46 protein-coding genes and 1 pseudogene (1 of these 47 running past the window's edge) are annotated in these 57,671 nt (G+C 72.5%); 29 read left to right on the top strand and 18 right to left on the bottom strand.

The window, feature by feature from the left end:
• Positions 1-486: the beginning of a cellulose binding domain-containing protein gene (locus ACIBQZ_RS36670; RefSeq protein ID WP_396093485.1), read on the bottom strand. It extends 1,203 nt beyond the left edge of the window; only the first 486 of its 1,689 coding nucleotides appear in the window; the start codon lies at positions 484-486; its stop codon lies beyond the left edge, outside the window.
• Positions 487-691: 205 nt separating this feature from the next.
• On the opposite strand from ACIBQZ_RS36670, the gene ACIBQZ_RS36665 reads away from it, so the two are divergent.
• The 3 genes from ACIBQZ_RS36665 (at position 692) to ACIBQZ_RS36655 (ending at position 3,425) form a co-directional block, all read left to right on the top strand.
• Positions 692-1,732 (top strand): serine hydrolase domain-containing protein, encoded by a 1,041-nt coding sequence (locus ACIBQZ_RS36665; RefSeq protein ID WP_396093484.1) that lies wholly within the window; start codon positions 692-694, stop codon positions 1,730-1,732.
• 110 nt (positions 1,733-1,842) lie between these two features.
• Positions 1,843-2,862: a DUF5937 family protein gene (locus ACIBQZ_RS36660; RefSeq protein ID WP_396093483.1), complete on the top strand. Its 1,020-nt coding sequence runs from the start codon at positions 1,843-1,845 to the stop codon at positions 2,860-2,862.
• A gap of 44 nt (positions 2,863-2,906) precedes the next feature.
• The gene (locus ACIBQZ_RS36655) at positions 2,907-3,425 is read left to right on the top strand and encodes a hypothetical protein (RefSeq protein ID WP_396093482.1); all 519 of its coding nucleotides are present in this window, start codon (positions 2,907-2,909) and stop codon (positions 3,423-3,425) included.
• 1 nt (position 3,426) lies between these two features.
• Here ACIBQZ_RS36655 and ACIBQZ_RS36650 read toward each other — a convergent pair whose 3' ends face one another.
• Positions 3,427-4,332 (bottom strand): DUF1295 domain-containing protein, encoded by a 906-nt coding sequence (locus ACIBQZ_RS36650; RefSeq protein ID WP_396093481.1) that lies wholly within the window; start codon positions 4,330-4,332, stop codon positions 3,427-3,429.
• Positions 4,333-4,449: 117 nt separating this feature from the next.
• Between ACIBQZ_RS36650 and ACIBQZ_RS36645 the strand changes: the two genes are divergently transcribed.
• Entirely contained in the window at positions 4,450-6,573 is a 2,124-nt protein-coding gene (locus ACIBQZ_RS36645) for an ATP-binding protein (protein WP_396093480.1), read from the top strand.
• A 584-nt stretch (positions 6,574-7,157) separates the two neighbouring features.
• On the opposite strand, the gene ACIBQZ_RS36640 is transcribed toward ACIBQZ_RS36645, so the two are convergent.
• Both ACIBQZ_RS36640 and ACIBQZ_RS36635 read right to left on the bottom strand, forming a co-directional pair.
• Positions 7,158-7,496: a hypothetical protein gene (locus ACIBQZ_RS36640; protein ID WP_396093479.1), complete on the bottom strand. Its 339-nt coding sequence runs from the start codon at positions 7,494-7,496 to the stop codon at positions 7,158-7,160.
• Positions 7,497-7,508: 12 nt separating this feature from the next.
• Complete coding sequence (locus ACIBQZ_RS36635; RefSeq protein ID WP_396093478.1) at positions 7,509-8,207, bottom strand: calcium-binding protein; 699 nt, start codon at positions 8,205-8,207, stop codon at positions 7,509-7,511.
• Between the two features lie 203 nt (positions 8,208-8,410).
• Here ACIBQZ_RS36635 and ACIBQZ_RS36630 point away from each other — a divergent pair, with 203 nt between their 5' ends.
• Genes ACIBQZ_RS36630 through ACIBQZ_RS36615 form a run of 4 tightly spaced genes read left to right on the top strand, consistent with a single transcriptional unit; the run spans position 8,411 to position 14,404 of the window.
• Complete coding sequence (locus ACIBQZ_RS36630) at positions 8,411-9,007, top strand: ATP-binding cassette domain-containing protein (protein WP_396093477.1); 597 nt, start codon at positions 8,411-8,413, stop codon at positions 9,005-9,007.
• Complete coding sequence (locus tag ACIBQZ_RS36625) at positions 9,004-10,245, top strand: ABC transporter substrate-binding protein (protein WP_396093476.1); 1,242 nt, start codon at positions 9,004-9,006, stop codon at positions 10,243-10,245. The genes ACIBQZ_RS36630 and ACIBQZ_RS36625 overlap by 4 nt, the downstream gene beginning before the upstream one ends.
• The gene (locus tag ACIBQZ_RS36620) at positions 10,242-12,026 is read left to right on the top strand and encodes an ABC transporter permease subunit (RefSeq protein ID WP_396093475.1); all 1,785 of its coding nucleotides are present in this window, start codon (positions 10,242-10,244) and stop codon (positions 12,024-12,026) included. Before ACIBQZ_RS36625 ends, ACIBQZ_RS36620 begins: the two co-directional genes overlap by 4 nt.
• A complete protein-coding gene (locus ACIBQZ_RS36615; RefSeq protein WP_396093474.1) occupies positions 12,023-14,404 on the top strand; it encodes a hypothetical protein in 2,382 nt (793 codons plus the stop codon). Before ACIBQZ_RS36620 ends, ACIBQZ_RS36615 begins: the two co-directional genes overlap by 4 nt.
• 9 nt (positions 14,405-14,413) lie before the next feature.
• Here ACIBQZ_RS36615 and ACIBQZ_RS36610 read toward each other — a convergent pair whose 3' ends face one another.
• Both ACIBQZ_RS36610 and ACIBQZ_RS36605 read right to left on the bottom strand, forming a co-directional pair.
• Positions 14,414-14,578: a hypothetical protein gene (locus tag ACIBQZ_RS36610; protein ID WP_396093473.1), complete on the bottom strand. Its 165-nt coding sequence runs from the start codon at positions 14,576-14,578 to the stop codon at positions 14,414-14,416.
• A complete protein-coding gene (locus ACIBQZ_RS36605; protein WP_396093472.1) occupies positions 14,575-15,300 on the bottom strand; it encodes a cellulose binding domain-containing protein in 726 nt (241 codons plus the stop codon). The genes ACIBQZ_RS36610 and ACIBQZ_RS36605 overlap by 4 nt, the downstream gene beginning before the upstream one ends.
• 165 nt (positions 15,301-15,465) lie before the next feature.
• Here ACIBQZ_RS36605 and ACIBQZ_RS36600 point away from each other — a divergent pair, with 165 nt between their 5' ends.
• Positions 15,466-18,225: a TIM barrel protein gene (locus tag ACIBQZ_RS36600; RefSeq protein ID WP_396093471.1), complete on the top strand. Its 2,760-nt coding sequence runs from the start codon at positions 15,466-15,468 to the stop codon at positions 18,223-18,225.
• A 21-nt stretch (positions 18,226-18,246) separates the two neighbouring features.
• Here the strand turns inward: ACIBQZ_RS36600 and ACIBQZ_RS36595 are convergent, their stop codons facing one another.
• The 3 genes from ACIBQZ_RS36595 to ACIBQZ_RS36585 are packed head-to-tail and all read right to left on the bottom strand — an operon-like array spanning position 18,247 to position 21,262.
• The gene (locus tag ACIBQZ_RS36595) at positions 18,247-19,230 is read right to left on the bottom strand and encodes a ThuA domain-containing protein (protein ID WP_396093470.1); all 984 of its coding nucleotides are present in this window, start codon (positions 19,228-19,230) and stop codon (positions 18,247-18,249) included.
• A gap of 29 nt (positions 19,231-19,259) precedes the next feature.
• Positions 19,260-20,069 (bottom strand): citryl-CoA lyase, encoded by an 810-nt coding sequence (locus tag ACIBQZ_RS36590; protein ID WP_396093469.1) that lies wholly within the window; start codon positions 20,067-20,069, stop codon positions 19,260-19,262.
• Positions 20,066-21,262 carry a CaiB/BaiF CoA transferase family protein gene (locus ACIBQZ_RS36585; protein WP_396093468.1) on the bottom strand — a complete coding sequence of 399 codons (1,197 nt, stop codon included), beginning with the start codon at positions 21,260-21,262 and terminating at the stop codon, positions 20,066-20,068. The genes ACIBQZ_RS36590 and ACIBQZ_RS36585 overlap by 4 nt, the downstream gene beginning before the upstream one ends.
• 114 nt (positions 21,263-21,376) lie before the next feature.
• On the opposite strand from ACIBQZ_RS36585, the gene ACIBQZ_RS36580 reads away from it, so the two are divergent.
• The 6 genes from ACIBQZ_RS36580 to ACIBQZ_RS36555 are packed head-to-tail and all read left to right on the top strand — an operon-like array spanning position 21,377 to position 27,582.
• The gene (locus tag ACIBQZ_RS36580) at positions 21,377-22,867 is read left to right on the top strand and encodes an aldehyde dehydrogenase family protein (RefSeq protein ID WP_396093467.1); all 1,491 of its coding nucleotides are present in this window, start codon (positions 21,377-21,379) and stop codon (positions 22,865-22,867) included.
• Positions 22,864-24,639 carry a thiamine pyrophosphate-binding protein gene (locus ACIBQZ_RS36575; RefSeq protein WP_396093465.1) on the top strand — a complete coding sequence of 592 codons (1,776 nt, stop codon included), beginning with the start codon at positions 22,864-22,866 and terminating at the stop codon, positions 24,637-24,639. Before ACIBQZ_RS36580 ends, ACIBQZ_RS36575 begins: the two co-directional genes overlap by 4 nt.
• 30 nt (positions 24,640-24,669) lie before the next feature.
• Positions 24,670-26,796, top strand: coding sequence for a PQQ-binding-like beta-propeller repeat protein (locus tag ACIBQZ_RS36570; RefSeq protein ID WP_396093463.1), 2,127 nt, complete (start codon positions 24,670-24,672; stop codon positions 26,794-26,796).
• Entirely contained in the window at positions 26,793-27,233 is a 441-nt protein-coding gene (locus ACIBQZ_RS36565; protein ID WP_396093462.1) for a type II 3-dehydroquinate dehydratase, read from the top strand. The genes ACIBQZ_RS36570 and ACIBQZ_RS36565 overlap by 4 nt, the downstream gene beginning before the upstream one ends.
• Before the next feature lie 17 nt (positions 27,234-27,250).
• Positions 27,251-27,388 carry a hypothetical protein gene (locus ACIBQZ_RS36560; protein WP_396093460.1) on the top strand — a complete coding sequence of 46 codons (138 nt, stop codon included), beginning with the start codon at positions 27,251-27,253 and terminating at the stop codon, positions 27,386-27,388.
• On the top strand, positions 27,385-27,582 hold the full coding sequence (locus ACIBQZ_RS36555; protein WP_396093459.1) for a hypothetical protein: 198 nt from the start codon (positions 27,385-27,387) through the stop codon (positions 27,580-27,582). Before ACIBQZ_RS36560 ends, ACIBQZ_RS36555 begins: the two co-directional genes overlap by 4 nt.
• Positions 27,583-27,587: 5 nt before the next feature.
• On the opposite strand, the gene ACIBQZ_RS36550 is transcribed toward ACIBQZ_RS36555, so the two are convergent.
• Positions 27,588-28,409, bottom strand: coding sequence for an IclR family transcriptional regulator (locus ACIBQZ_RS36550; RefSeq protein ID WP_396093458.1), 822 nt, complete (start codon positions 28,407-28,409; stop codon positions 27,588-27,590).
• 204 nt (positions 28,410-28,613) lie between these two features.
• On the opposite strand from ACIBQZ_RS36550, the gene ACIBQZ_RS36545 reads away from it, so the two are divergent.
• From ACIBQZ_RS36545 to ACIBQZ_RS36520, 6 genes are all read left to right on the top strand, one after another.
• A complete protein-coding gene (locus tag ACIBQZ_RS36545) occupies positions 28,614-29,153 on the top strand; it encodes a TRAP transporter small permease (RefSeq protein ID WP_396093457.1) in 540 nt (179 codons plus the stop codon).
• Complete coding sequence (locus ACIBQZ_RS36540; RefSeq protein WP_396093456.1) at positions 29,150-30,430, top strand: TRAP transporter large permease; 1,281 nt, start codon at positions 29,150-29,152, stop codon at positions 30,428-30,430. Before ACIBQZ_RS36545 ends, ACIBQZ_RS36540 begins: the two co-directional genes overlap by 4 nt.
• Positions 30,431-30,459: 29 nt before the next feature.
• Positions 30,460-31,476, top strand: a complete 1,017-nt coding sequence (dctP, locus tag ACIBQZ_RS36535) for a TRAP transporter substrate-binding protein DctP (protein ID WP_396093455.1) — start codon at positions 30,460-30,462, stop codon at positions 31,474-31,476.
• A gap of 57 nt (positions 31,477-31,533) precedes the next feature.
• Complete coding sequence (locus ACIBQZ_RS36530; RefSeq protein WP_396093454.1) at positions 31,534-32,409, top strand: shikimate dehydrogenase; 876 nt, start codon at positions 31,534-31,536, stop codon at positions 32,407-32,409.
• Complete coding sequence (locus ACIBQZ_RS36525; RefSeq protein ID WP_396093453.1) at positions 32,402-33,745, top strand: sodium:proton antiporter; 1,344 nt, start codon at positions 32,402-32,404, stop codon at positions 33,743-33,745. The genes ACIBQZ_RS36530 and ACIBQZ_RS36525 overlap by 8 nt, the downstream gene beginning before the upstream one ends.
• A gap of 216 nt (positions 33,746-33,961) precedes the next feature.
• Positions 33,962-34,465 carry a hypothetical protein gene (locus tag ACIBQZ_RS36520; protein WP_396093452.1) on the top strand — a complete coding sequence of 168 codons (504 nt, stop codon included), beginning with the start codon at positions 33,962-33,964 and terminating at the stop codon, positions 34,463-34,465.
• 9 nt (positions 34,466-34,474) lie between these two features.
• On the opposite strand, the gene ACIBQZ_RS36515 is transcribed toward ACIBQZ_RS36520, so the two are convergent.
• Together ACIBQZ_RS36515 and ACIBQZ_RS36510 are read right to left on the bottom strand one after the other, a co-directional pair.
• Entirely contained in the window at positions 34,475-35,158 is a 684-nt protein-coding gene (locus ACIBQZ_RS36515; protein ID WP_396093451.1) for a SprT-like domain-containing protein, read from the bottom strand.
• Positions 35,159-35,228: 70 nt separating this feature from the next.
• Positions 35,229-36,194: an NAD-dependent epimerase/dehydratase family protein gene (locus tag ACIBQZ_RS36510; protein WP_396093450.1), complete on the bottom strand. Its 966-nt coding sequence runs from the start codon at positions 36,192-36,194 to the stop codon at positions 35,229-35,231.
• 179 nt (positions 36,195-36,373) lie between these two features.
• Between ACIBQZ_RS36510 and ACIBQZ_RS36505 the strand changes: the two genes are divergently transcribed.
• Entirely contained in the window at positions 36,374-38,341 is a 1,968-nt protein-coding gene (locus tag ACIBQZ_RS36505) for a right-handed parallel beta-helix repeat-containing protein (RefSeq protein ID WP_396093449.1), read from the top strand.
• 337 nt (positions 38,342-38,678) lie between these two features.
• Here ACIBQZ_RS36505 and ACIBQZ_RS36500 read toward each other — a convergent pair whose 3' ends face one another.
• A complete protein-coding gene (locus ACIBQZ_RS36500) occupies positions 38,679-41,576 on the bottom strand; it encodes a GH92 family glycosyl hydrolase (RefSeq protein WP_396093448.1) in 2,898 nt (965 codons plus the stop codon).
• Positions 41,577-41,755: 179 nt separating this feature from the next.
• Between ACIBQZ_RS36500 and ACIBQZ_RS36495 the strand changes: the two genes are divergently transcribed.
• Positions 41,756-45,004, top strand: coding sequence for a GH92 family glycosyl hydrolase (locus ACIBQZ_RS36495; protein ID WP_396093447.1), 3,249 nt, complete (start codon positions 41,756-41,758; stop codon positions 45,002-45,004).
• A 10-nt stretch (positions 45,005-45,014) separates the two neighbouring features.
• Here ACIBQZ_RS36495 and ACIBQZ_RS36490 read toward each other — a convergent pair whose 3' ends face one another.
• The 3 genes from ACIBQZ_RS36490 to ACIBQZ_RS36480 are packed head-to-tail and all read right to left on the bottom strand — an operon-like array spanning position 45,015 to position 48,723.
• A complete protein-coding gene (locus tag ACIBQZ_RS36490; RefSeq protein WP_396093446.1) occupies positions 45,015-46,448 on the bottom strand; it encodes a hypothetical protein in 1,434 nt (477 codons plus the stop codon).
• Positions 46,445-47,593, bottom strand: coding sequence for a caspase family protein (locus tag ACIBQZ_RS36485; protein WP_396093445.1), 1,149 nt, complete (start codon positions 47,591-47,593; stop codon positions 46,445-46,447). Before ACIBQZ_RS36485 ends, ACIBQZ_RS36490 begins: the two co-directional genes overlap by 4 nt.
• A complete protein-coding gene (locus tag ACIBQZ_RS36480) occupies positions 47,590-48,723 on the bottom strand; it encodes a hypothetical protein (RefSeq protein ID WP_396093444.1) in 1,134 nt (377 codons plus the stop codon). The genes ACIBQZ_RS36485 and ACIBQZ_RS36480 overlap by 4 nt, the downstream gene beginning before the upstream one ends.
• A gap of 159 nt (positions 48,724-48,882) precedes the next feature.
• On the opposite strand from ACIBQZ_RS36480, the gene ACIBQZ_RS36475 reads away from it, so the two are divergent.
• The 4 genes from ACIBQZ_RS36475 to ACIBQZ_RS36460 are packed head-to-tail and all read left to right on the top strand — an operon-like array spanning position 48,883 to position 53,021.
• Entirely contained in the window at positions 48,883-51,300 is a 2,418-nt protein-coding gene (locus ACIBQZ_RS36475) for a nitric-oxide reductase large subunit (RefSeq protein WP_396093443.1), read from the top strand.
• Positions 51,297-51,959 (top strand): hypothetical protein, encoded by a 663-nt coding sequence (locus ACIBQZ_RS36470; protein WP_396093442.1) that lies wholly within the window; start codon positions 51,297-51,299, stop codon positions 51,957-51,959. The genes ACIBQZ_RS36475 and ACIBQZ_RS36470 overlap by 4 nt, the downstream gene beginning before the upstream one ends.
• Positions 51,956-52,747, top strand: coding sequence for a slipin family protein (locus ACIBQZ_RS36465; protein WP_396093441.1), 792 nt, complete (start codon positions 51,956-51,958; stop codon positions 52,745-52,747). Before ACIBQZ_RS36470 ends, ACIBQZ_RS36465 begins: the two co-directional genes overlap by 4 nt.
• Positions 52,737-53,021, top strand: coding sequence for a hypothetical protein (locus ACIBQZ_RS36460; RefSeq protein ID WP_396093440.1), 285 nt, complete (start codon positions 52,737-52,739; stop codon positions 53,019-53,021). Before ACIBQZ_RS36465 ends, ACIBQZ_RS36460 begins: the two co-directional genes overlap by 11 nt.
• Before the next feature lie 46 nt (positions 53,022-53,067).
• On the opposite strand, the gene ACIBQZ_RS36455 is transcribed toward ACIBQZ_RS36460, so the two are convergent.
• Positions 53,068-54,183: a cellulose binding domain-containing protein gene (locus ACIBQZ_RS36455; RefSeq protein ID WP_396093439.1), complete on the bottom strand. Its 1,116-nt coding sequence runs from the start codon at positions 54,181-54,183 to the stop codon at positions 53,068-53,070.
• A gap of 141 nt (positions 54,184-54,324) precedes the next feature.
• On the bottom strand, positions 54,325-54,768 hold the full coding sequence (locus tag ACIBQZ_RS36450) for a winged helix-turn-helix transcriptional regulator (RefSeq protein WP_396093438.1): 444 nt from the start codon (positions 54,766-54,768) through the stop codon (positions 54,325-54,327).
• A 118-nt stretch (positions 54,769-54,886) separates the two neighbouring features.
• On the opposite strand from ACIBQZ_RS36450, the gene ACIBQZ_RS36445 reads away from it, so the two are divergent.
• On the top strand, positions 54,887-55,753 hold the full coding sequence (locus tag ACIBQZ_RS36445; protein WP_396093437.1) for an aldo/keto reductase family oxidoreductase: 867 nt from the start codon (positions 54,887-54,889) through the stop codon (positions 55,751-55,753).
• 144 nt (positions 55,754-55,897) lie between these two features.
• Positions 55,898-56,487 (top strand): annotated as a pseudogene (locus tag ACIBQZ_RS36440) (hypothetical protein); the annotation flags it as partial.
• Between the last annotated feature and the right edge of the window lie 1,184 nt (positions 56,488-57,671).

Raw genomic sequence — 57,671 nt, 5'->3', positions numbered from 1 at the left:
GGTGTTGACCGTGACGTCGGGCGTGGTGACGGGCCCGGTGGTCGGCGGCGTCGTGGGCGGGGTGGTCGGCCCGGTGGTCGGCGTCGTCGTGCCGCCGGTGCAGGCCACGCCGTTGAGCGCGAAGGCGGTCGGCGCGGGGTTGCTGCCGGGCGAGGAGCCGTTGAAGCCGAACGAGGCCGTGCCGTTGGTGGCGATGGACCCGTTGTAGCTGACGTTCCTGGCGGTGACCGCGGCGCCGTTCTGGGTCAGCGTCGTGTTCCAGGCCTGCGTGACCGTCTGACCGGCGCTGTAGGACCAGGTCAGGGTCCAGCCGGTCAGCGGGTCGCCGAGATTGGTGATGGTGACGTCGGCGCCGAAGCCACCCTGCCACTGCGACGACACGGTGTACTTCACCGCGCAGCCGGCGGCCGCGGCCCCGGCGGGCAGCGCCACGGCAACCGCGGCCGCGGTGAGCATGACGGCGCCGGCCACTCCGAGTTTTTTCATCAATTCGCTCCTGAAAGGAGGGTGACGCCCTGGGAGCGCTCCCATAGATATGCGGCAATGTTGCCAGAATGTTTCCGGTTATTCAAGAACCGGTGGAATGGCATTGGCGCGACTTATGCGATGCGGCCGGCGTAACATTTTCTCGATTGATTCTGCCCCCGGAAAATCGGTGGTCTGCCGGGGCCGCCCGGCCTAGCGTCGCGACATGGACGAGACGGGCGGTGGGAACAACGACTGGATCCGTGGCTTCCGGGCGATAGCGGAGGCGGAGGCGGCGGAGTGGCGCTTCGCCGGGGCGGTGCTGGTCGGCCGCGGCGGCGAGAGAGTGCTGGCCGAGGCGTACGGCCTGGCCGATCGCGAGGAGAAGATCCCGAACGAGGTGTCGACCCGTTTCCGCAACGGGTCGCTGACCAAGATGTTCACGGCGGTGGCGGTGGGCCGGCTGATCCAGGCCGGCCTGGTGGATCCCGCGGCCCCGGTGGGCGCCTATCTGACCGGCTACCCCAACCGGGACGTGGCCACCAAGGTCACCGTCCATCAGCTGCTGACGCACACCGGCGGCACCGGGGACATCTTCGGTCCGGAGTACGAGGAACACCACCGGGACGTCCGCACTGTCGCGGACTTCGTGCGGCTGCTCGGCGGGCGGGGTCCGCTGTACGAGCCGGGTGCCTGGTACGACTACAGCAACTACGGGTTCGTCCTGCTGGGCGCCGTGATCGAGCAGGTGAGTGGGCAGAGCTACTACGACTATGTGGACGACCACGTGTTCGCGCCGGCGGGCATGACCCGCACCGGGGCGCTGCCGTACGACGGGACGGTGGCCGAGCTGGCCGTCGGGTACACCGCCGAGAGCGGGCAGGTCACGCGGGACACCGACATGTTGCCGTACCGGGGCTCACCCGCGGGTGGCGGCTACACCACGGTCGAGGATCTGTGGCGGTTCGCCACCGCGCTCACCGGGCACCGGCTGCTCGACGCGCGGCACACCACCCTGGTGACCACGGCGAAGCTGAACGCCGGCTGGAGCGGCAGGTGCGTCGCGTACGGCTTCCTCGATCGCACGGTCTACGGCGTCCGTACGCTCGGTTGTCTCGGTGGGTCACCGGGCGCGAGCGCCGAACTGACGATCTATCCCGGCAGCGGCCACGTCGTGGCCGTGCTGGCCAACCTCGACCCGCCGGCGGCGTGGCAGGCCGCCGAGTTCATCTGCCACCGGCTGCCGGTGCGGGTCAGCCACCGGTAGCCCGCACGACCGGCTCGCGCGGCGCGATCATGCCCGGCCGCACGTCGCGGCGGGCGGGTGCGCATCCCGCGCGCTGTGCTGCCGCCACCACCATAAGTTACCGTCAATGGGTGATCGAGCTGCTGTGCGAGTCCGGTGACCTGGCGCGGATCCGGTTCGCCCGCTCGCCGATGCACGAGCTCATGACCAGCATGATCATCGGACGGCGGGCCGATCGGGCGCGGATGCACCAGCCGTGGGCGCGCTCGGTCCGGGGCGCCGTCGCCGGCCTGCGGCTCGACCTGCTCCGGCCGCTGCTCGGCGACCCGCGGTACTTCCCGGACTTCCTGACCCCGTCGCCGGATCGGCTGGACACCAGGTTCGCCGACGAGCTGGACCGCCTGCGTGCCACCCCGGAGGCGGTCGTCCGGTCGCAGCTGGACCTGCTCGGCGGTGCGGCGCCGCTGCCGGCGGCGCTCGTCCCGCTGTACGAGGACCCGGAACGTCAGCTCGGCCGGCTCGCCGCCGAGGTGCGGGGCTACTGGACGGCCGCGATCGAGCCGATCTGGCCCCGGCTGGCCGCGCTGCTCGATGCGGAGGTCGGCCACCGCGCCGACCAGCTCACGTCCGGCGGCATCGTGCGGCTGCTGGGCAACCTGCACCCGGAGCTGGAGTACGCGCAGGACGCCCTGCGGATCCGCTGGCCCACGTGGCAGTCGCAGAGCCGGCTCGACGGCGCCGGCGTGCTGCTGGTGCCCTGTGTGTTCGTCTGGCCCTCGCTGCTGGTCGACACCGATCCGCGGGCGCCGAAGCTGATCTACAGCCCGCGCGGTGTCGGGCAGGTCTGGGACGGCGCGGCGCGGCGGCCGGAGCTGCCCATCGCGGACCTGCTGGGGCGCAGCCGCGCGACGCTGCTGGCGAAGCTGGACCTGCCGCTGTCCACCACCCAGGTCGCCCGGGAGCTCGGGCAGAGCGCGGCGTCGGTCAGCGAGCACCTGTCGGTGCTGCGCCGGTCCGGCCTGGTCACCGCCCGCCGGTCCGGGCGGTCGGTGCTGTACCAGCGCACGCTGCTCGGCACCGACCTGCTGGGCGCCGCCGCGACCGGTGACCATTCGGCGAGGACCGAATCGTGGAGCCGCCGCGTGGGCTGACCCACCATTTCCGGGACAGGTGTCACGGATTTACGGAGGTCGACATGCGAGTGGTGAAGACAGTGCTGCTGGCCGCGGCTCTGGTCGCGGTGACCGCGGTTCCCGCGGCTGCCGCACCCGACGGTGGTGGCGGCGGGGGCTGGGAGCCGACCAGCACGCCGCCGTTCGTCCTCGCGGCGGGGCAGATCTGCTCCTTCGAGGTGAAGGGTGACATCGTCGCCGACCGCGAGTGGATGCGCACCCTCGCGACGTTCCCGGACGGCTCGCCGCGGGTGCAGGACTTCCGCGGGGTGCTGGTCATCCGGTTCACCAACACCGGCAACGGCCGGTCGGTCGTGCGTGACGCGACCGGCAGCATCCGCGTGTACTCCTTGGCGGACGGCTCGAGGATCCAGCAGCTCCACGGGCACAACGCGCTGCCGGTGCGGGCGGCCAACACCGGATTCCCCGGCGGCGACTACATCACTCACGGGGACTTCGTGGTGATCGACCGGCCGGGCGGTGTCCGGGAGGTCCCGGTTCAGCTCGGCACGATGGAGAACCTCTGCAAGACCCTCGCGTGATCTACGGAGAACGCGGCTTGCGGGGGAGCAGGGCCGGCACCCGGCGCATGTGGTCGGCGTAGGACGGGCGGCGGGACAGTGACCTGCGGTCCATCAGGGGCACGCTGACCGTCGTGAAGAGCAGGACCACGGCGATCGGGCCGAGCACCGTCCACCACCAGGACGGTGCGGCGGCCAGGCCGAACAGCCACATGCCCCACCAGAAACCGATCTCGCCGAGGTAGTTCGGATGCCGCGAGTACCGCCACAGTCCGCTGTCGAGCGTGCGGCCCCGGTGGGCGGGGTCGCGCGCGAACCGGCGCAGCTGCCGGTCCGCGACGGCCTCGACGGCGATGGCGGCGGCGGTCACCACCACGGCGGCGAGGTCGGCGAGCCCCCACGGCCTCCCGGTCGCCGTCACGGCGGGCCAGACCGGGAGCAGGCCGGCGAACACCACCAGCGTGGGCAGGAGCTGGATGCCGGTGAGGTTGATCAGCCACCACGGCAGCAGGCGCGGGCGTCGCTCGCGCACCTGCACGTACCGCCAGTCCTCGTGGTGCAGGCCGCGCCACGACGACGCCCAGTTGGCGGTCAGCCGGATCGCCCAGGCGAGCACGAGCAGCACGACAGCCGCCTGGCGGCCGGTGAGCGCGCTGGGGTCGGCGCCGGTCTGCCCCAGCACCCACCCGACCACGATCACGGCCGGTGCGACGCTCCAATAGGGATCGTAGAGGCTCGCGTTGGCGACCACCGTGCTCGCGGCGAACACGGCGGTGGCGACGAGGTCGGCGGCGAAGGTGAGCAGCAGCGGGTGCCGGCCAGGGAAAGCGGCGACCACGGCCCAGGCGGCAACGCCGGCGATGACGTAGGTCGAGGCCACGACGGCGAAGCCCGCGGACAGGTGCCGGCCGACCCGGTCCGCTGCCATGCGGAGAGCCTAGCCGGAGGGCCGGGCCGCCGGCGACGCCGGAACTGGCGAAGATCAATCCAATCAATCGCCCGATATGTTGCGCTATTTCCGGTACGGTCGTTCTTGGAGGTCCTCATGGCCGAGCGGGGACGGGTACGCGAGGAGCAGCCGGTGCCGGTGCAGTCCGGGCGCCTGGAGCTGAGCTCCGGCCTGTTGTCGCAGGTCGCCGCGGGGCATTTGGCCGTGCTGACCGCGCAGGCCGCGCAGGCGCCCACCGCGATGATCCATCTGCTGGAGGGTGACCAGCTGCGGCTGGTGGGCAGCTGTGGACTGCCCGCGCCGTGGGCATCCGCCCCTTCGGTGCCGGTGTCGTCGACCCTGGGCGGTCTTGTCATCGCCGAAGGACTGCCGGTGGTGATCGCCGATGTGCGGTCGGACGCCCGGGTGCCGCAGGACGACCCGGGGCATGCGGTGGGTGAGCGGGCCTACGTCGGCTTCCCGATCCGCGACGCCGCCGGGGACCTGGCCGGGGTGTGCGCGGTGCTGGACTACCACCCGCGCACCTGGGAGCCCGGCCACCTCGCCGCGGTGGACGAGGGTGCGCAGGCGTGCACCACGTTTGTCATCGAGCAGCTGTCGCACGGCCGGGCCGACCGGGCGCGCCGGCTGCTCGACGCCCTGCTCGACAGCCTGCAGTCGGGCGTCGCGGCGTGCGACGCCGACGGCCGGCTGGTCTTCACCAACGCGGCGAACCGCCGGCTCAACGGCGAACTGCCCGGCGACCTCGACCTTCGGGTGTGGGCCGAGCGACGGCTGGCGACCGACCCCGCCGCCACCTTGCCGCCCGCGGCGGTGCCGTTGCTGCGGGCACTGGACGGCGAACGCCTGCACGAGATCGAAGTCGTGGTCAAACGACCGCACGAACGGCCGTCGATGCTGCTCGCCGACGCGCAGCCGATCGTCGACGCGACCGGTGCGCTGCTCGGCGCGGTGGTCACCATGCAGGACGTCACCCAGACCCACAGCACCGCGCTGCTGAAGGACTGTGAGCTCGCGGTACGCCGGATCCTGTCCGGTTCCGACACCGAGAACACCGACGACCGGCTCGCCGAGGCCATCACCGCCATCGGGCGGATGCTGGGTTGGGCGGCCACCGAATTCTGGGGTGTCGACGAGGTCGGCAACGTCCTGCGCCGGGAATTCTGCTGGAGCGACGACGCGCACGTCCCGCCACCGGGCGGCCTGCCCGACAGCCTCGGCTACGGCGACGGGATGCCCGGACGGGCCTGGCAGACGTCCGAGGCGGTCTGGGCCGTGGACCTGTGCACGGACGCCGACGCCCGCGCGCAGACCCTCGACTGGGGTGAGCTGCGCTCGGCGGTGACCGTCCCGGTGCCCATCGGCTCGGTCACCCGCGGGGTGCTGACCTGCTACAGCGTCTACGCCGAGAGCGAGGACGACGCGCGCACCGCGGTCATGACCGGCATCGCCGCGCACATCGGCCAGTTCCTCGAACGCTGCCGCGCCGGCGCCCTGGCCGCCGAGCTCGACCGGAGCCGCGACGAGTACATCGCCCTGGTCGGTCACGAGATCCGCACGCCGCTGACCAGCATCGGCTCATACACCGAGATGATCCTCGGCGATCCCGACCTGCCGGCCGGGGACCGCGACATGATGCTGCACGTGGTGCAGCGCCGGGTCGCCGATCTGCACACCATCATCGACAAGCTCCTGGACATCGCCGGTCTGCAGGCCGGGCACATCACCGTGCAGCCCCGCGACATGGACCTCGGTGCCGTCCTGCGCGCCAGCAGCACCGCCGCCCACACCCACGCCGCGGACGTCACCCTCGACGTCGACCTGCCCGAGCAGGTGACCGTGTGGGGCGACCCGCACCGGCTGGCCCAGGTCGCCGACGAGCTTCTCGCCAACGCGTTCGCCTGGGTCGACGACGCCGGCCGGGTCACCGTGCGCGTCGCCGTCGACGGGACCGCGGCCCGGCTCAGCGTGTCCAACACCGGGCCGGTCATCTCCGAGGCCGAACGCGAACGGCTCTTCGACCGGTTCTTCCGCACCGCCACCGCCGGGCAGCGCGCCATCCCCGGCACCGGGCTCGGCCTGTCGCTGGCCCGCACCATCGTCGAGCTGCACGGCGGGAGCATCGTCGCCACCAGCGACGAGGACCCACCCGGCACCACGCTGACCGTGCGCCTGCCCTGCCACCGGCCCGCAACCAACCCTCTCGGCGCGCCGGGATAGCCAGGCAGGACGTCAGCGCAGGGCGGCCGGTACGGGTGTCCACCACCGCGGGTCTCCTCGGCAGTCGCCGGCAGCAGGACCACCCGCAGGAACCCGTGAGCGACGCCGGAATCGTTCGGGTCGGCGACACGCGGCACGACCCGCCGCACCGCCGCACCGCCGCACCGCCGCCTTGACGGTGCGGTCGAGCCCCTTCGCCGCAGCGTGCAGCCCATGGTCGCCGCCTGGCTCGACGACGATGCCGGCCCGGGGTGCGCGCTGGGGAAGGCCCGCGGCGTCCGCACGAACACGACCCCCTGGTCCTGCATGTGCGGTAGGGCGCCGCGTCCAGGATGACCACGAACTCGCCATCGGTACGCCGCAGCGCCGTGTTGATGTTGCCGGCCTCGGCGAACACGTGCTCGGTCCGCCGCAGGTAGCCCACGCCCTCGGCGGCGCCCGCGCCCCGGTGGTCAGCCGGCGCCGCCAGGCGAAGACCTCCGGCGGGTCCGGCTGGTGGGTGTGCGCGTCACGGTCCCCCGTGATCCAGCACGTTGCCGGGTTCATCCGGATGCGGGATTGGCCCGTGGAGGTTGGGGGGCATCTCAGGAGGAAAGGGGCGCGAGTGGTGGACCTTGTAGTGGTGTGGTGTGGCTGGAACGTTTTAGCTCATCAAGATCTGCGGGAAGGCTGCCGCTGAGGCTGCGACTGCACTGAATGGCGAACGTCGGGCGGTCACGGCGAGCCCACGCGCCGGCGCGCAGCGGCACGGTCACGAGGTGGCCGGCGCCGGCGAGGCGCACGCTGAGAACAACGACGTGCGCCGCGCTGGCGAGGCGCACGTTGAGAACAACGACGTGCGCCGCGCTGGCATGGCGCACGTTGAGAACAACGACGTGCGCCGCGCTGGCATGGCGCACGTTGAGAACAACGACGTGCGCCATGCGGCTGGCCGGCTACCCGGTGATCTCGTCCGTGCCGGCGCCGCCGCTGAGCTTGTCCTTGCCGGGGCCGCCGAGGAGGGTGTCGTCGCCGGCCTGGCCGTAGATGGTGTCGTTGCCGACGCCGCCCTGCAGCCAGTCGTCGCCCTTGCCGCCGTAGATGGTGTCGTTGCCGACGCCGCCCTGCAGCCAGTCGTCGCCCTTGCCGCCGTAGATGGTGTCGTTGCCCTTGCCGCCGTCGATCGCGTCGGTGCGGGCGCCGCCGGTGAGCTTGTCGTTGCCGCTGCCGCCGAACAGCCGGTTGCGGTTCGACCCGCCGGTCAGGGTGTCGTTGCCGGAACCACCCTCGGCGACCATCGGCACGCCGGTCTTGTTGGTGACCCGGTCGTTCTTGTTCCCGAGCGTCACGCTGAGCTCGGTCGGCGTGCGTGCGGTGGTGCACCTGACCTTGGTCCGGTCGCCCTTGACCGCCTTGCAGCCCTTGCCGGCCTTGATCGCGACCCGGTCGTTGAGCGTGACCGTGCGGCCCGAGATCGTGATGACCAGCGTGTTCGCCTTGCCCGCCGCGGCGGTGAACCGGACGACGCTGTTGTGCTCCCCGAGCACCTGGGCCGTGCCGGTGGTGGCGGCCTGCGCCGGCGCGGCCAGCAAGGTCGTCGTGGCGGCCACCGCCACCCCGATCGCGGCCAGTGCCTTGCGGTTGAACAGGTACATGGAGACTCCCCGTGGTTTTGGCGCATCGAGTGGCTTCGTTCGCCGCTGTGCTGAACCCTAGGAAAGATCGGCTCGGCGCATCTCCTGCTTTCGTGTCACTTGTGGAGCCGGGCGCCGGGGCGCCGGGGACGGGCACGGAATCGATAGGGTTGAGTTACAGCCTGTCGATGTCCCGGCCCGGGAGGTGAGCGGCGATTCTCGAGGTGCGTGATCTCGTGGTGGCGCTGACCGATGGGGTCCGGGTCGCGGTCTCGTTCGCCGCGGGGGAGGCCGACCCCACCGTCGTGCTGGCCGACGCCGATGCCGCGACCGCCCTGGCCCGGGTGGTGGCCGGGCTCGCCCCGCCGGTCTCGGGTGAGGTCTGGATGGAGGGCCGGGACGTCACCGCGCTGCCGCCGGGCTCCCGGCAGATCGGGTACGTGCCGCGCGGGGGCGCGCTCCTGCCGCACCTCACGGTCCGGGAGAACATGGAGTATCTGAGCAGCCGGCGCGAGGCGGTGCGCGGGGTGACCCGCGATGCGTTCGCCACCTTGATCTATCAGCTCGAGCTCGGCCCGGTGCTGGACCACCGTCCCCATGAGATCACCGCGCAGCAGCGGATGCGGGGCGCACTGGCCCGGGCGATGATGTCGATCCCCGAGGCGGTGATCCTGGAACGACCCGATCCCGCCGTCTGCGGCCCGCTGGACGACCTGCTGGTCCGGATCGAGTCGCGGGGCGGCCTCGTCCCGGCGATGGCGGTCTTCGCCGACCGGCAGGCGCCACCCGAGGGCGCCCGCACCGTGGTGGAGGCGTCGTGACCAGCCGGCGGGCCGTGCTGGGCGGAGCGCTCGGCGCGGCCGTCGCCGGCGCGTCCGGCTGCGGCCGGTCCCGGCGGCCGGTGCAGGTCGCCGTGGTCTGGAGCGGCGACGAGCTGGTCCGGTTCCGCGAGGTCGTCCGGCGCTACCCGCGGCCGGTCGACGTGGTCAGCACCCGCAACGACATCAACGCCTTCCTCAGCGCCCGGCTCCGGGCCGGCAACCAGCCCGACGTCGCCATCGTGCCGCAGATCAGCCTGATCGCCGACTACGCCCGCCGGGGCTGGCTGGACGCCATCCCGGAGGAGGTCGGCCGCCGGTTCGCCGACACCTGGCGGGAGATGCTCACCGTCGACGGCCGGCAGTACGGCGCCTGGGTGAAGGCCGCGCACAAGTCGCTGGTCTGGTATCCCCCCGACCGGCTCGCCGCGCCGCCGGCCACCTGGGCCGCCTTCGTGCCGCTGGTGCGGGAGCTCGCCGCCGCCGGCCGGCCCGCACCGCTGGCGCTCGGCGCGGCGGACGGCTGGGTGCTCACCGACTGGCTGGAGAACCTGCTCATCGGGTTCGCCGCCGCCGGCGAGTACCAGGGCCTGGTGAGCGGGGCCGAGCCCTGGGACGGCCCGCTGGTGCGCCGGGCGCTCGCCGAGCTCGCCGCCGTGTGGTCGGTGGCCGGCGTGTTCCCGTACGGGATCGGCCGGGCGCTGATCACCCAGCAGGAGGAGTCGGTCATGCAGGTCGTCGACGGCCGCGCCGCGATGGTGGTCGAGGGTGACTTCGTCGCCGCGGTCGCCGACCGGTTCCGGCCGGCCGGGGCGGCCCCGCTGGTGGCGGCGCGCTTCCCGGCCGGGCCCCGGGCGCGACCGCTGCTGGTGGCCGGCGACGCCGCGATGGTGTTCGCCGGCTCGGCCGCCGGCGGTGAGCTGGTGGAATGGCTGACCCGGCGCGAGTCGTTCCAGCCGTGGATCGCCGCCGGGGGCTACCTGTCGCCGAACACGCTGATCACCCCGGACGCCTACGGGCCCGCGGCGCCGTGGGCGGCCGAGCTGAGCGACGCCGCCGGCGAGCCCCAGTTCGACCTGTCCGACCAGCTGCGCGGCTCGCTCGGCGGCCCGGACGGGCTGGGCAGCTGGAAGATCCTGCAGGACTTCCTCGCCGAGGTGCACCGGCCCGACGCCGTCGACCGGGCCTGCCGGCGGCTGGTCCGCGCGGCCGCCCAGGCCCGCCGGGAAGCCGGCTCATGACACAGCGCGCGCGCCCCCGCCCGGCGCCGGCCCGGCTGCTCGGGGAGACCGTGGTCATCGACGACGTCGGACCGGGCCGGCGCAGCCGGGCGTATCCCAGCGGCGGGTTCGCGTCGCTGCTGCTCACCCCGATCGCGCTGCTGCTGGGCGGCATCCTGCTCTGGCCGGTGGGCCGCACCGTGCAGGCGAGCCTGACCGGGCCCGGCCGCGAGTGGGTGGGCCTGGCGAACTTCCGCACCGCCCTCGCCGCCGAGGGCACCTGGGAGGTGCTGGGCCGCACCGTGCTGTGGGCCGCGGTGGTCCCGGTGGTCGTGATCGGCCTGGGCTACCTGCTGGCGGCCTCGCGCCGCACCGGCACGCTGCTGCTGCTCGCGCCGATGGCGTTGCCGCTGGTGGTGACCGGCGTGATGTTCCGGCTGTTCTACGACCCCGATCCGGCCCGCGGCGCCGGCACCGCGGTGCTGACGGCGCTGGCCGGGCTGGCCGGGGTGCCCGCCGACGCGGCGCCGGCCTGGCTGGGTCCCGACCTGATCACGGTCGCGCTGATGTCGGCGTTCGTCTGGGCCTGGATCGGCCTGCCCGTGGTGGTGTTCCGCGCGGCGCTGGACGCGCTGCCGCCCGACCTCGCCGACGCGGTCCGGACCAGCGGCGGCAGCCGGCTCGACGTGTTCCGCGACGCGCTGTGGCGGCCGCTGCTGCGGCGCACCGCCGCCATCGTCTTCGCGCTGGTGGCGCTCGGCACGGCCCGCGCGTTCGACCTGATCCTGGTGATGGCGCCGGGCTCCAGCCTGGACGAGGCGGCCAACCTCGCGGTCCGGGTGTGGCAGACCTCGGGCAGCGCCACCAGCGGCCCGGCCGCCGCCCTCAACACCCTGTGGCTGGTCGCCCTCGGCGTCGGCGTGGTGGCCGCCGCGGTGGGCGGCCGGCAGGCGTGGCCGCCGCCCGCCCTGGAAACCCCGCCGGCCCGTACGGTGGCCGACCACACCCGGTGGCCGGTCCGCCGGGTGCTGCCGGCCCTGGTCGCCCTGCTCTGGGCCGTGCCGGTGCTCGCGCTGGTGGCCACCTCGCTGCACTCGCCGCGGGAGGCGGCCACCCGGGGCTGGACGGCTGCGTCGGTGCGGCTCAGCTCGTACCGGGACCTGCTCGCCGAGGAGGAGCTGATCCGCTCGCTCGGGTTCACCGCGGTGCTCGCGCTGTCGGTGACGGTGCTGGTGATCATCGTGGCGCTGCCCGCCGGGTACGCGCTGGCCCGGCTGCGCCCGCCCGGCACGGCCGCCGCCGGAGCCCTGCTGGTCGCCGCGTCAGCGGTGCCGGTGCAGGTGGTGGCCGGTCCGATCAACGAGGTGCTGGCCCGGGTGGGGCTGGCGGGCACCAGCGTCGGGCTGGGCCTGGTGCACGTGGCGCTCGGTGCGCCGTTCGCCGTGCTGGTGCTGCGCAACGCGCTCGCCGACGTGCCCGGTGCCCGGCTCCGGGCGGCGCGCATCGCCGGCCGGCGCGAATGGGGCGTGCTGTGGCGCACCGTGCCCGCCGCCGTGCCGGCCATCATCGCGGTCGCGGTCCTCGAGTTCGTCCAGGTGTGGAACGACTTCGTGGTCGGCCTGCTGTTCGGCGGCTCGGGCACGCCGCTCGGGCTGCTGCTGTTCGGCCAGACCCGGCAGTTCGTCTCGAACAGCGGCACACTGGCGGCGTTCGCGCTGCTGGCGTCGGTGCCGCCGCTGGTGGTCATCGTGCTGGCCCGCCGCCAGGTGATCGCCGGCCTGGTGTCCGGGGCCGTGCGATGAGCCCGGGGCAGCAGGCCCGCCCGCCCGGCCGGCCGGCCCTGTGGCAGTGGGTGCTGACCGCCGCGATCGCCATCGGCTCGGTGGTCGGCGGCATCGCGAGCAACATGCTGGCGGACATGATCGGCCCGCACGTCGGCGCGGTCGCCTGGATCCTCGCCGGGGCCGGCGTGGTGGTGGCCGGGGTGCTCGCCGGGTTCGAGGTGCGCAGCCGCCGGGCCCTGGAGCACCGCGCGGTGGTCGACCCGGCGCCCGCCGTACCGGTCCAGGAGGCGGGGGTGCCCACCGACCTGCCCGACACCACCGGCTTCGTGGGCCGCCGGGCGGTGGTGGACTGGCTGGCGGACGCCGTCCGCACCGAGCACGCCGTGGCGCTGCTCGGCCGGCGCGCGGTCGGCACGTCCGCCTGCGTGGTCCAGGCGGCCAACGTGGTGCGTCCCCAGTTCCCGGACGGCCAGCTCTACCTGGACCTGCGCAAGACCGACCGGGGCGGCGCGGCCCGGTCCCTGCGGCCCCGGGAGGTCGTCGATGCGCTGTGCCGCAAGGTCGGCATCGAGGAGGCCGACCTGCGCCAGGCCGCCGACCCCGCGGCCGCCGCGACGCTGCTGCGCAAGGGGCTCGGCGACCGCAAGATCCTGCTGGTGCTGGACAACGTGGAGTCGCCGGACCAGGTCTCGCCGCTGCTGCCGCCGGCCCGGCGGTGCCGGCTGTTGCTGGCCGCCGGCCCCGCCCTGTCCGGTCTCGAGGGCGTGCGGACCCGGCAGTTGGGCGAGCCGTCGGCCGACGACGCGGTGGAGCTCTTCGCGGCGGCCGCGCGCGATGCCGGGTACGTGCGCCGCGGCCTGCCGGGCGAACCGAGCGTGCGGGACATCGTGGGGCTGGCCGGCCGGCAACCGCACGCGGTCCGGGTGCTGGGCTCCTGGCTCGCCACCCAGGGCTGGTCGGCGCCGGATCTGCTGCACGCGCTCCGGCACGGGCTGCGGCACGGCCGCGTCGACACGACGTTGACGCTGCTGGCGAGCCGGGACCGGGCGTACACCGCGCTGGCCCCCGGCACCCGGCGGCTGGTCCGGCTGCTCGCGCTCGTGCCGCAGCCGGTCAGCCGCAACGCCGTCGCCGCGCTGACCCGGGCCAACCGCGGGCACGCCGACCGGATGCTCGACGAGGCGGCCACCGGCGCGTTCGTCACGGTGACCCCGGACGGCCGGTACCGGCTGCGGCCGTTGCTCGTCCCGTACGCCCGGATCCACCTGCTGTGCGACGAGCCGCCCCGGCGGCGGGTCGCCGCCCAGGCCCGGCTGGTGCGGTACCTGGCGCGGCAGGCCGAGCGGTACGCCGACGCGGTGCTGCCCGACCAGCCACCGGGCACCGAGTCCGGCGGCGACTGGTTCGGCCGGCACGAGACGTTGCTGCGGACGCTGGTCTGCGAGCCGTGGGGCCGGCCGGGAGCCCTGCCGCCGCACCCGCCGCGCCGGATGCGCCGCTGGTGGTTGCGGCTCGCGGTCGCCCTGTGCACCTGGTATGCCGCCGCCGGCCGGCTCGACGACTGGGCCGCGGTGTGCCGCGCGGTGTTGCAGAGCCCGGTGGCCCGGCGCTCGGCCGCGGTCGCGGGCTGGGCCCACAACGAGCTGGGCGCGGTGTACCGGTGGCAGGGCGACCCGCACCGGGCGGCGATCGAACTGACCGCGGCGGTGCAGTTGCGGCACCGCCGGGGAGCCGCCCAGTCCCGGACCAACCTGGGCCTGGCGCTGCTCGACCAGGGTGACGCCGACGGCGCGCTGGACCAGCTCCAGCGGGCCCGCCAGCAACGCTCGCCCAGCGACCGGGCCGGCCAGGCCCTCACCGAGCTGGGCCTGGGCGTGGCGTTCCTGGCCCGCGACGAGCCCGGGCGGGCCGGCCACCACCTGATCCGCGCGGCGAACCAGTTCGAGGCGGTCGGCGACCGCCGCGGGTACGCCGCCGCCCTGACCGACCTCGCGCTGGCCCAGTGGTGGCTGGGCGAACGCCTGGACGCCGCCCAGGCCTGGAGCGCGGCGCTGGAGTGCCACCCGGCGGTCAACGATCCGCACGGCCACGCCGCGGCGCTGCTCAACGCCGGCGCCATCCTGACCGCCGGGGCGATGGCGGCCGACCCGGCCGACCCCGGCAACCGGCGGCGTGCCGCGCAGGCGCTGGAGTTCCTGCAACACAGCCTGCGCCTGCGCAAGGCCGACAACCTGCCGGTCGGCCGCACGCTGCTGCACCTCGGCGACGTCACCCGGATCCTCGACGGCCCGGGCGAGGCGCGCCGGCACTGGGAAGCGGCCGCGCAGGCGTGCGAGAAGGCCGGCGACGCCGACGGTACGTCCGCCGCCCGGTCCCGCCTGGAGCCCGCGCCCTGACGGCCGGGGTCAGAGGTACGGGCTCTGGGTCAGCAGGTGGGCCTTGAAGCCCTCGCCGACGCCGGGCTCCGGGGTGCCGGACCAGTCCTTGATGAGCACCGCGCCGCTGGTGCAGCCCCACGGGTTCCAGGTCCACGCCAGGTATCCCATGCCGTGCGCGTCGGCCCAGGTCACCGGCCGCTGCATGTACCGGTGCAGGTGCCGCCGTCGCGCAGGCACGTCCAGCCCGCCGTCTTGTCCCAGTCGCTGGCGATCTCCGGATACGGCTCGTTGAACAGATCGAAGACGACCGCGTTGTTGCCCTTGAACGTGGTGGCCACGCCGGTCCAGAACTGGGGGGCGTAGCGCGCGTCGGGCGCCGGCTTCTGGCAGGTGGCTTGCTCGTCCGTGCAGTGCCAGTCCGGCCCGGTGGTGTACGCGCCCCAGGTCCAGTGCAGATCGAGGATCACGTTGATGCCGTTGGCGACCAGCAGGTCCACGTAGTCCTTGACGCCCAGCAGCCGGTACGCCCGGCCGTCCGCGGTGACGATCTTGTTGCCCGACACCTTGAGCGCAGGGGCGGGGCCGCCGGGCGGTGGTGTCGTGACCGGCGGGGTGCTCGGCGGCACGGAGGCGGACGGCGTGATCACGGAGCCGGTGCACGCGGCGCCGTTGAGGGAGAACGAGGCCGGCACGGGATTCGTGCTGCTCCACGCGCCGGCGAAGCCGATGGAGGTGGACGCCCCCGTGCCGAGCGAGCCGTTCCAGCTCGCACTCGCCGCGGTGACCCGGGTGCCGGACTGCGTCCAGGTGGCGCTCCAGCCCTGGTTGACCCGCTGCCCGGTGCTGGGAAGTCGAACGCCGGCGTCCAGCTCGGCACGGCCGTCCCGAGGTTGGTGATGGCCTGTGCAGACCATCCATCAACGTCAACGCCTGACCGATCGCCGAGCCGGGGGAGCGGCCCTTCCCAGTTTGACGGGCGTCGACTATAACTAACTAACCGGTACGTTAATCTGGATCGGGCGGACCGCCTGGTGGACCTCTGCGGATCGTCGGGCACCGCGCAGGAAGGCAGCGCAGTCATGCTCATCGCCGACCGTGACAATGCCCGCAGCCGAGCCGTCGCACGCGCCGGCAGCGCACGACTGTCGATCGCCACCATGTGTCTGTCCGGCACCCTCGAGGACAAGCTGGCGGCCGCCGCCGCGGCCGGGTTCGACGGGGTCGAGCTGTTCGAGAGCGACCTCATCGCCTCGGCCTGGTCGCCGTCGCGGATCCGGCAGGAGTGCGCCCGTCGAGGCCTGTCGATCGATGTCTACCAGCCGTTCCGCGACTTCGAAGCGGTGCCGCCCGACACGCTGCGCGCCAACCTGCGCCGGGCGGAGCACAAGTTCGGCGTCCTGGAGCAACTCGGCGCCGGCACGCTGGTGGTCTGCTCGTCGGAGTCGGCCGAGGCGGTCGACGACGACGATCTGGCCGCCGAGCACCTGCGGGAGCTGGCCGAGCGGGCGGCGCGACGCGGCCTGCGGATCGCCTACGAGGCACAGGCGTGGGCCCGGCACGTGAACACGTACGCGCACGCCTGGCGGATCGTGCGCCGCGCCGACCATCCGGCCCTGGGGCTCTGCCTGGACAGCTTTCACGTGCTGTCCCGCGAGGAGGACCTGGCCGGCCTGCTGGTGATCCCCGGCGCGAAGGTGTTCCACCTGCAGCTGGCCGACGCGCCACGGCTGAAGATGGACGTCGTCGAGTGGAGCCGGCACCACCGGCTCTTTCCCGGCCTCGGCTCCTTCGACCTGGCCGCGTTCGTCGCCCGGGTGCACAGCACCGGATACGACGGGCCGCACTCGCTCGAGGTGTTCAACGACATCTACCGCCAGGCCGATCCGCGGCACGCCGCCATCGACGGGATGCGCTCGCTGCTGGCCCTGCAGGAGGCCGTCACCGTCCACGACGGCGCCACCGCGCAGCCGAGCCCGCCGTCCGGATTGCCGCCGGCCCCGCGGCTCGGCGGCCACGTCTTCACCGAGCTGGCCGTTGATGAGGTCTCCGGGCCGGTCATCGCGCGGACGCTGACCGCGCTCGGTTTTGTCCGCACCGGTCAGCACCTGTCCAAGCCGGTGCAGCTGTGGGAGCAGGGCAGCGCGCGGATCCTGCTGAACTTCGCACCCCAGCGGACGGTGGCGGCCGGCGCGGCGCTGATCTGCGCGCTGGGGGTGGAGAGCGACGACCCGCCGCAGTCGGCCCAGCGGGCGGACCGGCTGCTCGCGCCGGTGCTGCCGCGCGTCCGGCAGCCCGAGGAGGCCGATCTGAGTTCGGTGGCCGCCCCCGACGGCACCGCGGTCTTCTTCTGCCGCACCGGCGCCGACAGCAGCAGCTGGCTGGCGGACTTCGCGGCCAGCGGGGAGCAGGCCCGCACCGACGGCCTGGTCACCGGCACCGACCACCTCGCCCTGACCGAGTCGGTTGACGACTTCCACCAGGTCGCCCTCTTCTACCGTTCGGTGCTCGGCCTGCGATCCGGCCCCACCACGGAGATCGCCGCACCGTTCGGGCTGCTGCGCAGCAGATCGGCGTCCGACGCGGCGGGCAGCGTGCGCATCACGCTCAACACCGCGCCGCTGCGCCGCGGCAGCTGGGCTCCCGCGATACCCAACCCGCAGCACGTGGCGTTCGCCAGCGACGACGTGATCGCCGGCGCGCGGGCGATGCGCGAGCTCGGGGCGCCCGTGCTGAGCATGCCGGACAACTACTACGACGACCTGGACGCCCGGCTGGCGCCCGCACCGGCGCTGCTCGCCACGCTGCGGGAGCACTCGATCCTCTACGACAGCGACGAGCACGGGGAATACCTGCACTTCTACACGGAGATGCTCGGCTCGCGGCTGTTCTTCGAGGTGGTGCAACGGGTCGCCGGCTACGCGGGGTACGGCGCCGCGGGCACCGTGCCGGTGCGGATGGCCGCACACCGCCACCGCCGGCTGCAAGGGCTGCGGGACACCCACCGGCGCCCGGACAGCCCGACGCACGACTACTCCCTCGCGCACCTGACCGCGCTGAGCCTGTCCCCGCCGGAACTGGTCGAGGCCGCGGCCGAGGCCGGATACCGGTACGTGGGCCTGCGGCTCACCCGGGTCACCGCGCAGGAACCGCACTATCCGCTGGCCACCGACACCGGGCTGATGCGCACGACGAAGGTGCGGCTCGCCGCGACCGGCGTCGAGGTGCTGGACATCGAGCTGGCGCGGATCGGCCCGGACGAGGACCCCCGCGACTTCCAGCGGTTCCTGGAGGCCGGCGCCGAACTCGGCGCCCGCCACGTCATCACCCAGCTGCCGGATCCGGACCGGACGCGCAAGGTGGACCGGTTCGCGCAGCTGTGCGAGCTGGCCCGGCCGCTCGGGCTGACCGTCGACCTGGAGTTCCCCTCCTGGACCGAGACGCCGGATCTGGCGGAGGCGGCGCGGGTCCTGCGGGCCGCCGATCAGCCCAACGCCGGCCTGCTGATCGACCTGCTGCACTTCGCCCGCTCCGGGTCGAGCGTCGCGGACCTGCGGGAGCTGCCGGCCGAATGGTTCCACTTCGCGCACGTCTGCGACGCGCCGGCCGGGGTGCCGGCGACCAACGAGGGGCTCATCCACACCGCACGGTTCGAGCGGCTCTATCCGGGGGAGGGCGGCATCGACCTCGACGGCATCCTGGCCGCGCTGCCGCCGGGGCTGCCGTACGCGCTGGAGATCCCGCGGGCGCAGCTGGTGGCGCAGATCGGGGCGAAGGAGCACGCCCAGCTGGCGATCGCCGCCGCGCGCCGGCGGCTGGACAGCGTGCCGGCCGCCGCGTAGCAGCGGCCGGCGGCTGCCCGGTCACCGGCAGAACGGCTGGCGGCCCATGGCCGACTCGATGCCGCCGAGGACGTGGTCGAGGAAGGAGGTGTCGCCGGGCAGGGGCGCGTCGGTCCACGCCTCGACGGCGTGGCCGAGGGTGGTGACCCACGAGCGGCCGCCGTCGTAGTACTGGCACCACGAGACCGGATGGTTCCGGCCGTGCCCGGGATGCCCGCTGCCGCCGGCCGCGCCGTCCGGCAGGGTCGCCTCGTCGACCCGGGCCAGGATCCGGACCTGGCTGGGGAACGGCACGAGGTTGTACCACTCGTCGGTGAAGTCCCAGCGGGGCGGCAACCCGGCGGTCGACACGTCCCGCCGGCTCGTGGTCACCACGGTGCCGGGCTGGTGGCGTCCGTGGTCGTAGTAGTTGGCCCCGCCGAGCAGGCCCTCGTACCACTCCCAGTGGTATTCGGTGCCGAAGGCGTTGTGGATGCCGACGAAGCCGCCGCCGCCGCGGAGGTACTGCCGCAGGGCGGTCTGCGCCGGGTCGTCGAGGGCGTCGCGGGTGGTGCTCATGAAGATCACCGCGTGGTAGCGGAACAGCCGCGCGGGCGAGGAGAGCTGGCTGACGTCCTCGGTCCAGTCGACCGCGAAGCCGTGCTCGGCGCCGAGCTTGACCAGGGCGTTCTGCGCGGCGTTGGCCGGGGCCAGCGGGGGGTTGAGCCCGGCGGGCAGGGCCGGGCCGAGGTGGGCGTGGCGGGGCCCGGCGGTGCGGCTGTAGACGAGCACCCGGTAGCCGCCGGCGGCCGGGTCGAAGTTGCCCCAGTCGTGGTAGCAGCCGGGGTCGGTGCCCCGGCAGACGCCGTAGTCGACGTGGCCGAGCTCGGTCGCGGCGCTGTCGCGGACGGCGGCCGGGGCCGGGCCGGCCGGGCGCAGGACGGCGTAGCCGGCCACCAGCACGGTCGCGGTCAGGACGGCGGCGAGAGTGGCGCTGAGCAGAGCAGTGGGTCTTCTCCAGGACATGGCGGCTCCTCGCGGGCGGAGACCGGCCGTCAGGCGTCTCCGAGGTGGGTGGGCAGAATCGACGGTGGAATCGGTCCCTTGTTGCGCCGGCCCTGGCCGGTCTCCTCCCAGGCGTGGGCCAGGATCCCGACGCTGCGGCTCAGCACGAACAGGCCGCGGGCCAGCGGGGGCGGATAGCCGAGCTCGCCGTAGACGACCGCGGTGCAGCCGTCGATGTTGATCGGCACCGGCCGGGCCCGGCCGGCGGCGAGCACCCGTTCGACCGCCTGGGCGGCGCGCAGGTAGGCGCCGTCGACGACCCCGTCGGCCACCGCCTGCTCGACCAGCCCGAGCAGCGGATCCCGGCGCGGGTCGACGGAGTGGAACCGGTGGCCGAATCCCGGCAGGTACTTCGAGCGGGTACGCCACTCGCGGACCACCGTGGCCGCGGCGGTGTCCACATCGGTGCCGGCGGCCCGGTCGCGTACCTCGGCGAGCAGGGTCATGCACTGCTCGCCGGCACCCCCGTGCGCGTCGCCGAGCAGGTTGACGCCGGTCGCCACGGCGTTGTTCAGGCCGATCCCGCAGGTGGCCGCCATCCGGGCCACGGCGATCGACGGCGCGTGCGGCCCGTGGTCCACCGCGGAGACGAGGGCCGCCTCGAGCAGACGTTCCTGCCCGGGGGTCGCGGTGTCGCCGCGCAGCATCAGCCAGATGACGCCGGCGAAGCTGATCGAGCCGATGAGCTCCTGGACCGGCCGTCCGCGCAGCTCGATCACGTTCGGTGCGATCCGGGAGACCGCCGTCGACCACCAGTCGGCGACGTCCTGGACGGTCGGGTCGGGCTGGTCCGGGTTCACGGCGCCGGCACCTCCTCGGCGGCCGGGTCGTCGCGGCCGGCCGGCCGGAACTCGGCGTTGTGCTCACCCAGCAGCGGCGGCGGGGACGGCGGACGCAACGGCACGCCGTTGACCAGGACACCGTTGCCGCTGACCCGCAACGTGCGGCCCGGGTGGGCCGGGAACTCCAGGTCGGTGAAGAACCCGCGCTCGCGCAACTGATCGAGCTCCACCGACTGCGCCACGGTCAGGATGCGGGCCGCCGGGACGCCCGCGTCCGCCAGCAGGCGTTCCCATTCGACGGCCGGCCGCCGGCGCAGCGCGGCGTTGATCTCGTCGTTGAGCGCGGACCGGTGGTGCTTGCGGGCCTCGCGGTCGGCGAAGCGTGCGTCGGTGACCAGGTCCGGGCGGCCGACGAGCCGGCACAGCGTCCGGAACTGCTCCTCCCGGTTGGCGGCGATGTTGAGCGGGCCGTCGGCGGCGTGGAACGTGCCCGAGGGTGCGGCGGTCGCGTTCTGGTCCCCCATCGGTTCCGGTGGGACGCCGCTGACCAGGTAGTTCGACGCGGCCCAGCCCATCGCGGACAGCGAGGTCTCCAGCATGGACACGTCGAGGCACACGCCTTCGCCGGTGCGCGTGCGGCCGGCCAGCGCCGCGGCGATCGACATCGCGGCGACCAGCCCGCCGACGGTGTCGGAGACCGGGAAACCGACCCGCAGCGGGGCGGTCTCCGGCGTGCCGGTGACGCTCATCATGCCGGACAGGCCCTGGATGATCTGGTCGTACGCCGGGGCGTGGCGCATCGGACCGGTCTGGCCGAAGCCGGAGATGGCGCAGTAGACGAGGCGGGGGTTGAGCCCGCGCAGCACCTCCCAGCCGTAGCCGAGGCGGCTGAGCACCCCGGCCCGGAAGTTCTCCAGCAGCACGTCCGCGTCCCGGACGAGGTCGGCGAAGACCGTGCGGTCGGCGGCGGCCTTGAGGTCGAGCTCGACCGACTTCTTCCCGGCGTTCTGGGCCAGGAACGACGCGCCGAGCGCGGCCCGGTTCAGCGCGGGCTCCGGGCCCAGCGAGCGGGCCAGGTCGCCGTCGCCCGGCCGTTCGATCTTGACGACCTCCGCACCGAGCAGCATCAGCTGATAGCTGCAGTAGGGCCCGGCGAGCACGTTGGTCAGGTCCAGGACCCGGACGCCGTGCAGGGGCCGGTCGTCATCCATGAGGCGTGCCCTTCCGATCGGCCATTGCCAGGGGAGGTCGCGGCCCGTACGTTACACCTAGTCCACAGGACGGTCTAGGAGTACCACCAAGCGGATCGCGCGAGGAGAGTGGCGATGACCGACAGCCCCGGCCGCAACGCCCCCGAGCACCCGACAGCCGAGGTCGGATGCCTGATCGCCGGCTCCTGGGTGACGGCCGGGACGCGCGGCGACCGCGTCGGCCCCTGGACCCGTACCGTCGTCAGCTCCACCCGGCAGGCGGACGACCACGACGTCGCCACCGCACTCACGTACGCCCGCAAGAGCGCCCGAGCCGTCGCCCGGATGTCGCCAGCGGCGCGGGCCGGCATCCTCGAACGTGCCGCCGGCGAGGCGCTGCGCCGCCGCGACGACCTCGCCCGGCTGCTGGCCCTGGAGCTCGGCAAGCCGGTCAAGGACGGCCGCGGCGAGATCGACCGGGTGGCCGACACCTTCGCCGTCTCGGCCGCGGAGGCCCGGCGCATCGGCGGCGAGGTCCTGCCGGTGGCCGGCTGGGCCCGCGGCGTGGGCACCACCGCGTTCACCCACCGCGCGCCGGTCGGCGTCGCCCTGGCGATCACCCCGTTCAACGCGCCGGCCAACCTGCTGGCCCACAAGCTCGGCGCCGCCTTCGCGGCCGGCAACACCACCGTCGTCAAGCCGCCGCCGCAGGCGCCGGCCTCCTCGGCGGCCGTCGTGCGGCTGCTGCTCGACTGCGGGATGCCGCCGGAGGCGGTCCAGGTGCTGCACGGCGACGGTACGGTCGGCGCCGCGCTCAGCGCCGCACCCGAGGTCGGGGTCATCAGCTTCACCGGCAGTCCCACCACCGGGGCGGCGGTGGCCCGCGCCGCCGGCGCCAAGCGCCTCGTCATGGAGCTCGGCGGCAACGCCGCCACGATCGTGTGCGCCGACGCCGACATCGCCGCCGCCGCCCGGAACTGCGCCGCCACCGGCTACAGCAACTCCGGGCAGAGCTGCATCTCGGTGCAGCGGGTCTACGTCGACCGGCGCCGGTACGACGAGTTCCTGGACGCGTTCACCCGGGAGGTGGAGAAACTCACCGTCGGCGATCCGCTGCACCCCGGCACCGACGTCGGCGCGATGGTCGACGACGACGCCGCCGACCGCGTCGTCACGTGGGCGCAGGAGGCGGCAGCCGCCGGCGCGAGCATCACCACCGGCGGCTACCGCGACGGCGCCACCGTGACTCCCACGGTCGTGGCCGCGCCGCCCGCCGACGCCCGGCTGATCCGGGACGAGGTGTTCGGCGCGGTGGTCGGGGTGACGGCGTTCGACGACTTCGACGACGTGCTCGCGGTGTGCAACACCAGCCGCTACGGCCTGCAGGCGGGACTGTTCACCTTCGACGTCCGCCGGATCGTCACCGCCTGGCGCGAGCTGGAGGTCGGTGGCCTGGTCGTGAACGGGTCGTCGAACTTCCGCCTCGACCACGTGCCGTTCGGCGGCGTGAAGGATTCCGGGTTCGGGCGCGAGTCGCCGCGCTGGATGATCGACGACTACACGGTGGTCAAGACCTTGCTGCTGCGCGGCCTGTCCCTGTTCGGCGACTCCGAGGACGCCCGATGAGCATCGACGAGATCCGCGGGACCGGTACGGACCGCAGCACGGTCACCGCGGCCGAAGCCATGGTGGCCCAGCTGGAGTCCTACGGCGTCGAGTACGTCTTCGGCACCTGCGGGCACACCAACATCGCCCTGCTGGACGCGATCGGGCGCAGCAGCATCCGGTTTGTCATCGCCCGCCACGAGCAGGCCGCCGCGCACGCCGCCGACGGGTACGCCCGCGCCAGCGGCCGCACCGGGGTGGTCCTCCTGCACGTCGGCCCGGGCCTGACCAACGCGGTCACCGGGGTGCTCACCGCCGCCCTCGACTCGGTGCCGCTGGTCGCGATCGCCGGCGACGTCCCCTCCTACTACCGCGGCCGGCACCCGCACCAGGAGGTGAACCTGCACGCCGACGCCGACCAGGCCGCCATCTACCGGCCGTTCGTCAAGCGGGCCTGGCAGGTGCACCGGGTGGCCGACCTGCCCCGGTTCACCGAGCGTGCCTTCTGGACGGCTGCCGCCGGGCGGCCGGGCGCGGTGCTGCTCAGCGTGCCGATGGACCACTTCTCCCGCCCGGTGCCCCGGGACCCGGCCGGCGCGTACCCGCTGGCCGTGCTGGAACGGCCCGCCCTGGCCGCCGACGTCGCCGCGCGCATGGCCGAGCTGCTGCTGCACGCCGAGCGCCCGCTCGTCTACCTCGGCGGCGGGCTGCGCCGCGGGCCGGGGCTGGACGCGCTGCGCTCCCTGGTCGAGCACCTCGACATCCCGGTTGTGCACTCGCTGATGGCCAAGGGCACGCTGCCGGACGACCATCCGCTGCTGCTGGGGATGCCGGGCTTCTGGGGCCTGGAGCTGACCAACCGGCACACCCGGGAGGCCGACGTGGTCCTCGCGCTGGCCACCCGGTTCGCCGAGACCGACGCCAGCTCCTGGGACCGCCGCTACACCTGGCAGTTCCCGCCCGGCAAGCTGCTGCAGATCGACCTCGATCCCGCCGAGATCGGCCGCAACTTCCCGGTCACCGTCGGCGCGGTCGCCGACGCCGGCCGGGCCGTGCAGGCGATCGACGACGCCGTCCGCGCCCGGCAGCCCGCAGCGCGGCGGCGCGAGGGCCTGCGCGATTCCATCACCGCGGCCCGGCGCTCCCTGTTCGCCGACAGCCGGGGGCGCGGCGCCGGCGACAAGTTCCCGCTGCGGCCGGAACGCATCCTGGCCGACCTGCGGTCGCTGCTGCCGGGCGACGCCGTGCTCGTCACCGACGTGGGCTGGAACAAGAACGGTGTCGCGCAGTGCTACGAGCTGCCCGCCGAGGGGCGGTTCATCACCCCGGGCGGCGCCTCCACGATGGGCTTCGGGCCGGCCGCAGCCGTGGGCGTGCAGATCGCCCAGCCGAACCGCACCGTGGTCGCCCTCGTCGGCGACGGCGGCATGAGCGCCCAGCTGCCCGCCCTGCCGATGGCCGTCGAGCAGGGCGCCCCGGTCATCTTCGTGGTGATGAACAACCGGTCCCACGGCACCATCAGCGACCTGCAGACGGCGAACTTCGGGCAGAGCTACGGCTGCGACTTCACCGGCCCCGACGGCGCCCCGTACAGCCCCGACTTCGCCGCGCTCGGCCGGGCCTGCGGCGCGGACGGCTACACCGTGTCCGGCGCCGGCGATTTCGGCGCCGCGTTACGCGCCGCCCTGGCCGCCCGCCGGCCGGCGGTGATCGACGTGCCGATGGTCAACGAGCCGGTGCCCACCCCCGGGCACTGGAACATCAAGGACATCTACCAGGGCGTCTTCGAATAGCACGGCGCCACAGGAAGAGGTGACGTCAGCGTGGCCACCATCGATCGCAGGAATCTGCTCAAGGGCGCCGCGGCCGCCGCCGCGGCGGCGGCCGCGGGCCCCGCCGCCGGCGCTCCGGCGGCCGCCGCCGGCTGGGCACCCGCCGCATCCGACCTCGCATATTTCGACACCCCGGGCGACGCCGACTTCCCCAAGGTCGGCGGCAACCTGGGCAACCAGAACTACACCGCGCTGCGCCGCGTCGACCACGGCAACGTGCGCCGGCTGCGCGGCGCCTGGCTGAACTCCGTCGAGGGGGGCCTGCGTACGGGCAACAGCCAGAGCACCGCGGTGGCCGTGGACGGCGTGCTCTACATCGAGTCGGCGCTGGGCAACGTCATCGCCGTCGACGGCGTCACCGGGCTGACCAGGTGGCGCTACGAGCAGACCCGCGGCACCCTGACCCGCCGGGGTGTCGCCGTCGGCGGCGGCCACGTCTTCACCAAGTCCAACGACAACTACGTCATCGCCCTCGACCAGCAGACCGGCCAGGTGGCCTGGGAGCGCCAGGTCAACGGGTACGGCAACATCGAGAAGGTCGCCGTGGTGCACCACGACGGCCTGCTGTTCTGCGGCACCAACGACGGCCCGCGGGGCGCCGCCCTGGCCCTCGACGCCCGCAACGGCGACGTGCTGTGGCACTTCTGGGGCACGCCCGGGCCGGGCGAGTTCGGCAACGACACGTGGGAGGGCGACTCCTGGGCCGACGGCGGGGCGACGCCGTGGATCCACCCGGCCGTCGACCCGGAGCTCGGCCTGACCTACTGGACGTTCGGCAACGCCCGCGGTCACCGGTCCTCGCAGGACGGCTCGGCCCGCGGCGGGCAGAACCTGTTCGCCAACTCGCTGGTCGCGCTCGACCTGCGCACCGGCGCCTACCGCTGGCACTTCCAGTCCGTCCACCACGACATCTGGGACATGGACAACGTGATGTCGCCCGTGCTGGCCGACGTGCGCATCCGGGGCCGCGAGCGCAAGGTGGTGGTCTACGGCAGCAAGTCCGGCATGTTCTTCGTCCTCGACCGCACCGACGGCACCGCCCCGCTGGGCATCGTCGAGCGGCCGGTGCCGCAGGAGCCGCGCCAGCAGACCTGGCCCACGCAGCCGTTCCCGGTGCAGGGCGGCTGGACCGAGCAGCGGGTCGTCGATCAGCCGCTGGGCACCTCCGTGCCGGGCCACCCCAGCCGGGCCGTGCCGAACTATGTGCAGGGTGCGCTCTACGACCCGCACTGGGACACCCCCGTCCTGTCGATCCCGGGGCACGGCGGCGGCGGAGACTGGTCGCACCTGTCGTTCAGCCACCGCACCGGCCTGGTCTACACCGGCTACGGGTACGTCGCCGCGGCGCACTCGCTGACCGAGAGCGCCAACGGGCTGCGCCCGCCCGGCGAGTACCAGACCGGCGGCATCGTGGCCGTCGACGTGAGCACCAACGAGGTCCGGTGGCAGCGGCGGATGCCGTACTCGCTGGCGCACGGCAACGGCATCCTCACCACCGCGAGCGATCTGCTGTTCATCGGCCGGCCCGACGGTCATCTGCTGGCCCTGGACGCACGGTCCGGCCGGGAGCTGTGGCGGTTCCAGACCGGTGCGGCGATCAGCTCCAGCCCGATCATGTACCGGGCCGGCGGTCGCGAATACCTCGCGGTCTTCGCCGGTGGGACCAGCATCCCGTACGGCAACTCGGCGCCCCGCGGCGACTTCCTGTGGGCGTTCGAACTCGGGGGAGGGCTCGGCCCGGCGCCCACCCCGCCGCCGCCGGTCGTGCGCCGGCCGGTCTCCGGCGGCCCGGTCGAGGGCACGACCGTGGCGGACACCGTGGTGATCGGCCGCACCTACGACGCGGCCACCGGCACCGTCGGCGCCACCGAGTCGTTCGGGGTCGCCGGGATGGCGCCCACCCACCTGCGGGTGCCGGTCGGCACCACCGTCACGTTCACCAACCATCGGGGCAACGCCGGCCCGCGCGGGGTCACCCAGTTCTTCGAGGGGTTGTTCGACGTGACCCTGGCACCGGGCGCGTCGTTCACACACACGTTCGGCCGGGCCGGCGAGTACTTCTACAACGACCCGGCCAGCCCGCGGTCCACCGGGAAGATCGAGGTCTACCGGCCGTGACCGAGCGGTTGTTCATCATCAACGGGCCGAACCTGACCATGCTCGGCCGGCGCGAACCCGCCCTGTACGGGCGGGTGACGCTGGCGGAGATCCGGAAAAGGTGCCAGGCGCTCGCCCCGGAACTCGGCTTCGACCTGTTCTTCGGGCAGTCCGACGCCGAGTCCCAGCTGCTCGACTGGGTGCACCGGGCGTACGACGAGTCGGCCGCGGTGATCATCAACCCGGCCGGCCTGTCCACCCGCTCGGTCGCCCTCTACGACGCGCTGCGGATGATCGAGCGGCCGGTCATCGAGGTGCACCTGACCAACGTGTTCGCGCGCGAGCCGGTCTACCGGGACCTGCTGACCGCGGTCGCGGCCCGGGCGTTCCTGGCCGGCTTCGGCGCGGACGTCTACGAGCTGGGCATGCGCGGGCTGGCCGGGTTCCGCGACCCGTAGACCCTGGGGAGGCTGTGGTGCGGATAGGGATCATCGGCTGCGGCCGGATCGCGCGGAACCACGTGGCCGCGTTACGGGCGATCGCCGGCGTCGAGGTGGGCGCCGTGGCCGACGCCGTGAACGCCGGTTCTGGCCGGCCCCGGCCCGCCGGGTGACCGGGCACTGCGCCACCCTGGTCCACGGGGCGGTCAGCAACGTGGAGGACACCGCCGGGGCGCTCATCGAGTTCGCCTCGGGCGCCATCGCGACCGTCCAGGCCGGCACGACCTTCCGGCCGGGGCTCGGGGTGCAGGTCTGGGTCGGCGACGCGCGCACCCGCGCCACCGTGACACTGCGCCGATCCGGATGACCCGGTCAGCCGGGGTTGCCGAACGGGCGGTCGAAGCCGCGTTCGGACATCTGCTGCGCCATGTGCCGCAGGTCGGTGGCGAACTCGGCGACCCGGTCCGGGGTGAACCGGATCGAGGGCCCGCTGAGCGCCAGGGCGGCGACCACTCCGCCCGCGCGGCCGAAGACGGGTGCGGCGACCGCGGACAGCCCCTCCTCGCGTTCGCCGTGGCTCTCGCCGTAGCCCTTGCGGGTGGCCTCGTCGATCCACTCGCGCAGCACCGCCGCGTGGCCCGGGCCGTGCGGGGAGCCCTTGGCGATGCGTTCCAGCAGGGGCGCGCCGGCGTCCCGCAGCAGCACCTTCGAGGAGGCGCCGGCCCACATCGGCAGTTCGTCGCCGACCCGCACCACGTGCCGCAGCGGCTGCGGGCTCTCCTGCTGGGCCACGCACACGCGGTAGACGTCGCGGACGACGTACAGGTTGACGGTCTCGCGCTGCCGGGCGGCCAGCTCGCGCATGCCGAGCTGGGTCTCCGGCGGCAGCTCCCAGCTCTGCCGGGCCAGGTGCGCCCACCGCCACAGGCCCGGCCCGGCCATGTATCCGTTGGTCGTGGCCCAGAGCAGGCCGTTGTGCTCCAGCGTCGACACCAGCCGCAGCACCGTGGTCTTGGCGAGCCCGGTCGCCTCCACGATCTCCCGGACGGAGACGATGGGCCGGTCGTCGGTCAGCAGGCCGAGGATGCCCAGGGCGCGCTGCACGCTGCGGACCCCTTGCTGATCGACGGACTCGGCCGGCGCCGCCGGCTTGTCCGGGGAACTGCGCGTCGTCGGCGCCTCCAAAGATCCCACTCTCCTCGCGTCCCGGTCATGTGCACGGCCGCAGCCCATCCTGCCCGTGCAGCCACGATTCTCCTGCCCCGGGGGCGGATTCACCCATCCGTAACGGACTGGACTCAGGCACTTGCCAGAAACGGTGGACGCCCGTACGTTACACGCAGTCCACAAGATGGTCCAATCGGTCCGGCTAGTGGTCCACCCTCCGGGGGTCCCTCGTTGACCAGATCCGTACCCGTCGAGCCGGCTCCCGCCGCGGGCTGGCGTGAGCCGGCGGTGCTGCGTGCCTGGGGTTCGGCCGAGCTGTGGGTCGCCGTCGTGGCGCTGGCGGTCATCTTCGTCAGCGTGCTCTGGCAGGTGGTCAGCCGCTTCCTGCCGGCGCTGAACTGGCCGGGCGTCGGGGAACTCGCCGGCTACTCGCTGATCGTCCTGACCTTCATCATGGTCGGCTACCTGATCGGCAACAACGGCCACATCGCCATCCAGATCGTCGACTATCTGGTGCGGGGCAAGGCTTTCGCCGTGGTCAAGGCGCTCTCCGCGGCCTGCACCGCGGTGATCTGCGCCCTGCTCGTGTGGGAGGCCTACCACCTGATCCTGGCGTTCCCGGCGCGCCGCACCGCCGCACTCGGCATCCCACTCTGGATCCTCTACGCGATTCCCCTGATCGGCTTCGCCTCCGGCACGGTGCGGGCGGTCGTCCGGATCTTCGCCGCCGGCCGCGAGGACGCACCCTTCGACGCGGCGGAGGCGACATGATCCTCGAACTGTGGATGGTCGGCGCCGCCATCGCCTTCCTGCTGCTCATCCGGGTCCCGGTCGGGCTCGCCTTCATCGGCCCCAGCCTCTGGTACGCCCTGGCCGACGGCCGCTCCGAGGGCTTCTCGCTGAAGACCACCTTCGACGGGCTGAACAGCTTCCCGCTGCTCGCCGTCCCGCTGTTCATCCTCGTCGGCGTGCTGGCCAACCGGCTCGGCATCGCCGACCGGCTCTACGAGTTCTGCCTGGCCGCCCTGGGCCGGCTGCGTGGCAACCTGGCGTACGTCAACGTCGGTTCCGCGGTCGGCTTCTCCTGGATGAGCGGCTCCGCCCTGGCCGACGTGGCCGGCCTGGGCAAGATGCAGATCCCGCAGATGGTCAAGGCCGGCTACCCGCACGGCTTCGCCTCCGGGCTCACCGCGTCCTCGTCGCTGATCAGCCCGGTCATGCCGCCGAGCATCCCGGCCGTCATCTACGCGGCGACCGCCACCGTCTCCACCGGCGCGCTGTTCGCCGCGTCCGTGCTGCCCGCCTTGGCCATGGCGATCGGGCTCTGCGTCTACATCTTCATCTGGACCGCCCGGCGGCCCCAGTTCACCTCGGTGCCGTTCAACCGGGAGCGGTTCACCCGGGCCTCGATCGGCGCGGTCGGGCCGCTGCTCACCCCGGTCATCCTGCTCGGCGGCATCCTGTCCGGCACCTTCACCCCGACCGAGGCGGCCTCCGTCGCGGTCCTCTACATGCTGATCCTCGGCGCGGTCTACCGGACCCTGCGGCCATCCGTGCTCCTGCAGGCGTTCCGCGAGACGGCCGTGATCACCGGCGGCATCACGCTGATCCTCGGCGCCGCCGCGCTGCTCGGCCTGATCCTCACCCGGGCACACGTGTCCCGCGACGTCGCCGAGTTCCTGACCTCGGTCTCCGACAACCCCTGGGTCTTCATGGTCCTGGTCAACGTCATCCTGCTGATCCTCGGCTGCCTGATCGACGCCACGGCCATCATCCTGGTCACCGTGCCGGTGCTCCTGCCGATCGCGGTCGACCTCGGCATCAACCCCATCTACTTCGGCGTGGTCATGATCATCAACCTGATGATCGGCCTGCTGACCCCACCCGTGGGAAGTGTCCTCTACATCACCAGTTCGGTGACCGGCAAGCCGGTGGACGTCGTCTTCCGCGGCGTGGCCCCGTTCCTGATCCCGCTCGTCACCGTCCTGATCGTGGTCACCGCCCTGCCCGGCCTCGTGATGTGGCTGCCCGACCTGCTCGGATTCTGATCGCCGTCCCTCCCCCTGAGGAGAAGACCATGATTCGACCGAAGATCGCCGCGGCGATCCTCCTACCCCTGCTGCTCGCCACCGGATGCTCCACCTCGGGCAACACCACCGCCGCGGCGGGGGAGAACCCCCGCCTCAGCCTCAAGATCGGCAGTTCCCAGCCGGAGTCCCAGCCGAACTACTACTGCGGCATGAAGCTGCTCAAGGAACGGCTCGAGGCGCAGCAGGGCCTCAACCTCACCATCGACATGTTCCCCAACAGCCAGCTCGGGCCGGACGCCGAGCGCTTCGCCGGCGTGCAGAGCGGCGACATCGACATCGACCTGCAGGGCGGCTCGGCGATGTCCACCGCCTTCCCCAAGATCGGTGTGCTCGACGCGGCCTACGCCTTCAACGACATCGACCACTTCTTCAAGTGGCTCGATCAGCACGGCCCGGCGTTCTTCGCCGAGTTCAACACGGCCACCGACACCACCGTCATCGACGCCTGGTACTTCGGCATGCGGACGTTCACCGCCACGAAGCCGATCCGCAAGCCCGAGGACCTCGCCGGCCTGAAGGTCCGCTTCCCGAACACCCCGCAGTTCCTGGCCAACGCCAAGGCGCTCGGCGCGAACGCGGTCGCCATCGCCGTCGAGGAGCTGTACCTGGCGCTGCAGCAGGGCATCGCCCAGGGCCAGGAGAACCCGGTGGTGGCCACCCACGCGCAGAAGTTCGACGAGATCCTCAAGGTCGCCAGCCTCACCAACCATCAGGTCGGCGCCCACTTTGTCGTGGTCTCCGACAAGACCCTCGACCGGATGAGCCAGCCGCAGAAGGACGCCCTGACCAAGGCCGTCCACGACCTGCGCGCCGAGAACCGCAAGTGCGTCGACGACGAGACCAAGAAGGTTCTCGACGGCTGGCGCGCCGACTCCACCCGCACCGTGGTGGAGATCGACCAGGTCGACCGGGACGCCTTCATCAGCAAGGCCGAGGCGTTCTTCACCACTCACTACAAGGGGGAGAACCTGGAGCTCTACCAGAGCATCCGGGCCTCCGCCTGACGTGGCGCCGCCTCGGGGGCTCCGGCCCCCGGGGCACCGGACTGCGAAAGAGGCACGGTGACAACCACGGCACCCACCCGCATCCTGATCGGCCTGGTCGGCGCCGGCATCCGGGAGTCACACTCGCCGCTGCTGCACCAGCACGAGGCCGACCGGCACGGCATCCGGCTGCTCTACACCACCATCGACTCGCACGCCCTCGGCCTGACCGCCGCGGACCTGCCGGACCTGCTCCGCTGGGCCCGCACCCTCGGCTACCGCGGGTTCAACGTCACGCACCCGTTCAAGCAGGAGATCATCCGCCACCTCGACGGCCTCTCGGCCGAGGCGCACACGCTCGGCGCGGTCAACACCGTCGTCTTCGACGACACCGCCACCACCGGGCACAACACCGACGCGTACGGGTTCCGCACCAGCTTCGCCGAGTACTTCCCGACGGCTCGCCGGGAGCACGTCGTCCAGCTGGGCGCGGGCGGAGCCGGATGCGCCGTCGCCCACGCCATGCTGACCCTCGGCGCCCGCCACCTGAGCATCGTCGACCTCGACGCCGACCGGGCGGCCCGCCTGGCACACACGCTGGCGGGCCAGTTCGGCCCCGGCCGGGTCAGCATCGGCGCGCCCCCCGAGCTGCCCGCCCTGCTCGCGGGGGCGGACGGCGTCATCAACGCCACCCCGGTCGGCATGAGCCACCACCCCGGATCACCCGTCGCCCCCACCGACCTGCGCCCGGACCTGTGGGTGGCCGACCTGGTCTACCGCCCCGCCGACACCGCCCTGCTGCGGGCCGCCCGCGCCGCCGGCGCCGCCACGCTGCCCGGCGTCCCGATGAGCGTCTACCAGGCGGTCGCCGCGTTCGAGCTGTTCACCGGCGTGTCCGCCGATCCCGGCGCGATGCTCGCCGACTCCGCAGAGCTGCTGCGCGACGGTGGCTGAACCCGGGACGGCGACCCTCGGCGGCCAGCTTCCGGTGTGGACCGTCGCACCGTTCGTGCTGCTGCTGGCCGCGATCGCGCTCTGCGAGGTGCTCGCCGCCGGATGGTGGAGCCGGCCGGCCAACAAGGCCCGGGTGGTGGTGGCACTGGCGGTCCCGGCCGCCGTCCACCTGCTCTCGGTCGAGGGCGGCGCCGGGGCGCTCACGCACTCCGTCACCGAGTACGTCTCGTTCCTGTCGCTGCTCACCGCCCTGTTCGTCATCGCCGGCGGCATCGAGGTGCGGGGCTCGCTCGCCGGCACGCCGCTGGCGAACGCCGGCATGCTCGCCGTCGGTGCGGTGCTGGCCAACCTGGTCGGCACCACCGGCGCCGCGATGCTGCTCATCCGCCCGTTCCTGCGCGCCAACGCCCGCCGCGCCTGCCGGGTCCACCTGGTCGTGTTCTTCATCCTCATCGTCGCGAACGCCGGCGGCCTGCTCACCCCGATCGGCGACCCGCCGCTCTACCTCGGCTTCCTCAAGGGTGTGCCGTTCGGGTGGACCTTGCGCCTCTGGGCGCCGTGGCTGTTCGTCAACGGCACCCTGATCCTGATCTTCAACCTGGTCGACCAGTTCCTGGTCAACCGCGAGGAACGGCGGGACCGGACCGTCGGGCTGATGGACGAGCTGATCGTGCACCAGCCGCTGCGGGTGGCCGGCCGGCGCAACGTGCTGCTGCTGGCCGCGGTGGTGCTCGTGCTGCTCGCGAAGGGCGCTCTCGCGCTGCCGTTCGGTGTCCCGGAGGCGGCGCTGGGCCTGATCGCGTACCTGTCCTACCGGGTCACGCCCCGCGGAGTGCACGAGGCCAACCATTTCGGGTTCGGGCCGATCGCCTCGGTCGCGGTCATCTTCGCGGGGGTGTTCGTCACCATGACCCAGCCGCTGCTCATCCTCAACGCCCGGGCCGATCAGATCGGCCTGCAACAGCCGTGGCAGTACTTCTGGGCGTCCGGTGCGCTGTCGTCGATCCTGGACAACGCGCCGACGTACCTGGCCTTCACGTCGGTGGCCGCGGGCCGGCTGGGGATCAGCGTCGGCGATCCGGGCTACCTGGCCGCCCTGGTGGCCTCCCCGGCGGGCAGCGACCTGCTGGTCGCGATCGCCTGCGGCGCGGTGATGATGGGGGCGCTGACCTACATCGGCAACGGGCCCAACCTGATGGTCAAGGAGATCGCCGAGCACCGGGGGGTGCGCATGCCGCACTTCTTCGGGTACGCCCTGATCGCGATGCTGATCATGCTACCGGTGCTGACCGCCGCCACCTTCCTCTTCTTCCGCCCCGGCGAGCCCGCCCCTTGACGGGCCCGCGCCTCGACGGCATTCGCTTCTCCGACTTCATGCTCACCTGCACGCTCGGCATCATCCGCTGGAACAGGTGTGGCTGCGTGGCGGTTACCGCCGACCGCGAGGCCGGCTTCACCGAACAGGCATCCCGGGACGGCAGGCGGGTGCCGGAGGTCCCTGGCCGAGCTGCGCTGCTACGGTTCGCAGCGTGTCGGGGATGGGGGCGCAGCGGTGAACGCCGGTGCCGAGCGTGACGAGCAGGTGGAGGGCCGGGTGCGGGAGTGCCTGCGGCCCGGCGAGATCCTGCGTGCCGCCGTCTGGGTGAGCCGGCCCGACGGGCGGTCGCCGGCCGCGCTGACCCGGGCCGACCTGTCGCCGTTCCGGTTCCGCCGGCCCGTGCCCGACGGCCCCGGCGCGCGGCGCGGTGTCAACGGCGCGCCGCGCAGCCTTGCCGTCGGTCTGGACGAGCACATCCGCATCGTCACCGACCCGCGGGTCCTGGCGCTCACCGACCGCCGGCTCCTGGTGCTGGCCAAGCGGCCCGGCTCGTGGCGCGAGCTGTTCCGCCCGGCTGGCTCTCCGCTGCCGCCCCTGCGGCTGCGCTGGGAGTGTGCTCGCGCCGAGCTCGCCGCGGCCACCGAAGAGGCCGGGCGGCTGCGGCTCACCTTCACCGACGGCTCCGCCGTCACGCTGCTCACGCCGTCCGCCCACGTCCAGCCCTTCCTCGCCGGCTGACGGGTCCGGTCAGTCCCGGGCCAGCGGCTGCACCAACGTGAACGCGGCGCTGAGCATGCCCGCCCGGGTCTGCACCTGGTAGCGGCTGCGCCCGCGCTTGACGATCGTGCCGGCCAGCCCGGCGTACCGTCCTCCGCCGGTCAGCCGCACCCGGTCGCCCACCGCCAGCGGGACCGGGGCCGGCTCGGGCCGGGGTGCGCGGATGCGGGCGAGCTCGGCCTCGTAGCGGGGGTGCATCGGGGCCGGTCTGCCCCGGTGGGTCCAGGTGTAGAGCGCGGCCGGGTCGAACCTCGGGGCGCAGCCGAGGCAGGACCGCACCCGGACCGGCCGGCGATGGGCCGTCGTCCGGTGACCCGCCGGGCAGGTCCCCTCCCACGCCCCGTCCACCTTCGGCGCGTCGTCCGGCATGCAGCGCCGGCCCGAACAGCCGATCCGCTGCGCCACCGTCCGCCACACCCGGTCGTGGCCGTGCCGCGGGCCGACGAGGGCGTGCGCGATCTCGTGCAGCACCGTCTCGGTGACCTGCTCCGGGGAGTACAGGCCGATCAGGTGCCGGGACAGGCCGATCTCCTTGCGGTCTGAGCGGCACACCCCGGCGCGGGTCCTGGCGTTGTCGAACACCAGCCGCCAGCCGGTGAGTTTGTGCTGGGCCATCAGCCCGGTCGCGAGCTCCCGCGCCGTCGCGTGGTTCAACCCCGGTGCTCCTCGTCGTTTCGCGCGGGTCGTGCCCGTCGATGGTGCCACGCCGGCCGGCGAACCGGGCTCAGGGCACCAGGCGCTGTGCGCGTAACCACTGCTCGGTGCGGGCCATGCCCTCGGCGAGGCCGACGGCGGGCGCGTAGCCGAGCATCCGGCCCGCCTTGGCGATGGAGTACGTGCCGGTACGGGTGAAGTACCGCATCGAGATGGCGTTGATCTCGGTGGCCCGGCCGACGAGCGCGGAGGCCGTGGCAGCCGCCGAGGCAGCCGCCACCGCGAGCCCGGTGGGCGTGCACAGCGGGCCGCGCCTGCCGAGCATGCGGTAGTAGTGGCCGAAGAACTCCCGGCACGGCACGCCGACGCCGCCACTGAGAGTGAACACCTGACCGGCGGCCGCGGGCGTCCCGGCGGCCAGCAGCAGGCCGTCGACGAGGTCGTCGACGTAGACCGGGCTGAAGACGCCGTTGCCCCTGGCGGGCAGCAGGAACAGGTTCTTCCTGATCAGCCGGACCGGCAGCACCGTCCACGGCCGCGACCCCGGCCCGTAGACGTCACCGGGCCGCACGATCGTGGCGGCGATCTGCCCGGCGGCGTGCGCCTGCAGCACGACCTGCTCGCCGGCGATCTTGGTGTCGACGTACGGGTTGCCGTCCAGCCGCACCGCGTGCTCCTCGGTCACCCCGTCGGGGAAGTGGACGTCGGAGAAGGCCCGCACCGAGGACAGGTGCACGAACCGGGTGGCCCTCCCGCGCGCCGCCGCCTCGACCACCTTGCGGGTGCCGGCGACGTTGATCCGCCACTGCCCGTCCAGGCCGACGGCGTTGGAGACCACCGCCGCGGTGTGGATGACCAGGTCGGCGCCGGCGACGTGGTCCTGCCAGGCGCCGTCCCGGCCGATGTCGCCGGCGACCACCCCGGCGGCGGGGTCGGCGTGCAGGTCCACCCCGCCGACGGTGTGACCCAGCTCGCGCAGCCGGCCGGCCAGGGCACGCCCGATGAACCCGTGGGCGCCGGTGATGGTGACGCGCATGCCGCTCCTCGCTGGCCGCAGTCGTGTGCGTCGATGGTGCCACGGCGGCGGCACCGAAAATGAACCGCAAACTATCGGAATGTATCGGCGTTGACACCGAATGTTTCAGGCTATTACGTTGACGTGGTCTCGTCCGCCGACGGCTCGTGGGGCCGGACGCCAGAAGGGCTCTGCCGAAGATGACCTCTGTCCTGCATGTGGCAACCACCGGTTCCGACGACGCCGACGGCTCGCCGGCGCAGCCGTTCCGCACCATCAACCGCGCAGCTGCCGCGGCCCGGCCGGGCGACACGGTCGTCGTGCACGCCGGGGAGTACCGGGAGTGGGTCACGCCACCGCGTGGCGGCCTGAGCGACACCCGCCGGATCACCTACACCGCCGCCGACGGCGAGCACGTGGTCATCAAGGGCTCGGAACGGGTCACCGGCTGGGTGCCCGAGGACGGCACGGTCTGGCGGGCGGAGGTGCCGAACACGCTGTTCGGCGACTTCAACCCGTTCGCCGAGGAGGTGGCCGGCGACTGGATCGTCTACCCCGAGGGCGCGCCGCACCGGCACCTCGGCGACGTCTACCTCAACGGGCGCAGCTTCTACGAGGTCGCCGGCCGCGCCGAGCTGGACGATCCGCCGCTGCGCAAGGAGGTGCTGGACCACTGGACCGGCGTGGCCGATCAGGTCCGGGACCCGGAGGGCACCCGGCTGGTCTGGCACGCGCGGGTGGGCACCGCGCAGACCACGATCTGGGCGAACTTCCAGGGCGCCGACCCGAACGCCGAGCTGGTCGAGATCAACGTGCGCCGGTCGGTGTTCTACCCGCTCGTGCCGCACCTGGACTACATCACCGTGCGCGGCTTCGAGCTGGCCCAGGCCGCCTGCCCGTGGACCCCGCCGACCGCCGACCAGCCCGGCCTGATCGGCCCGAACTGGGCCAAGGGCTGGATCATCGAGGACAACGTCATCCACGACGCGAAGTGCTCGGCGATCTCGATCGGCAAGGAGGCGTCCACCGGGCACAACTACGCCACCGAGCGCGGCGACAAGCCCGGCTACCAGTACCAGCTCGAGTCGGTGTTCGCCGCGCGGCAGATCGGCTGGGACCGCGAGCACGTCGGCTCGCACATCATCCGCCGCAACCGGATCTACGACTGCGGCCAGAACGGCATCGTCGGCCACCTCGGCTGCGTCTTCTCCACCATCGAGGACAACCACATCTCGCACATCGCGCTCAAGCGCGAGTTCTACGGCTACGAGATCGGCGGCATCAAGCTGCACGCCGCCATCGACGTGGTGCTCCGGCACAACCGCATCCACGACTGCTCGATGGGCACCTGGCTGGACTGGCAGACCCAGGGCACCCGGATCTCCCGCAACGTCTACTACCGCAACAACCGGGACCTGTTCGTCGAGGTCAGCCACGGTCCCTACCTGGCCGACCACAACGTGTTCGGCTCCCGCGCCTCGTTCGAGTCATTCAGCCAGGGCGGAGCGTTCGTCGGCAACCTGTTCGCCGGCACCGTCCGGCTGGAGCCGGTGCTGGACCGGGCCACCCCGTACCACCGGCCGCACAGCACCCAGGTGGCCGGCTACGCGGTGATCCGCGGCGGCGACGACCGCTACGTCGGCAACGTCTTCCTCGGCGGTGACGTCGCCGCGGCCTACGGCCCGGGCGGCGACGGCGAGGGCGTGCCCGGTTACGGCCTGGCCGGCTACGACGAGCACCCGGCGTCCTTCGAGGAGTACCTGGCCCGCCTCGCCGCCCAGCCGCCGGGCGACCACCAGCGCTTCCGCGACGTGCTCCAGCCGGTGTACGCCCACGACAACGTCTACGCCGCCGGGGCCCGCCCGTTCGCCGGCGAGACCGGACCGCGGGTGCTCGGCGACGCGACCGTGTCGGTCGTCGAGGAGGGCGAGGAGGTCTACCTGACCACGGACCTCCCGGCCGGGTTCGACGAGGCCCGCGTCGCCGTGGTCGGCGGCCGGGACCTGCCGCGGGTCCGCTTCGCCGACGCGGACTTCGAGGAGCCCGACGGCACCCCGGCGGTGCTCGATGTGGACCTGACCGGGGCACGACGCCGGCCCGGCGACCCCGCGGCGGCCGGGCCGGTCGCCGGCCTGACCTCCGGTACGTCGCGGGTGCGCATCTGGTGAGCCGGCCCCGGTGGTGCTGAATGCCGCCGGCTGCGCCAAGGACGACGCCGGCGGCACCACCACCGGCGGCGTGGCGCTGGTGAAGTCAAGGCCAACCCCGGCGAGGTGGTTGTCGCAGCCTCAGCGGCAGCCTTCCCGCAGATCTTGGTGAGCTAAAACGTTTTATCCACACCACACCGCTGCAAGGTCCACCACTCGCGCCCCTTTCCTCCTGAGATGAACCCCTCAACCTCCAAGGGCAAATCCCGCGCACCGGACGAACCCGGCAACGGGCTGGATCACGGGGGACTGTGATCCAGAAATGCCTACCGGATCGTGATCCCGCCGGCCGGCTGACCTACTGGAGGGTCACGGCGTACAGCTGGATCCGCGGGTCGTCGGGCAGGGTGACCGAGCGCAGGTCCTTGCCCGGGTCGAGCGCCACGGCGAAGCCGAACAGGTTGCTCGGCGGCCCGTCGGTGCCCTGACCGGCCTTGATGCGGTGCGGCATGGCGAGGACCACCGTGCCGGCGGGGTTGCACCAGTCCGGCACCGTCAGCGTGGTCGCGGCGGTGCTGCCGTCGGCGTACCGGACGGTCACCGTGCCGGGCACCGGGCCGTGGTGGGAAGCGGCGACGAGCCGCAGCGTGCCGCGCCGGACGGCGGGCAGCGGCAGGGTCTGCCGGGCGGCCGGGACGAAGTTGCGGGCGGTGCCGCCGGGCGCCGGCGCGCTGTAGGTCACGCCCGCCCAGGTCACCGTGCCGGCCGGCGGGAGCAGGGCGGCGTCGTAGCTCCAGCCGCCGCCGTCGAAGTTGCCCTCCGCGGTGGCCGCGACGGTGGCGGTGCCGTCCGTGGTGCGGGCCGTGGCGAGGTCGATACCGCACTGCGCGCCGGAGGTCACGGCGCAGGCCGCGGCGTTCACCGAGGGCGGCTGGTCGGCGGCGGCGGTGCCCCAGCTCGACGGCGCGGTGCCGACGGTGTGCGCGATGGTGCCGCCGCGCGCGACGGCCTGCCAGGTGAGCCAGTTCGCGGCGTGCGCCTGGCCGTTGACCTGGACGGACTGGACGTAGCGGCGGGCGTCGCCGACGTCCGGGGCGGTGATCGTCAGGGTGCCGCCCTGGTTGGTGTGCGCGCCGATCCGCACGGTGGCCGAGGGGAACTGCGGGCTGCTCACGGTCAGGAAGTTCGCGCCGCTCATGGTCGGGTAGAGCCCGAGGGAGGAGAAGACGTACCAGGCGCTCATCGTGCCCAGGTCGTCGTTGCCGGTCATGCCGTCCGGGCCGGTGGTGAACAGGGTCATGGCGGCGCGGACCACGGTGGCGGTCTTCGCGGGGGCGCCGGCCCAGTGGTACAGGTACGGCGCCAGCAGGTCGGGCTCGTTGTTCGGGTTGTAGGTCGCCTTGCCGTAGTAGTCGTACGGCGCGGTGATCCAGTCGGTCCGGGCGGTGCCGCCCGGGTCGCTCAGCAGCTTCGGGTAGACGAAGAAGTCGTCCAGCCGCTTCTCGGTGGCCGCCCGTCCGCCCATCAGCGACACCAGCCCGGCCGGGTCCTGCGGCACCAGCCACTGGTACTGGTACGCCCCGCCCTCGTGGAACTGGTGGCCGGCGTCGACCGGGTTGTACGGCGTGACCCAGGCCCCGGCGGCGGTCCGCGGCCGGAAGTGCTTGATCGAGGCGTCCCACAGGTGGTGGTACCACTGGCCGCGCGTGGTGAACGTCCGGGCGTCGTCCGTGCGGCCCAGGGCGGTGGCCATCAGGGCCAGCGCCGCGTCCGCCGCCGCATACTCCAGAGTGGCCGAGGCCGGGTGCACGCAGTCGTTGTCGCCGCCCTGGTGCGCGCAGTCCGTGCCGAGCGTCAGCCCGGAGGGGACGTAGCCGCGGTCGCCGTAGTAGCCGTTCCCGCTGCGCCCGTTGTACGGCGACCCGGCCGGCGGCCGCCCCAGCGCGTTGGCCCGCAACAGCGTGTACGCCTCCTGCTCGTACCCGGCCAGCAGGCCCTTGGACCACGCCTCGACCAGGAACGGGGTGACCGGGTCGCCGGTCATGATGTTGGTCTCGCTGTTGGCCAGCGCCCAGCGCGGCAGCCAGCCGCCGTCCCGCCCGATCGCCAGCACCGACAGCGCCACGTCCCGGGCGACCTGCGGCGTCAGCAGCTCCAGCAGCTGGTTCTGCGGCCGGTAGGTGTCCCACAGCGAGAAGTTCTGGTACGGCGTGTAGCCGGCGGCGGTGTGCACCTTGTCGTCGAAGCCGATGTACCGCCCGTCGACGTCGCCGGCCAGGTTGGGGTGCAGCAGCGAGTGGTACAGCGCGGTGTAGAAGGCGCTCTGCCGGTCGGCCGGGCCGCCGCTGACCCGTACGGCGTCGAGCTGCTGCGCCCAGGCCGCGCGCAGGGCGGCCCGGGTGGCGTCGAAGTCGTACGAACTGCCGGTCTCGGTGGTGAGGTTCTTCCGCGCACCGTCGGCCCCGGTGTAGGAGACCGCCACCTTCACCACGACGTCCCGGTCGGCGCCGGGATCGAAGGTGATCCACGCGCCGTTGCCGCCGGCGCCGGCCGCGTCCCGGCTGCCCGGGCTGCGGGTGCTGCCGCGCCAGGTGCCGTACGAGGCGAACGGCCGGTCGAAGCTGGCGGTGAAGTAGACCGTGTGGTCGTCCTTGCCGGCGCAGAAGTTGCCGGCCCGCACCCGGCCCTCGACGGTGCGGTCGCCGACGACGTGCACCTCGGAGTCGAAGACGTTCTGGTTGGCCTTGCCGGTGTTGAACAGGACGTTCGCGGCGCCGGAGGCGGGGAAGGTGTACCGCTGCCAGCCGGTGCGCGCGGTGGCGGTCAGCTCGGCGTTCACCCCGTACGTGGACAGCCCGACCCGGTAGTAGCCGGGCGACGCCTGCTCGTCGGCATGGCTGTACGCCGAGCGGTAGACGTTCGGGTCGACGCTGCCGACGGCGCCGGTCGTCGGCATGATCGGCAGCTCGCCCGCGACGCCGCAGCCGACGCCGGAGAGGTGGGTCTGGCTGAAGCCGTGGATGCCGGCCTGCTGGTAGTCGTAGCCGCCCTGGCCGCCGGTGTCCGGGCTGACCTGGACCATGCCGAACGGGGCGCTCGCGCCGGGGAACGTGTTGCCGAAGTTCTGCGTGCCGACGAACGGCCGCACCAGGTCGACCGGCTCCACGGCGGCCTCGGCGGGGCTGCCGCCGGCGACCAGGACGGCCGCGGCCAGCAGCACGGCGGCGGCCGTCAACCGGGGGATTCGCGATGCCACGGGGGTTACCTCCGGGTCAACGGCGGAACACGATGGTGACATCGTTGTCACAAATATTCGACAGAGTCAATACAACAGTTTATTGACGATTAGCGATACCCGCTCCTAAACTCGCCGCACTGACAGCGTTGTCAACCCACCGCGGTCGCCCACCGCCCCAGTGGAATGCGGGTCGCCCCATGAGCCTGAAGCAGCACACCCTCGCCTGGCTGGCCACCGCGACACTGATCGCCGGCGGCCTGGTCGCCACCGCGCTGCCCGCCGCGGCCGCACCGGGCGACTTCAGCACCGGCTTCGAGGCCGGCGATCCGCAGCCCAGCTGGCAGAACAGCGCCGAGGGCAGCACCGGCATCGGCGGCTACTGCTGCGGGCTCACCGGCATGGAGAGCGCGCCGCGCACCGAGACCGCGCACACCGGCTCGGCGGCGCTGATGTACTCCGGCAACGACCTCAGCGCCACCTCGTCGTACTCGTACAACCGGGTGTTCGATGTGGATCTGCCGGTCACCGTGACCAGCTCGCTGTCCTACTGGGTCTACCCGCAGTCCGGCGGCCACCTCGATGTCGCCGTCGACCTCGTCTTCACCGACGGCAGCCGGTTGCGCGACTCCGGCGCCGTCGACCAGCGTGGCGTCCGGATGCACCCGGCCGCCCAGGGCACCGGCTCCGGCCTGCTCTTCGACCAGTGGAACTACGTCACCTCCCGGATCGGGGACGCCGTCGCCGGCCGGACGGTCGACCGCATCCTGATCGCCTACGACCAGCCGCTCAACACCGGCACCTTCCGCGGGTACTTCGACGACCTCACGATCCAGGCCGGCGGGGCGCCCACGCGGCTGTCCGATCTGGTCGACACCCGGCGCGGCTCGAACTCCGACAGCAGCTACTCGCGCGGCAACACCTTCCCGGGCACCACCGTCCCGAACGGCTTCAACTTCTTCACGCCGATCACCAACGGCAACAGCGACAGCTGGCTGTACGCGTACAAGTCCACCACCGTGCAGGGCTTCGGGATCAGCCACGAGCCGAGCCCGTGGATCGGCGACTACGGCCAGCTGCAGGTGATGCCGATGACCGGCGCCGTGAAGTCCACACCGGACGCGCGCAAGTCCACCTTCAGCCACGGCAACGAGGTGGCGCAGGCGCACTACTACAAGACCCAGCTCGACACGTACGGCATCACCGCGGAGCTGACGCCGACCGACCACGCCGGCGCGCTGCGGTTCAAATACCCCGCCGCGAGCGAGTCGGTGATCCTGTTCGACACCGTGGACAGCGCCGGCGGCTCGATCACCGTCGACGCCGCCGCCCGGGTGATCTCCGGCTACGTCGACCACAAGGGACAGCGGATGTACTTCTCCGCGACCGTCGACAAGGCCATCGCGGCGACCGGCTCGATCAGCGGGCAGGGCGCGACCAGCTGGATCCGCTTCGCGACCACCGCCGGCGAGCAGGTCAACCTGAAGCTGGCGACCTCCTTCATCAGCGTGGCCCAGGCCGCGAGCAACCTGAGCCAGGAGATCGGCACGAAGAGCTTCGACACCGTCCGCGAGCAGGCCGCGGCCCTGTGGGACACCACGCTCGGCAAGGCCCGCATCGAGGGGGCCACCACCGACCGGCAGGTCACCTTCTACTCGAACCTGTACCGCGCCTTCATGTACCCGAACAACCGCTCGGAGCTCGTCGGCGGGGTCCGCAAATACCACAGCCCCTACGACAACGCCGTCCACGACGGACAGATGTACGTCAACAACGGCTTCTGGGACACCGCCCGCGCGGTCTGGCCGCTGTACTCGCTGCTCGCGCCCGCCCGGACCGGCGAGATGCTGGACGGCATCGTCAACGCGTACAAGAACGGGGGTTGGACCCCGCGCTGGACCGGACCGGGCTACATCGACATCATGGTCGGCACCAACCAGGACCTGGCCTTCGCCGACGCCTACGCCAAGGGCGTGCGCAACTTCGACTACCAGGCCGCCTACGCCTCGATGGTCAAGAACGCCAGCGTCTACTCCGGCTCCGGCTCGCGGGGCCGCAAGGGTCTCGAGGTCTCGACCTTCAAGCGGTACGTGCCGACCGACGTGCGCGGCGAGGCGGCCTCCTGGACGCTGGAGGACGCCACCAACAACTTCGGGATCGCGCAGCTGGGCCGGGCGCTGGGCTACACCGAGGACGCCGACTACTTCCAGAACCGGGCCCTCGACTACGCCAACCTGTACTCCCCGACGGTCGGCTTCTTCCGGGGCAAGCAGAAGTCGGGCGCCTGGCGCACCACCGACGCGGCGTTCAAGCCGCACGAGTGGGGCTGCGACTTCACCGAGGGCGCGCCCTGGCACTACGCCACCCCGGCCCCGCAGGACCCGCAGGGCATGGCCAACCTGTACGGCGGCCGGGCCCAGCTCTCCAGCAAGATCGACGCTGTCTTCGCGGCGTCGCGGGACTTCCTGCCCGGCTGCTACGGCGGGACGATCCACGAGATGACCGAGGCCTACAACGCCGACATGGGCCAGTACGCGCACTCCAACGAGCCGATCCACCACATGCTCTACATGTACAACTACGCCGGCACGCCCGCGAAGACGCAGACCCACGTCCGCGACGTCCTCACCAAGCTCTACGACTCGGGCGCCGGCACCGGCAACGGCTACCTCGGCGACGAGGACAACGGCCAGATGTCCGCCTGGTACGTGTTCAGCGCCCTCGGCTTCTACCCGGCCCGGATGGGCAGCGCCGACTACACCATCGGCGCGCCGCTGCACCCCAGGGCGACCATCAGCCTGGAGAACGGCCGGACGTTCACGGTGCAGGCGCCCGGGGTGAGCGACACCAACCGCTACATCCAGAGCGCCACCCTCAACGGGGTCACCTACACCAGGAACTACCTGACCCACGCCGACCTGCTGGCCGGCGGCACTCTCGCCTTCACCATGGGCCCCGATCCGTCCTCGTGGGGCACCGGTGCGGGCGACATCCCGGCCTCGATCACCGCCGGCAGCGCGGCGCCCCGGCCGCTGACCGACCGGGCCACCGGCGGCACGCTGACCGCCAGCGGCGAGAACGGCAAGACCGAGGGCCGGGCCAGCCTGGTCGACGACACCTCGCTGACCAAGTGGCTGACCTTCCAGAACACCGCGACGCTGGAGTACCGGTTCGCCGGCACCGGCACGGCCGCCGTCCGGCAGTACACGCTGACCTCGGCCGACGACGTCCCGGGCCGCGACCCGAAGAGCTGGACGCTGCAGGGCTCGACGGACGGCACCACCTGGGTGACCCTCGACAGCCGCAGCAACCTGGACTTCGCCGACCGGCGCCAGACCCGCGCCTTCGTGATCGGCAACACCACCGCCTATCCCCGCTACCGGCTGCAGATCACGGCCAACCATGGCGCGGCCGAGACCCAGCTCGCCGAGTGGGAACTGCTCGGCTGACCGCCCGGCCTCACGGGGGCAGCAGCTGCCCCCGGCGGGCCCGGTCGCGGGCGGACGCCAGCGGACCGGAGCCCTCGGCCACCCACGAGTACCAGATGTCGGTCCGGTCGGCGGCGGCCGCGGCGGTGAAGAGGTCGGTGAACTCCCGGCCGTCGGCCAGCCGGACGGTGCCGTGCGGGGTCAGCTGCGCCTCGGCCGGGCCGAGCGGCGCAGGCGGCATCAGCCGCAGCGACGTGCCGGCGGCCACCAGGCCCAACGGTGCGAGGTCGGCCACGGCGACGTCGTACACGATGGCCAGTCCGCGGCGCGAGCCGGGCAGGCCGTAGGCCGGCGCCGTCGACGCGACCGACGGGCCGGAGCCGAGGAACGTGGTGGTGGGCTGGGTCAGGTCCGCGGCCGCGACGAACGGCCGGATCCGGTCGAGCGCGTCGCGGATCTCCGGGTCGGCCCCCTCGGCCTGGAAGTCGAACAGCTTCAGACCCGACACCAGCAGACGCAGCCCCTCGGTGTAGACCGGCAGCCCGCGCTCGACGCTCACCAGCAGCAGCTCCCGGGCCTCGGCGAGCCGGGCGAGGACCGGCTCGGGGGACTCCTGCTGTTCCCGGATCAGCTGCCAGGCGTGGATCAACGCGCCGTCCGGCATCCACTGCATCCAGTTCGCGAGATTCCGGGGCCAGTTGTGCAGCCGGTCCAGGTCACTGGTGCGCAGCAGGAAGTAGCCGCCGACCGCCGCCCCGGCCGGATTGGTCACCTTGCGATAGAGCAGGCGTTCGGCCTGGTCGCTGATCAGCCCGGCGTGCGTCACGGCCCCGGCGGTCAGGTAGCCCAGGGTCGCCTCGGCGAGGTTGTCGCTGGTCGCCACGGTCAGCGAGACCTCCGGTGCCGCCCCGTCGCCGGCCGGCTGCACGGTCACCTCCAGCTGATCGGCGGCGGGCAGCGAGACCATCCGCCACGGGATCCGCGGCCCGCCGAGCTGCAACATGTGCGGCCGGCGACCGGTGGGGAACACGTAGACGACCGCGTCGTCGTCCCAGTAGGCGATCGCGTCCGGCCAGGAACCGACACCCCATACGCCGTCGACCCGGGTCCAGAGCCGCACCCAGAGCGACCGGAAGCCGGGCTCGGTGAAACTCCGGCCGCGGCCGGCCGGCCCGCTCTTGAGCACCACCGTGCGCTGCATCGACTCGTGCGGTGAGATCTCCGCGAGGGCGATGTCGTGGCCGGGAGACCCGGGCCCGGAGGTCACCGTCTCCGTCAGCCGGTCGCCCGAGGGCAGCGTCACCACCAGCGCGTACTGGCCGGCCGGCAGGTCGAAGCCGGCGCGCTGGTTGACCTGGACGGTGCGCTGCTCGACCAGGTGCAGGTTGTCGTCCAGCACGTCGACCACCACCGGGACATCCTGCAGAGCCGGCTCGTACGACCGCAGGAACAGCTGGAAGCTCATCGGCTGACCGCCCGCAGCGTCTGCGCCGTGAGGGGCGGGTTGATCAGCTCGGTCCGGCTCACCGGGTCGTACGTGTGGTCCTCGAACTCCGCGCCGATCCGGTAGTACCCGGCCTTGACGGTCACTTTCCACTTCTCCGGCAGCGGTGGCGTGCGTTCGGTGCGGGTGGAGTGTTCCGGCTCGTAGAACAGCGTCGCCCGGCCGAGCGCGGGCTCCGGTGCGCAGGCCAGCGTGAGCTCGACGTCCGGGGGACCGTCGGGACGGTAGAGCACCGTCGGCAGGAACATGGGGCCCTTCGCGGTGGGCAGCGGCCGGGCGGCCTCGACCTCCACCAGGCTGTCGATCGCCATCGCGACGCGGTCGGTGCGCACCACCCACTCGCCGAACTCGTCGGTGACCGCCGCGCTGCCCCGCAACGCGTTGATCAGCGCCGCGGTGAAGTACGAGACGTTGCGGGGCCGGCTCCGGGCGGTCGCGAACGGCGTGGAGGACTGCAGCGTGAGGTCGTGATCGCAGTGCCGCCGGCGCATGGCGTCCGGCCGGTCCAGCGGATCCGCCGTCGCCCCGCCCAGCGGCGCGGTCACCCCCGGGACCACCTCGCGGCAGGCGTCGATGAAGAAGCACTGGGTGCGGGGCGGACGCTGCAGGAATCCGGTGCGGGTGCTGTCGAACGCGAACGCGCCGCGGAAGTGGTTGCCCTCGTACCGGCCGAAGTCGCCGGCCAGCAGCAGCTGTTCCTCGCTCTGCAGGCCGTGCCCGCAGAAGTAGAAGACCGCGATGTTGTCCGGGTCGCTCGCGCAGCGCTCCGTCCACGCGTCGTAGGCCTCGATGATCGAGTCGATCGTGGCGTCCGGGAGAACGGCCCCCGCTCCGCCGGGCTCGGGATCCGCCGGCGCCGGAGAGATCCGCAGGTCGAGGGAGGCGAGCGGGGCCGCCCACCGGACCGGATCGCTGTCGCGGAGCCAGCCCGCGAACTCCAGCGCGGATCGCGGCGGCGAGGTGAGCTGGCCCAGGTTGCCGTAGCGCAGCGGATCCGCGATCGTCCGGCCGCTGCCGCCGGGCAGGTGCGCATAGCCGCCGACCCCGATGACCAGCGCGTGCAAGCCCGGTCCCGGCCGGTCCGCCGCGAAGAACAACTGCGTCATGAGATCTCTCCCAGCCGGGTCGCGAGGCGGTCGTAGAAGCTCGGGCGGACGAAGTAAGTCGAGTGCGCGGCAAAGGCGCCCTTGCCGGTCGAGTACCGGAAATCCCGGACGCCGTCGAAGATCCGCTCCGTCGCGAAGCCCAGGATGTCGTTGAGGTCGAAGACGTTGATCCACCGACCGACCCCGGCCGGCTTCGGGATCCGCCCGGTGGCCGGCGAGGCGGGCGCCCGGACCGCGTCGAACAGCCCCAGCTCGGCGAACACCCCGATCTGGGACCCGACCGTCACGAGAACGTCGCAGGACAGCTCGGGCCGCAGCGCGGACAGCAGGTCGTAGACGATGTTGCCGCCCATGCTGTGCGCGATGACGAGCACTTCCGGATCATCGGGGGTGCAGGCCTCCCGGGCGCGCCGGAGATCGGCGGCGACGGTGGTCGCGATCGGCCCGTCGGCGCCGAGCCGCTCACGCTGGCGAAGATAGACCAGGATGTCGCCGAGGAACATCGACGCCGAACGGTTCAGCGACGGCCGCAGCGCCTTGACGGCGAGCCGGCCGGCCATCCGCCCCGTCGCGCCCCGGATCCGCGAGAGCCCCTCATAGACGTGCAGCAGCGCCCGGTCCGGCCCGAAGGCCTCCTCCTCGTCGGTGCTCTCGCGCAGGTCGCCGGCCAGCCGATTGACGACCTCGAGATCGTCCCGGGCGGTGTCCAGCCAGGCCGGACGGGCCAGTCCCGCCGCGCGCACCGCCAGCCGCGCGAACCCGTCCGCCTCCTGCGGATCGACGGCCTCCAGGGCCGTACCGAAGAGGAGATCGACCCCGTCGGCGAACGAGTCCCGGGCCACCTGGAGGACCACCTGGTCGTCCGGTGGCGGCTCGGACTCCCACACCTCACCCAGCAGAATCGCGGCGGTCTCCTCGCCGGGTCCGAAGACCTCCTCGTCACCCTGCGGCAGCGAGGCGTGCTGCCAGGCGAAGGCGGCGGCCTGGCCGCCCCAGTACGGGGCGAAGAACGAAACCTGGCCCGCCGCGGGCACGAGGAACCGGCGCATGAGGGCCGCGCGGGCGGCCTCCGCTCTTGCATATCCGGCGTCGCGGCGCGTCGCCACGCCGTGCACGAAGACGATCGGCATCTCACCACCTCAGCACCTGCACATCCATCTCGTCCATGGGCGCGGGGCACGTCAACCCCATCCGGGCACTCTTGTTGATTTTCGTCAATGTTCTTCGTTCTCCTTTGCCAACATCGGCGGCATGCGAGTATCCCGAGTTGGGAAGGGAGGGCCGACGACGTGTCCGATCAGGTGCGGGTGCAGGGCTCCGGGCGCGCGGAGCTGACTCTTTCCAGGGGCTGGATCCAGGGCGTCGCGCTGGTCCTGGTCTTCGGGTTCTTCGTCATGGGCGTGCTGGCGCTGCGGACGTACACCGACTCGATGCCGTTGCCGCAGCGGGTGACCGGCCCCGGCGGCGCGGTGGTGTACACCGGAGCGGACGTGACCGCCGGGCAGCGTACGTTCCTGCGTCGCGGGCTGCAGCAGTACGGCTCGGTGATGGGTCACGGTGGTTACCTCGGCCCGGACTACACCGCGGAGTACCTGCGCATCTCGGCCGAGCACATCAAGGGCCAGCTCGCCGCCTCCGGGCAGCAGGAGCCCACCGAGGCCGCCAAACGCATGCTGCGCGAGAACCGCTACGACGAGCGCAGCGGTGAGCTGGTGTTCACCGCGGAGCAGGTCGCGGCCTTCCAGGACGCCACCGCGCACTACGCCGACTTCTTCGGCACCGACAGCACGAAGTTCGGTCTGGTTCCCCAGGTGATCACCGATCCCCGGGAGATCCACGAGCTGACCGCGTTCTTCTCGTGGACGGCCTGGGCGAGCGCCGCGGAGCGGCCCGGCCACAGCTACTCCTACACCAACAACTGGCCGCCGGAGCCGCGTGTCGACAACACCCCGACCGCCGACATCGTGGTCTGGTCCGGCCTGTCGCTGACCGCCCTGCTGGTCGGCCTGGGTGCGCTGTTCGCGCTCTACGGGCGGTGGAGCCGCCGGATCGGCTGGCACGCCGCGGAGCAGCCGTCGCTGGCCTTCCGTCAGCCCGGCGAGGTGCCGATCACCAGGGCGCAGAAGGTGACCGCGTGGTTCTTCTTCGTCGTGGCCGCGCTCTTCCTGGTCCAGGCGCTGCTGGGGGGCGCGATCGAGCACTACCGGGCCGACCTGAGCACGTTCTTCGGCATCGACCTGGCCCAGGTGCTGCCGTTCAACCTGGCCCGCACCTGGCACGTGCAGCTGTCGCTGTTCTGGACGGCGGCGGCGTTCCTCGCGGCCGGCATCTTCCTCACCCCGATCATCGCGGGCCGCGAGCCCCGGCGGCAGCACTGGCTGGCCTGGGGCCTGCTCGGCGCGCTGGTGATCGTGGTGGTCGGCTCGCTGGCCGGCGAGGCGGTCAGCATCTTCGGCGCCGGCTGGGCGAAGGGCTCGATCTTCTTCGACCAGCAGTGGGAGTACCTGGACCTGCCGAAGTTCTGGCAGGGCCTGCTGGTGATCGGGCTCTTCCTGTGGATCGCCATCGTCTATCGCGGCATCCGGTCGCGGCTGAAGACCGAGCACAAGCTCAACATGCCCTGGCTCTTCCTCTACGCGGGCCTGGCGATTCCGGCCTTCTACGCGGTCGGCATGCTCGCCTCGACCGGGAGCCACCTGACCGTCGCGGAGTTCTGGCGGTTCTGGGTCGTGCACCTCTGGGTGGAGGACTTCCTGGAGCTGTTCACCACGGTGATGGTGGCCTACATCTTCGTCATGCTGGGCGTGGTCCGGCGCCGGATCGCGATCCAGATCATCTTCCTCGACGTCATCCTCTACTCCGCGGGCGGCGTGATCGGCACCATGCACCACCTGTACTTCTCCGGCACGCCGGTGGAGCACATGGCGCTCGGTGCGTTCTTCTCGGCGCTCGAGGTGATCCCGCTGACCTTCCTGACCGTCGAGGCGTGGACGTTCCTGCAGCTCGGCGCCCGGCAGCAGACCCGCAGCAGCGCGCCGTTCCCGCACCGCTGGGCGGTGATGTTCCTGGTGGCCGTCGGCTTCTGGAACTTCGTCGGCGCCGGCGTGTTCGGCTTCCTGATCAACCTGCCGATCGTGTCCTACTTCCAGATCGGCACGGCGCTGACCGCCAACCACGCGCACGGCGCCATGATGGGCGTCTACGGCATGCTCGCGGTCGGCCTGGCGCTGTTCGCGCTGCGCTACATCGTCCCGGCGGCGAAGTGGCCCGACCGGCTGGCGAAGCTCTCCTTCTGGTCGCTCAACATCGGGCTGGCCTGGATGGTGTTCGTGACCCTGCTCCCGCTGGGCATCCTGCAGCTGTGGCACTCGGTCAACGACGGCTACTACGAGGCACGCACGCTCAACTACCTCACCGAGCCCGGCAACGCCCTGCTCGAGTGGATGCGCATGCCCGGGGACCTGATCCTGATCATCGGCGGCGTGCTGCCGTTCCTCTGGATCACCTATCTCGGCATCCGCCACGGCATCAAGCCGGCCGCGATCGAGCAGCCGCCGGAGACGCTCTACGTCGAGGAGACCGCCGAGGCGGAGCAGGACCGCACCGGCCTCCCGGCGCTGGCCGGCACCCCGGGCGCGGCCGGGGAGGTGCCGCGGTCACGCAGCCGTTACGCCTCCGACCGGCGCGACGGGACGGACGAGCCGTGAGCGGGTTCTCGGCCTCCGCCGTGACGGTGGAGGCCTGGCTGGCGGCCGGCTACTGCGTGGCGCTGGTGGGGCTCGCGTACCTGATCGACGCCCTGGCCCGCCGCGCGGCGGCGGTCTCGGAGGGCGGCGTGGCCGGCGGTTTCGTCTATCACGAGGACCACGACGCGTGGCAGTGCCCGCAGGACCAGTGGCTGTGGCCGCAGTCCTTCGACGCGGAGAACCGGGTGATGCGCTACCGCGGCACCCCGTCGGTCTGCAACGCCTGCCCGGTCAAGGACAGCTGCACGACCTCCGCCGGCGGGCGCGAGGTGCAGCGGGCGGTGGACTCGTGGCCGGCCTCCGAGGCGGCCCGGTTCCACCGCGGGATCGCCTGCGTGGTGGTGGTGCTGGGCCTGGTGTGGCCGGTCGGCACCGCGCTCACCGGCCCGGGCGCCGACTCGCTGCTGGTCCTGGCGGTGGCGGTGGCCGGGGCGCTGCTGCTGAGCCTGCCGCTCTGGTCGCACCTGCGCCGCACCAAGGTGTTCATCCCCGACGGCATGGTGCACCGCTCGCTCGACGACGCCGTCGCCGAGCGCGACGCGGCCGCGGCCGCCCTGATCCGGCGGCGGTCGAGCTACGCGTCCGACCGCCGCGATCCCGGCCCGGAGGCCGCGCGATGACCATCGCGATCGTCGTCGGGCTCCTGCTGCTGCTCGCGCTGGCCCTGGCGTCGCTGCGGGTGCTGAAGGAGTACGAGCGCGGGGTGGCGTTCCGGCTCGGCCGGCTGCGGGAGCCGCTGGGCCCGGGGGTCCGGGTGCTGCTGCCCGGCGTCGACCGGCTGATCCGGGTGGACCTGCGGGTGGTCACCCTGACCATCCCGCCGCAGGAGGTGATCACCCGCGACAACGTGCCGGCCCGGGTCAACGCCGTCGTGCTGTTCCGCGTGGTCGACCCGGTGCGATCCGTGATGTCGGTGGAGAACCACGCGGTCGCCACCTCCCAGATCGCCCAGACCACCCTGCGGTCGGTCGTCGGCCGCGCGGACCTCGACACGCTGCTTGCGCACCGGGCGGACCTCAACGAGGACCTGGCGAAGTCGATCGCCTCGATGACCGAGCCGTGGGGCGTCAAGGTCGAGGTCGTGGAGATCAAGGACGTCGAGATCCCCGAGGCGATGCAGCGGGCGATGGCCCGCGAGGCCGAGGCGGAACGGGAACGGCGGGCGAAGGTGATCAACGCGCGGGGCGAGCTGCAGGCGTCGACGGAGCTGCGGGACGCCGCGAAGATCCTCGGCGAGAGCCCGGCCAGCCTCCAGCTGCGCTACCTGCAGACCCTGCTCGAGCTCGGCGCCGACCACAACTCCACCGTGGTCTTCCCGCTGCCGATCGACATCATCGGCCCGTTCCTGGACGCCGTCCGGGGCCGGGCCGCACCCGACAACGCGGGAAGGACACCCGATGACTCCTGAACCCGACAATCCCGAGGCGGGCCGCCCGATCCGGCTGGTCCCGGTCCCGCCGGGCATGTGGCTGGTCGTCCTCGGCGCCGGGGTGCTGGTGCTGGGGCCGCTCTTCGGGTTCCTCATCGGCACCGTGCTCGGCACCGAGCGGGAGACGCTCGGGATGAGCCCGATCTTCCTGTTCCTCTTCCTCGGCTTCCTCGTCGCGGGCGCCGGGCTCGGCATCGCCGCCCTCGGCGTACGCCGCGTTCTCCACCACCGGAGCACGGCCGCGTCCTCGTAGGCCGGGCCCGCGACGCGGAGATGCCGCGGGCCCGACCGTGCCGTGGTCAGCCGAAGGTGAGGTTGTAGCTGTTGGTGGTGAAGGCGGACTGGCCGGCGGTGCCGGAGATCTCGTAGCCGAACTGGAACTGGCCCAGGGTCACGTCGCCCCACCAGCTGTTGGTGCGCAGCCAGTTCAGCATCGCGAGCACGTTCAGCGTGCCGGAGGTGCTGTTCGAGGTGCGGACGAACGAGAACACCGCGTTGGCGCCGTTGGAGCCGCGGTAGATGTTCCAGGTGGCGCCGCCGACGGAGACGTTCGCGGCGGTCGGGACCGCGCCGTTCGCGTCGTACTTCTCCGCGATCGGCCCGACCGCGCCCTGCTTGTTGGTCCAGATCATGATCTCGTACGCGTTGTTGTTCGCCCAGATGTCATACGAGGTCTCGTAGTCACCGCTGGCCGGCACCGTCACGTTGTACGAGCTGGTGAGCGTGCTCAGCGAGCTCAGCGTCCGGTTGAGGGTGTAGCTGACATTGGGGTAGGACTTGATGCCGCTGGTGCGCGGGTGGTTGGCCAGCACACCCCAGTTGCTCGTGGACCTGGCCCAGGTCGTCTGGGTGCCGGCGCCCGAGCCCCAGATGTTGTTGTAGATCGTGTAGCCGTTGCTGGTCCAGTTGTCCCACTGGCCGGAGCCGACCCAGACCGCGTCCGACGGCACGCCGGTGACCGGCGGGGGCGTGGTGGGCGGCGTCGTCGGGCCGGTGGTCGGGGTGGCGCCGCCGGTGCAGGCGGTGCCGTTCAGGGTGAACGCGGTGGGCGCCGGGTTGCTGCCGGTCCACGAGCCGTTGAAGCCGAACGACACGGTCGCGTTGGTGCCGACCGAGCCGTTGTAGCCGGCGTTGCGGGCGGTGACCGTCGAGCCGCTCTGGCTCAGGGTCGTGTTCCAGGCCTGGGTGACCGTCTGGCCGGCCGCGTAGGACCAGACCAGCGACCACGAGGTGAGCGGGTCGCCCAGGTTGGTGACCGTGACGGCGGCGCCGAAGCCGCCCGGCCACGAGCTGCTCACCGTGTAGGCGACGCGGCAGCCGGCGGCGGCGGAGGCGGGCAGGGCGGTGAGGACGCCCGCTCCCGCCGTCACAGCCGCCGCGGCGGCCACAGAGAGCGCGATGTTACGCCTTCGCATGTGCTTCCAATCTCCGAGGGAGGCACCGCAGCGGAGTCATCGAAGCGCTTCGACGGTGGGTTCGACGCGTTGACGAACGTCTATGCGGTATTGCGCAGATGGTAAGTCGCGGCGGCAGGCTGGGCAAGCGCGGCCCGGCGGTCAGCCGGCCCGGTCGTCGTAGGTCGCGCGGTGGGCGAACACGTCGTCCATGTGCGTCTCGGCCCAGCCCTTCAGGCCCCGCACCACCTCGTGCAGCGACAGGCCGAGGTCGGTCAGCTCGTAGGTGACCGTGACGGGCACGGTCGGCGTCACGGTGCGGGTGACCAGGCCGTCGCGTTCCAGCGAGCGCAGCGTCTGGGTCAGCATCTTCTGGCTGACACCGGCCAGCCGGCGCGCCAGCTCCGAATACCGCATCGGCCGGGGTGCGCCGGCGCAGTCCGCGCCGGGCCGCGGCGGGCCGTCGCTGCGGAGCGCGGCCAGCACCAGCGTGACCCACTTGTCCGCGATCCGATCGAGCAGCCGCCGGCTCGGGCAGGCCGCCAGGAAGGCGTCGTACTCGGCCTTGGCCTGCGCCTTCTTCTGCGCCGCTGTGGTCGTCGCCATCAACCGCTCCTCCGCCGCCGGGTGCGTTACGAACCTTCAGGTGCCTACTTCCCGCTAGGAAGTTACCCCCTGATAGTGGAGCAGGTAACCGCCCCGAACGAAAGCCAGAGGTATGAACATGACCTCCCCTTCCCTGCCCGGCGGCACGTGGACGCTGGGGGACCTGACCGTCACCCGGTTCGGCTACGGCGCCATGCAGCTCGCCGGCCCCTGGGTCATGGGACCGCCGGCCGACCGCGACGGCGCCCTCGCCGTGCTCCGCGAGGCCGTCGAGCTCGGCATCACCCACCTCGACACCGCCGACGCCTACGGGCCGCACGTCACCAACGAGCTGATCCGGGAGGCGCTGCACCCGTACCCGGAATCGCTGCACATCGTGACCAAGGTCGGCGCGGACCGTGACCCGCAGGGCGGCTGGCCCCCGGCCCGCGACCCGGAAAGCCTGCGCCGGGCCGTGCACAGCAACCTCAAGACCCTCGGTCTCGAGACGCTCGACCTGGTCAACCTCCGGCTCGGCGACGCCGAGGGCCCCCAGCCCGGTACGGTCGCCGACGCCCTCGAAACCCTCGTGGACCTCCAACAGCAGGGCCTGATCCGGCACCTCGGCGTGAGCAACGCGACGCCGGAACAGGTCGCCGAGGCCCGGACGATCACGCCGATCGTGTGCGTGCAGAACATGTACAACCTCGCACACCGCCGCGACGACAACCTGATCGACGCGCTCGCCGACCAGGGCATCGCCTACGTGCCGTTCTTCCCGCTCGGCGGCTTCACCCCCCTGCAGTCCACAGCACTGCAAGAGGTGGCCGCCCGGCGTGGCACGACCCCGATGTCCATCGCCCTGGCCTGGCTGCTCCAACGCTCCCCGAACATCCTGCTGATCCCGGGCACCTCGTCCACAACCCACCTGCGCGAGAACATCACCGGCGCGTCCCTTCTCCTCTCCACCAACGACCTCACCGACCTGAACAAGATCGGCAGGTAGCAAGCGCGTCCGCGATCAAGGTCCGCCGCCTCAGCCGATTCCCCGCGTCCAGATCGATGTCCGACCCGCCGGAGCCGGCACGGGATGAACAGCGGGCGGTCGCCGCCAACCGGCTCCTTCTGCACCTCGCGACGGCGTCGGGCGCAGATCCTGGCGTTGCCGCAGACCCGCGCAGATGCGGCCGGGTTGATCGGCAGGCCGGTGACCGTGGACTCCACGATCAGCCGCGCCCATCAGCACGCGGCCGGAGCCCGCCGTCACAGCGATCCGCAGCAGGAACCGCCCGGCGCCGTGCAAAAAGAACCTGCCGATCACGGACTCGGCCGACCGAGGGCGGATGGACCACCAAGACCCATCTGGCTTGCGAACAGGGCCGCAAGCTCATGGCCGTGGTGGTGACCGCCGGGCAGCGCGGCGACAGCCCGCAGTTCATCGACGTGCTCGCGAAGGTGCGTGTCGAGCGGGGCCGGTGGTGGCCGGTCGCGGACCCGTGCGGTCGCGGACCCGTGCGGTCGCGGACCCGTGCGGTCGCGGACCCGTGTGGCCGCGGACCCGTGTGGCCGCGGACCCGTCCGGACACGGCGCCGGCCGACACGGCGCCGGCCGACAAGGCGTACACAGTGAAGGCCGACCGGGCCCACCTGCGATTCCGCGGTATCGCCGCGGGTATTGCGAGCAAGACCGATCAGGACGCGCACCGCAAGGCCAAAGGATCCAAGGGCGCCCGCCCGCCTTCGACAACACGGCCAGGTGAATCTTGGTGCCCAGCCCGCCACCCGACTTCCGCCATTCCTGGATCACGGTCCCCCCGGTGATCCAGCCCGTTGCCGGGTTCGTCCGGTATGCGGGATTGGCCCCTTGGAGAGTGTGTGGCGGTAGTGGAGGTCAAGGGGGTCATTCAGGAGGAAAGGGGTGTGAGTGGTGGACCTTGGAGCGACGGGGTGCGGCTGGATCGTTTTAGCTCACCAAGATCTGCGGGAAGGCTGCCGCTGAGGCTGCGACGGCGGTGAGCTGATCTCTGCAATGCGAAAAGTTGATCGACGCGACACGGGCGAAGGCGTCAACTCGGGCAGTGGTGGAAGCAGGCGTGGAGCCATCGATAAACACGTTCTTGCGACAGAAACACGTCCACGCTGTGCGGCAAAGACAAAACGATCGATGCCTGGCATTCCGGCAAGCACCGTGACTTCGGCGCGAACGTTCAAGCAATCATGCGACCGGACGGCATACCGGTCTGAACCTCGGATGCGCTGCGTAGCCGGAGTCGGCAGGCGCGGGCAGGCTGAACTGGGCCGCCGCCGAACTCGACCGCAGCTGGTGTCGTGCAGATGACCGGGCAAAGCGCAGGTCGCGGCGTCAGTCTCCGATCAAGCGGCCCGATGACGGCAGCCGGCCCGCGCCTGACAACCGCGCCCACAACCGGCTGCTGCGCGGTCCTCGCCGGCAGGTCGAACGCGGTTTCGCCATCCTGATCGGACGCCGGAAACCTTACGGCACGCCACCGTCAGCCCGCGGCGGATCGGCGACATCGCCGCCGCCCTGCACCTGACCCATTTCGAAGACAGGCACCTACCGCAAAGTCGTTGAGATCACCGGCAGCAAGCTGACGCGCCGCACCACCGTGGAGTCCACTCCGGCAATCAGCCCCGGCCCCGCGCCGCGACGACCGATCCAAACCCGCCAGCCCGGGAGCAACCCACCACCCACCCGCAGCCTGCTGAGCGCAACCGGCGCGGAATGTTCGCTTGACCACCACCAAAGCCTGGCCTGCCCGACAAACCCGCCCGGCTCAACCACAGCGCGGAAGCCAGACCCCGCACCAGAAGGTGACCGCACACCTGGAGTTGCAATCAGAGGGCCGGCGACCCATCCCTCAGCCGCAGCGGACGAGAATGCAAGGTGGGGGCCGGGGGTGCCC

This window comes from Actinoplanes sp. NPDC049599, assembly GCF_044465625.1.
In the GTDB taxonomy this organism is placed as follows: domain Bacteria; phylum Actinomycetota; class Actinomycetes; order Mycobacteriales; family Micromonosporaceae; genus Actinoplanes.
Note: the sequence above shows the minus strand (reverse complement) of the source record. Positions and strands in the feature narration are given on the sequence as shown.

Excerpts from the sequence above, each read along its gene's own strand:
- ACIBQZ_RS36665 (WP_396093484.1), top strand. The coding sequence starts at position 692 with ATGGACGAGACGGGCGGTGGGAACAACGACTGGATCCGTGGCTTCCGG.
- ACIBQZ_RS36655 (WP_396093482.1), top strand. The coding sequence starts at position 2,907 with ATGCGAGTGGTGAAGACAGTGCTGCTGGCCGCGGCTCTGGTCGCGGTG.
- ACIBQZ_RS36650 (WP_396093481.1), bottom strand. The coding sequence starts at position 4,332 with ATGGCAGCGGACCGGGTCGGCCGGCACCTGTCCGCGGGCTTCGCCGTC.
- ACIBQZ_RS36645 (WP_396093480.1), top strand. The coding sequence starts at position 4,450 with ATGGCCGAGCGGGGACGGGTACGCGAGGAGCAGCCGGTGCCGGTGCAG.
- ACIBQZ_RS36640 (WP_396093479.1), bottom strand. The coding sequence starts at position 7,496 with ATGGCGCACGTCGTTGTTCTCAACGTGCGCCATGCCAGCGCGGCGCAC.
- ACIBQZ_RS36635 (WP_396093478.1), bottom strand. The coding sequence starts at position 8,207 with ATGTACCTGTTCAACCGCAAGGCACTGGCCGCGATCGGGGTGGCGGTG.
- ACIBQZ_RS36620 (WP_396093475.1), top strand. The coding sequence starts at position 10,242 with ATGACACAGCGCGCGCGCCCCCGCCCGGCGCCGGCCCGGCTGCTCGGG.
- ACIBQZ_RS36615 (WP_396093474.1), top strand. The coding sequence starts at position 12,023 with ATGAGCCCGGGGCAGCAGGCCCGCCCGCCCGGCCGGCCGGCCCTGTGG.
- ACIBQZ_RS36605 (WP_396093472.1), bottom strand. The coding sequence starts at position 15,300 with ATGGTCTGCACAGGCCATCACCAACCTCGGGACGGCCGTGCCGAGCTG.
- ACIBQZ_RS36600 (WP_396093471.1), top strand. The coding sequence starts at position 15,466 with ATGCTCATCGCCGACCGTGACAATGCCCGCAGCCGAGCCGTCGCACGC.
- ACIBQZ_RS36595 (WP_396093470.1), bottom strand. The coding sequence starts at position 19,230 with ATGTCCTGGAGAAGACCCACTGCTCTGCTCAGCGCCACTCTCGCCGCC.
- ACIBQZ_RS36585 (WP_396093468.1), bottom strand. The coding sequence starts at position 21,262 with ATGGATGACGACCGGCCCCTGCACGGCGTCCGGGTCCTGGACCTGACC.
- ACIBQZ_RS36580 (WP_396093467.1), top strand. The coding sequence starts at position 21,377 with ATGACCGACAGCCCCGGCCGCAACGCCCCCGAGCACCCGACAGCCGAG.
- ACIBQZ_RS36575 (WP_396093465.1), top strand. The coding sequence starts at position 22,864 with ATGAGCATCGACGAGATCCGCGGGACCGGTACGGACCGCAGCACGGTC.
- ACIBQZ_RS36540 (WP_396093456.1), top strand. The coding sequence starts at position 29,150 with ATGATCCTCGAACTGTGGATGGTCGGCGCCGCCATCGCCTTCCTGCTG.
- dctP (WP_396093455.1), top strand. The coding sequence starts at position 30,460 with ATGATTCGACCGAAGATCGCCGCGGCGATCCTCCTACCCCTGCTGCTC.
- ACIBQZ_RS36510 (WP_396093450.1), bottom strand. The coding sequence starts at position 36,194 with ATGCGCGTCACCATCACCGGCGCCCACGGGTTCATCGGGCGTGCCCTG.
- ACIBQZ_RS36505 (WP_396093449.1), top strand. The coding sequence starts at position 36,374 with ATGACCTCTGTCCTGCATGTGGCAACCACCGGTTCCGACGACGCCGAC.
- ACIBQZ_RS36495 (WP_396093447.1), top strand. The coding sequence starts at position 41,756 with ATGAGCCTGAAGCAGCACACCCTCGCCTGGCTGGCCACCGCGACACTG.
- ACIBQZ_RS36490 (WP_396093446.1), bottom strand. The coding sequence starts at position 46,448 with ATGAGCTTCCAGCTGTTCCTGCGGTCGTACGAGCCGGCTCTGCAGGAT.
- ACIBQZ_RS36485 (WP_396093445.1), bottom strand. The coding sequence starts at position 47,593 with ATGACGCAGTTGTTCTTCGCGGCGGACCGGCCGGGACCGGGCTTGCAC.
- ACIBQZ_RS36480 (WP_396093444.1), bottom strand. The coding sequence starts at position 48,723 with ATGCCGATCGTCTTCGTGCACGGCGTGGCGACGCGCCGCGACGCCGGA.
- ACIBQZ_RS36465 (WP_396093441.1), top strand. The coding sequence starts at position 51,956 with ATGACCATCGCGATCGTCGTCGGGCTCCTGCTGCTGCTCGCGCTGGCC.
- ACIBQZ_RS36460 (WP_396093440.1), top strand. The coding sequence starts at position 52,737 with ATGACTCCTGAACCCGACAATCCCGAGGCGGGCCGCCCGATCCGGCTG.
- ACIBQZ_RS36455 (WP_396093439.1), bottom strand. The coding sequence starts at position 54,183 with ATGCGAAGGCGTAACATCGCGCTCTCTGTGGCCGCCGCGGCGGCTGTG.
- ACIBQZ_RS36450 (WP_396093438.1), bottom strand. The coding sequence starts at position 54,768 with ATGGCGACGACCACAGCGGCGCAGAAGAAGGCGCAGGCCAAGGCCGAG.
- ACIBQZ_RS36445 (WP_396093437.1), top strand. The coding sequence starts at position 54,887 with ATGACCTCCCCTTCCCTGCCCGGCGGCACGTGGACGCTGGGGGACCTG.